Raw genomic sequence first — 56,378 nt, 5'->3', positions numbered from 1 at the left:
AGCGTCTCGCCGGTGCGGGTCCAGTTCTTCGTCTGCTGGAAGCCGAAGGCGGGGATGATGTCGCCGATGCAGCTGGTCGAGATGTGCTTCAGCGCAGCCTTTCCGGAGGAGTTGGTCTCCCGCTGCACGACGTCGGCGACCAGCGGGTACCGCTGGGTGAGGCCGTTGATGGCGAAGCCGATGGCCCCGGCAATGGTGCTCCCGTCGATGGCCGGGATGACCTTCGCCAGGTCGGCTGGCGGCGCACCGGCGTAACTGGCACGGACGTTCAGTTCCGGTGCGTAGGTCGCGGCGAGTTCGGCCGCCGAAGCGGCCGCGCCACCGCCCTGCGAGTAGCCGGCGAATCCCACCGGCGCGTCGGCCGGGGCTCCCGACGCGCGCAACGCCGCCCGGGCGCCGTCGAGCATGGCGTGGCCGGTCTCCGAGCGGTTGACGTAGGTGTGGATTTCCGGGGTGCCCATGCCGATGTAGTCGGTGACGAACACCCGAACACCGTTGAGCAGCATGTAGAACATCTCCGGCGCGGTGTAGTTGACGCCGATGCTGGGCTTGGTGATGTCGATCGACATCGGCAGGCTCATCAGCTTCGACGCCGCGCACTGGTCACCCTGACCGATGGTGCCCGGGCCGACGACGACGGTCGGGCGCGGACCCTTCCCGGCCCACGGCGCGGTCGGCTCGACGACGGTGCCGGTGACCGCCGCGGGCTTTCCGTCCTGGTAGGTCGAGGTGTACATGACCTTGCGGGCCGTACCCGGCCACTGTCCGGGAGCACCCGGGATCTGCAGGAGCAGCGGGATCTGCTGACTCCGGATCACCGAGCCGGGCTCGGTGGCGAAGGATGCCGGCGGGGTGTAGAAATCGGACGCACTCGCGTCCGGCGCCGGACTGATCACGGCAACCGCACAGGCCGCTGCCACCGCACCCGCAATCGTGGTCTTTCGCAGGCGTGACCTGCGGCGCGACCCAACGCTCATTCCCGACTTCAGCTTCATGGGCGAGTAACCTACCCCACAGTAAGTTGAGTCAGGTGACTGGGTCCTCATCCGCGCTGTGACCACCCGCGCCGTCACCGAAAACCGCCCCCGGGATCCGCCCTTCAGCGCGGGCTCGACGACACTATGTCGCCGGCGCGGCTACTGGGGGTCGATCCCAGGGGCGCTTTTCAGCGGGCGGCGTCAGCCCGGTCAGATCACCAGGCCGAGTGCCAACACGACGACCAGGCCGCTCACCGAGAGCAGGGTCTCCATCATCGACCAGGTCTTGAAGGTCTGGCCGACGGTCATGCCGAAGTACTCCTTGACCAGCCAGAAGCCGGCATCGTTGACGTGCGACAGGAAGACCGAGCCGGCACCGATCGCGAGAACGACCAGCGAGACCTCACCCGAGCTCAATCCGTCGACGAGTCCGAGCATCAGCGACGACGCGGTGATCGTCGCGACGGTCGCGGAGCCGGTGGCCAGGCGGATCAGCGCGGCGAGCACCCAGGCGAGGACGAGGATCGGGACGTTCGCGCCGGTGGCCCAGTCGGCCAGGAGCGTGCCGATTCCCGTGTCGACGAGGACTTGCTTGAAACCGCCGCCGGCGGAGACGATCAGCAGGATGCCGGCGATGGCGGGCAGCGCCGCACCGGTGCACTTCGAGATCGTCTCGCGGTCCATCCCCGAGCCGCGGCCGAGGGTGAACATCGCGACGACGACGGCGATGAGCAGGGCGATCAGCGGCGTACCGAGGATGTCGAGAACGCGACGCAGGAGCTGGTCCTCGTCGGAGATGAAGATCTCGGCGAGCGCTTTGCCCAGCATCAGGACGACCGGCAGCAGGACGCTGAACATGGTGACGGCGAAGGAGGGCCTCTTGGTGGTCGGACCGTCGTCGGGGTCGACGTCGAAGGTGTGTGGCGCCTCGACCGTCACCCACTTTCCGGCGACGGTGGCGAACAGCGGGCCCGAGACGATGATCGTCGGGATCGCCACGCCCACACCGAGTGCGAGGGTGAGGCCGAGGTCGGCGCCGAGGGCGTCGATCGCCACGAGCGGGCCCGGGTGCGGTGGCACGAAGCCGTGCATGGCCGAGAGGCCTGCCAGCGCGGGGATGCCGATCGGGATCAGGCCCAGGCCCGAGCGTCGGGCAACCAGATAGATCACCGGCATCAGAAGGACGAGGCCGATCTCGAAGAACATCGGCAGTCCGATGATCGCGCCGACGAGCGCCATCGCCCACGGCAGCATGCGCGGGGAGGCATGCCCGACGATCGTGTCCACGATCTCGTCGGCGCCTCCGGAGTCGGCGAGCAGCTTCGCGAACATCGCCCCGAGCGCGATCAGGATGCCCACACCGGCTGCGGTGGAACCGAATCCGGTGGTGAAGGACTCCAGGACCGTCGGGACCGACTCACCCGCGACGATGCCGACCGTGGCACCGCCGCCGACCAGCGCGAGGAACGGATGGACCTTGGCGACGGTGATCGCCACGACGATGACCGCGATACCGGCCAGCGCCGCGACGACGAGCTGCCAACCCGGCGCGACCGGCTCGGGCAGATCCGCACTCGCGGCGAGGATCGTGGTGGTCGACAACATGTTCAGTTCTCCTCGCCGTTGGGGAGCGACGCGACCAGCTCGTCGACGATGGCGTCCACGCTCTGGTCCACGTCGACGGTCAGGCCGCGCTCAGCGGATGTCAGGGGTTCGAGGGTCTCGAATTGGGATCGCAGCAACGCTGTCGGCATGAAGTGCCCCGGCCGCGATGCCTGGCGGCGGGCGATGACCTCGACCGAGCCGGCGAGGTGCGCGAACAGCACCGACGGCTCGTGCCCCCGGAGACGGTCGCGGTACTCGTGCTTGAGCGCGGAACAGCTCATCACCCCACCGTCACCGTGTTCGGCCAGCCAGACCCCGATGGATTCCAGCCACGGACGACGGTCGTCGTCGTCGAGCGGCTGACCGGCCGACATCTTGGCGATGTTCTCCGCCGAGTGGAAGTCGTCGGCGTCCGCGAACGGAACGCGTAGACGCTGCGCCAACGCGGCCCCCACTGTCGACTTCCCCGACCCGGACACACCCATAACGACCACCGGTGATCGCATGCCAACTCCTCCACATCGCTGTGCTGCTGATCACGGAGACTGCCTCAATAGTCATACTTATGCAAGTCCCTCGCGCGTTAAGTACGCACATTTACGCCAGAGGCCGTTAATGAGAAGATGAAATCGTGAGTCGGAGCACAGGTGGGACCACAGAGCGCCACGACGAGACCCTTGCCGCCATCGGTAGGCGCATCGTCTCGGGGGCACAGCCGGCGGGCAGCGTGCTGACGCTCGACGCCATCTGCACCGAGCACGGGGTGTCGCGGACCGTGGCACGCGAGGTGATCAAGGTCCTCGAATCGATGGGACTCGTCGAGTCGCGGCGCCGGGTCGGCATCACCATCCAGCCGCGCACCAGGTGGAGCGTGTTCGACCCGCGACTGATCCGGTGGCGTCTCGACGGCGCGGACCGTGCGGAGTTTCTCGCGACCCTGTCGGAGCTACGACGCGGATTCGAGCCCGTGGCGGCCGCGCTGGCGGCGGAACGAGCGAACGAGCACCACTGCCGCATCCTCGCGGCCGCGGTGTCGGACATGTCCGTCCACGGACGGACCGGCGACCTCGAGTCGTACCTGCTGGCCGACAAGGTCTTTCACCGCACCCTGCTCGAGGCGAGCGGCAACGAGATGTTCCGGTCGCTGGCCGACGTCGTCGGCGAGGTGCTCGCCGGTCGAACCCATCACGGGATGATGCCGCCGACCCCGAACCCGGCCGCGATCGCACTGCACGACGACGTGGCGAGAGCAATACGCCTCCGCGACCCGAAGGCCGCGGAGGCGTCGATGCGAGAGATCATCACCGAGGCGGCGGCAGCCGTCTCCCCCTCGCTGCCTGAGGTGCGAGCCTCGAAGGCCGACTAGATGTACTGACCCGACAGGTTGGGTACGTGGTCGGCGGGTGAGTTGCCTCGGAGTGCGGTGTGGCCGCGTTCGTGATTGTAGATGCGAAGGAACTCGGGGAAGGCCGCGACGCGTTCGGTTTCACTGAGGTAGGGACGGGCGTAGGCCCATTCCTCCTGCAGGGTCCGGTTGAATCGTTCGACCTTGCCGTTGGTTTGCGGCCGGTACGGTCTGGTCCACTTGTGCTTGATCTTGTTGTCGTGCAACAAGTCCCGAAATATGCGGGACCGGTAACACGACCCGTTGTCGGTCATCACTCGCGCGGTGGTGACACCGATCGAGGCGAAGTGCGCCAACGCCCGAGTCATGAACGCGGTCGCGGTTTCCTTCTTCTCATCAGCGAGGATCTCGGAGTAGGCGTAGCGGGAGTGGTCGTCGACGGCGTGATGCAGATACGCGTACCCCAGGTTGGGGCGGCCAGCAACTTTGCGGGTTCGTCCAGGCTCGCGGTGGGCACTGGAGTTGCGGGTGCCCTGGGCGCGGCCGTGTACGCGATGTCCACCGCCGTCGGGGATTCTGCCGAGCTTTTTGATGTCGACGTGGATCAAGTCTCCGGGCGCTTGGTGTTCGTACCGGCGAATCTCGCGTCTGCGGGCACGTACCGGCGCCCCGGTTGCCGGGTCGATCCACGACAGTCGTAGGCAGCCGTAGCGGGTGAGGATGCGGTGCACCGTGGAGACGTTCAACCCCAGGTGGTATCCGATCCGGGCTGGCCCCCAGCGGCGGGAGACGCGTAACCCGACGACCCGGCGTTCCCGGCGCCGGCTGGTGCGATGCGGACACGATCGGGGCCGGCTGGACCGATCACCCATTCCGGCCGGCCCGTGGTCGCGGTAGCGATCCGCCCATCGCTTGGCCGTGGTGACTGACACGTTGAACCGGTCAGCTGCGCGGCGCAGTGGCCACCGGTCGTCCACAACACACCGAGCCAGACGCAACCGGCCAGTCGGGGACAGCGGTGAATTACGGTGGGACATGAAGACCTCCGGGTTGAGGAGCGGTTCTTAGACAGCTCCACACCTCACTCGGAGGTCTTCCCTATGTCACGTCGACTCGCCGAACTCTGTACCTAACGTTCCGGGTCAGTACAACTAGACCAGCAGCTCGGCGATCTGAATGGTGTTGAGAGCAGCGCCCTTTCGGAGGTTGTCACCCGAGACGAACAGCGCGAGGCCGCGACCGTCCGGGACACCCGGATCCTGGCGGATACGACCCACGAGCGAGTTGTCCTTGCCGGCCGCGGCGAGCGGCGTCGGCACGTCGGTGAGCTCGACTCCGGCTGCGGCACCGAGGATCTCCTGGGCACGAGCAACCGACAGCGGCTCGGCGAATTCCGCGTTGATCGACAGCGAGTGTCCGGTGAACACGGGCACACGCACGCAGGTTCCGCTGACGAGAAGCTCGGGGAGACCGAGGATCCTGCGCGACTCGTTGCGCAGCTTCTGATCCTCGTCGGTCTCGCCGGTGCCGTCGTCGACGAGCGAACCGGCAAGTGCCACAACGTTGAACGCAATGGGTGCGACGTACTTGTTCGGGGCCGGGAAGTCGACGGCCGAGCCGTCGTGGACCAGCTTCTCGGCGTCGCCGACGACGGCGCGCACCTGTCCGGCGAGTTCCTCGACGCCGGCCAGACCGCTACCGGAGACCGCCTGGTAGCTCGAGATGATCAGACGCTGCAGTCCGGCTTCGTCGTGCAGCGGCTTGAGCACCGGCATGGCTGCCATGGTGGTGCAGTTGGGGTTGGCGATGATGCCCTTGGGCGGGTTCTTCGCCAGCTCCCCGTTGACCTCCGAGACCACCAGCGGCACATCGGGATCCTTGCGCCACGCCGACGAGTTGTCGATCACGGTGACACCGGCGGCGGCGAACCGCGGCGCCTGCTCGCGGGACATCGTGGCGCCCGCGGAGAACAGGGCGATGTCGAGACCGGCGGGATCGGCGGTGGCCGCGTCCTCCACCACGATCTCCCCGTCACCCCACGGCAGCTTCTTGCCCGCCGACCGCGGCGATGCGAAGAAGCGCACCTCGTCGGCCGGGAAGTTGCGCTCTTCCAGGAGGGTTCGCATGACGGCACCGACCTGACCGGTCGCGCCGACGACTCCGATACGTACACCCATGATCAGCGACCCGTTCCTGCGTAGACGACGGCTTCTTCTTCGCCACCGAGATCGAAGGCGGCGTGCAGTGCGCGCACGGCGTCGTCGAGTTCGGTGTCGCGGCACAGCACCGAGATGCGGATCTCCGAGGTGGAGATCAGCTCGATGTTCACGCCGGCCTCGCTCAAGGCCTCACAGAAGGTGGCGGTGACGCCCGGGTGCGACTTCATGCCGGCGCCGACGAGGGAGACCTTGCCGATGTGGTCGTCGTACAGCAGTTCGGTGAAGCCGATCTCCTCGCGCAGCTTGGTGAGCTTCTCGACACCAAGCGGGCCGAGCTCGCGCGGCAGGGTGAAGGTGATGTCGGTCTTGCCGGTGTCGACTTTCGAGATGTTCTGCAACACCATGTCGATGTTGATCTCGGCGTCGGCGACGGCACGGAACACCTTGGCGGCGTAGCCCGGCTTGTCGTCGAGACCCACGACGGTGATCTTGGCTTCGCTGCGATCGTGTGCGACGCCGGTGAGAATGGCTTCTTCCACGGGAATGTCCTCCATCGATCCGGTCACCACGGTGCCGGGTTTGGTCGAGTACGACGAGCGCACGTGAACGGGAACGTTGTACCGGCGGGCGTATTCCACGCACCGCAGCATCAGGACCTTCGCGCCGCAGGCCGCGAGCTCGAGCATCTCCTCGAAGGAGACCTTGTCGAGGCGGCGGGCGTCGGGGACGATGCGCGGGTCGGCGGAGTACACGCCGTCGACGTCGGTGTAGATCTCGCAGACGTCGGCCTCGAGGGCCGCTGCCAGCGCGACGGCGGTGGTGTCGGAGCCTCCGCGGCCGAGGGTGGTGATGTCCTTGGTGTCCTGCGAGACACCCTGGAACCCGGCGACCAGCACGATCTTGCCCTCGTCGAGTGCGCTGCGAACGCGTCCCGGCGTGACGTCGATGATCTTGGCCTTGCCATGTGAGCTCGTCGTGATGACGCCGGCCTGTGAGCCGGTGAACGACTGAGCATGTGCACCAAGCGAACTGATGGCCATCGCCACCAGCGCGTTGGAGATGCGCTCACCCGAGGTCAGGAGCATGTCCATCTCGCGCGCCGGGGGCGCCGGGTTGACCTGCTGGGCGAGGTCGAGCAGTTCGTCCGTTGTGTCGCCCATCGCCGAGACGACGACGACAACGTCGTTGCCCTGTTTCTTCGTCTCGACGATGCGCTCGGCAACGCGACGGATGCGTTCGGCCGTTGCGACCGAGGATCCGCCGTACTTCTGCACCACGAGGGCCACGTCGAGTTACCTCCCGCCGGCTCGTGCGCCGGTTCGATAGACGTCAGCTTGCTTCGGACAACCTTACCGGGCAGCAGGTTGCAGCTCTGACCTGGTCACCGACGTTCTGTGATCCGTCGCACACGGCACGTCGCCGGTGGTCGTCCGCGACGACCTAGGATTCCACGGGTGGCCACCCCTACCGACGTCGACGATCCGGGCCGTCGTCCCGACCCCGACCCGGGCACGGGTGGAGTCGACGGCCGGCCGATCTCTCCGGGCGGCTCGACGCCGGCCCGACGCCCCGCCGACCCGGGACCCCCGTTCGCCGACTGGGTCCGCCGGTACCGCTGGTGCCTCGACGCCCTCGTCGTCTATCTGGTCATCCGCGCGATCGGAATCCTCACGCTCGCACGGTTCGCGGACCTGCGCGACATCACGCTCAGCAAGGCGCTCACCGTGTGGGACGGGCAGTGGATGCTGGCGATCGCCACCCACGGATACGACGGGGTGCCGGCGAGCCTGACCGATGCGCGCGGAATCCACACCGCCGACACCGCATATGCCTTCTTCCCCGGGTACCCGTACCTGGTCGGGTTCCTGGCGAAGCTGCCCGGTGTGACGCCGTTCGGTGCGGCGCTGACCCTCAATCTCGTTCTCGGATGCATCGCCGCGGTCGGCGCGGCCCGGCTCGGCATGGTGTGCGCGCGGCTGATGTCCCGTCGCTCCCCCATCGGCCCCGCCCCCGAGCGCGCCACCGGACTGTTCCTGGTGGTGCTCTTCGCGGCGACCCCGATGTCGATCGTGCTCAACATGGCCTACACCGAGGCGATGTTCTGTGCCCTCGCCACGTGGGCACTCATCGGAATCCTCGAGAAACGCTGGCTGCTGGCCGGGGTGATGGCGGGCCTCTGCGGGTTCTGCCGGCCGACCGCCGCGGTCGTCATCGGCGTGGTGGTCCTCGCCGCGCTGGTGTCCCTGTGGACCGGCCGCAGCTCCACCGAGGTCACCGGCGCGGACCGTGCGCGTGCCGCCGCTGCGATCGTCCTCAGTCCGCTGGGATACCTCACCTATCTGGGCGTCGTCTGGGCCCACACCGGTTCGCCGACGGGATGGTTCCGCATCCAGACCGAGGGCTGGGACACCGAGTTCGACTGGGGTGTGGCCGCATTCAACTTCGTCAACGAGCAGCTGGTCAATTCCGCCGAGGTGGCCCCGACCGCGACGTCGTGGATCGTACTGAGCACCCTGGTGATGCTCGGTGTGGCGGTCTGGGCGCGGCTGCCCTGGCCGGTGTTGCTGTTCGGTTCGCTGCTCGTCGCCCAGATCGTGCTGTCGAGCGGCCTGATGATGAGCAGACCGCGACTCCTGTTGCCCGCCTTCGTCCTTCTCATCCCGCTCGCGATGGCTCTCGCCCGGGCGCGGCCGGTGATCGCCGGCCTCGTCGTCGTTCCGATCGTCGTCGGCAGTTCGTGGTTCGGCGCGCACATGCTGACGGTGTTCCCGCACGCGATGTGACCGCGGTTCCGGCGGCTCAGTGCGCGGAGGCCTCGAAACCCGCACAGAGATAACCGATCCCGGCGTCGAGCCGGGCGCGCGGGTCCAACAGGTGTGCGGCGTCGGGGCGTCCGGCGAGACGGGCGAGGTGTTCGGGCACCGCGGCGTCGGACCGTCCGGCGATCACGTCGGAGAGCCGGACCGACGACGCCTCGGAGTCGCCTTGGACCTGATCGTCGATCAGCTTGTCGCCGACGGCCATCAGCGCGACGCCGTGGACGAAGCTCCACACCGTCAGCGCCATGTCGGTGGCACGTTCGATGCCGACACCGAGTTCCAGGAAACCCGCGGACAGCCAGTCGAGACATTCCAGCGAGGCCTCGCCGTAACTGAGCCGAGGTGACGAATAGGCCAGCACCACCCAGGGGTGACGCCGGTACAGCTCCCAGTCGACGTCGACGGCGATCCGGACCCGCTCCTGCCACGACGGCGCGTCCTCGTAGGGGTAGGGATAGCGCTGCGTGACCTCTTCTGACATCGCCAGCAGGAGGGCCTCCTTATCGGCGACGTGCCGGTAGAGCGACATCGCCCCGACCCCGAGCTCGTCGGCGACCCGCCGCATCGAGAGACCGTTCAGTCCCCGGGCGTCGGCGATCCCGATCGCGGCGTCGACGATGACCGCCGGCGACAACTTGGTCGTGCCAGATGTCACCTGCTCGCCCCTCCTGGTCCTCCGCGGGAATAAACGGATTGCGTACAGCGTACTCACCTGGCGTACGCTTGCCCGCGTACACCGTACGCGCCCTCGCTGGACGAGCAGATGAGGACCGCTGCGACGAACCTTGTCGAAACCCCATCTGCGAAACCATCGAGGAGCACATCGTGTCCACCCGCCTCGGCCCGTCGGATCGGCAACTTCCGGGTACCGCCGACCGACGAACCTGGCTGGGACTCGCGGTGCTCACGCTGCCCGTGTTCCTGGTGTCGATGGACGTCTCCGTCCTCTATCTCGCGATCCCCTCGATCACCGACGCGCTCGCGCCGTCGGCGGCCCAGCAACTGTGGATCCTGGACATCTACGGCTTCCTGATCGCCGGCCTGCTGATCACGATGGGCAATCTCGGCGACCGCATCGGACGGCGTCGCATCCTGCTCGCCGGAGCCGCGGTGTTCGGCGCGGCGTCGATCCTCGCCGCCTTCGCACCCACGGCCGGAATCCTCATCGCCGCTCGCGCCCTGATGGGTGTCGGCGGGGCGACGCTGATGCCGTCGAGCCTGTCGCTGATCGCCAACATGTTCTCCGACGACCGGGAGCGCGGCCGCGCCATCGGCGTCTGGACGGCAGCCTTCGCCGGTGGCGCCGCGGTCGGCCCGGTCATCGGCGGCGTGCTGCTGCACCACTTCTGGTGGGGCTCGGCCTTCCTCATCAACGTGCCGGTGCTGGCCGCCCTCCTCATCCTCGGCCCCCGACTCATCCCCGAGTACAAGGCACCCTCGACCGCACGGTTCGACGTGCTCGGCGTCGTGCTGTCGATGGCCGGCATCCTGCCCGTCGTCTACGCGGTGAAGACCATCGCGAGCGACGGCGCCGACGCGGGCGTCATCGTCATCGGGCTCGCCGGCCTGGCACTGCTCGCCGGCTTCGTGGTCCAGCAACGCAACTCCGCGGCACCACTTCTCGACCTCAAGCTGTTCCGGAACGCCCACTACGTCGGCGCGATCTCGGTGGCGCTCGTCGGCATGATGGCCCTCGGCGGGATGTCCTATCTGACCGGTGTCTACCTGCAGTCGGTGATGGGGCATGACGTCCTTGCCGCGGCGGTGGCCGGACTCCCGATGGCGGTCGCGGTGGCGGTGTTCTCGATCGGCGCCTCCCGGATCGCTACGGTGGTCGGCACCCGCGCGGCGTTCCTCGGGTCGATCGTGCTGGCGGCGGCCGGCAACTTCGGTTTGCTCGCGCTGACCACGTCGTCGCCGATCTGGGTGTACCTCGTCTTCACGTTCATCGCCGGTATCGGTTACGGCATCCAGTTCAGCCTGGTGTCGGTCGTCGTCGTGGGCGCGGTCCCACCGGAGCGGTCGGGCTCGGCGTCGGGGATCTCGGAAACAAGCTTCGAACTCGGCAACGCGCTCGGACTCGCCCTGTTCGGTTCGCTTGCCACGCTGGTGTTCCGCGGACATCGCGACGGCTGGTCGTTCGGCGACACACTCGGTGAGACGCTCCATCGCGCCCTCGAGATGGGTACGCCGGGCGACGGACTCGCGACCGCGGCCCGCCAGGCCTACGTCGACGGCATGCACGCGGCGTCGCTCGCGATCGGGATCTCGATGACCGTTCTCGGCATCGGGGTGTTCTTCGCGATGCGCAAGCCGCTGACGCCCTGGACTGCCGATGCCCGGACCGTGACCGACGAACCGCAGGAGGGTTCGCCGCTACCCTCGACCAAGTGCATGAACTGATCGAAGGACGATGGAGCGCGCGGGGTTACGACCCCGCCGCCACCATCTCCGTCGCGAACCTCACGACCATCGTCGACGCCGGGCGGTGGGCACCCACCTGGGGGCGCATGCAGCCGGTCCGGTTTGTCGTCGGCCGACGCGGAGACGCCACCTTCGACGCCCTCACCGGCGTCCTGACCCGGGGGAACTCGGGCTGGGCACCGCGGGCGGCCGCGTTGGTGCTGGTGTGCACCACGGATCGTCCCGACGACCCGAAGGAACACACATACGCGGCGGTCGACGTTGGTCTCGCCGTATCGCAGATGATCCTGCAGGCCGAGGCACTCGGCTTCAACGGCCACCCGATGGCCGGCTTCGACGCCGCCGCCGCGACCGCGGCCTTCGACATCCCCGCCGACAAGCGGCCTCTCGTACTCCTGGGGATCGGCGCACTCGTCGAGGACACCGCGTCGTTGCCCGAGGACATCCGCGACCGCGACGAGCGCCCGCGGACCCGCCTGACGCTCGACGAGGTCGCGTTCGCCGGACGGTGGGGACGGCCCGCGTTCACCGCGCCCGACGCGTGAAACGTCCCCGCCGCGATCGATGATCGCGACGGGGACGTCGTCGTACTGCGGCCGTGTATCCGATTCGGCCTCAGGGACTTCAGCCGACGAGCTCGGGTTCCTGTTCGGTCCGCTCGGCCTCGGCGCGCATGGCCTTGTCCTTGGTCTCCACGATCAGGATCGTGCAGACCACACTGATCGCGGACAGGCCGGCGAGCAGGACACCCACCCAGATCGCACCGGGTCCGGCGATCAGCGGGGCGGCGATCAGCGGCGGGATTGCTCCGCCGAAGATCCCGGCGAGGTTGTAGCCCATGCCGGCACCGGTGTAGCGGTAGCGCGCCTCGAACAGTTCGGGGAGCAGCGCACCCGCCGGGCCGTAGGCGATGCCGAAGATCAGCAGGGTTCCGATCAGGCCGACGACGAAGGCGAAGCCGCCGCCGATCTCGAGGATCGGGAACAGGACCAGCGCCCACGGGATGGCGATGATGCACGAGGTCAGGATGACCCGACGTCGACCGACCCGGTCGGACCACATCGCCGACGCCGCGGTCGACAGGCCGAAGACGATCGCGGCGATCATGCCCGCGCTCAGCACGAACGTGCGGGACAGGTCGAGGCTCTTGGTGCCGTAGTTCGTGAGGAAGGCCGTGCCCATGTAGAAGAGGGAGAACAGGCTCGCCAGCGCACCGCCGGCGATGAGGATCTCTTTCCACTGGTATCGGAAGGCATCCATGAAGGGCAGTGCGGGCCCGTCTGCGGCCTCGGACTGAAGTGCCTTGCGGCGCTGGGCTTCCTGGAAGACCGGGGTCTCCGCGACGGCGAGCCGCACCCAGAGGCCGACTGCGACGAGAGCGAACGACAGGATGAAGGGGATACGCCAGCCGTAGTCGAGGAAGGCCGAGCTCGTCTCGCCGAGGGTCAGCGTGGCGATGAGGAACGTCAAACTCGACAGGAAGAATGCGAACGCCGGTCCGAGCTGCGGGAACATCGCGTACAGACCACGTTTTCCGGGAGGTGCGTATTCGGCCGTGAGCAGCGTCGCGCCGGCCCATTCACCGCCCACCGCGAAGCCCTGCAGGAATCGCAGTACGACGAGGGCGATGGGAGCCGCGATCCCGATGCCCGATTCGGCGATGCCGAAGACTCCGGTCTCGTACCCCGGGAGGAGTCCGATCGCCACGGTCGCGACGCCCATGATCAGCAGCGTCCACACAAGCGTCCGCTTGCGGCCGATCCGGTCACCGAAGTGCCCGAACAGCATGGCGCCGACCGGGCGTGCGAAGAACGCCACGGCGAAGGTCGCAAAGGATGCGATCGTGCCGGTCACCTCGTCGGCTGCCGGGAAGAACACCGTCGGGAACACCAGCGCGGCCGCGGTGCCGTAGATGAAGAAGTCGTAGAACTCGATGGTCGTGCCGATCGAGCTGGCGGCCGCGACGCGTCGGAGGCTGGTGGGCTTCGCGTCGGGCGGCGTCTGGGGGTCGGGCGGTAAGTCAGCGCGAGGCGGATCGGCGGGGATCGTGGTCACTGGCGTCGTCCTTCTGTGCAGGCGGCCGCGTCGCGGTTGAGCGGCTCTGTCGAAGACCGGGCGCGAAGCCCGTACACCCCTCCGGGCGTGGGAATGAGTTCGGTCACTCGCGGCTCCTGGTGAGATGCATGTCATAGCTTCACCGGGACCGCCCCTGCACGGCACCCCCCGAAGAGGGGGCGCGGAGGGGTCAGTTCACGATGGCGGTCGCCTCGATCTCGACCAGCACCTCCGGTTCGTACAGCGCCTGCACGCCGATCAGCGTGGCCGGCGGCATCGGCGTGGGCAGTCCCACCTCGTCGGCCACGGCTTCGATCCCGGCCATGAAGTCCCCGATCTTCGCCGGTTCCCAGTCGGTCACGTACACCGTCAGACGCACGACGTCGCCGAAATCCGCGCCTGCGCCGCGCAAGCCGCGGGCGACGTTCCGCAGCGCCTGGGCGACCTGCCCAGCGAGGTCGGCCGGGATCGGCGATCCGTCACCGGTGTGAGCCACCTGTCCGGCGAGGTACACGTGTCGGGTGCCGGTTCCCACCGCAACGTGGTGGTACGGGGCGTTCGGCAGCATGCCTTCGGGGCTGGAGAGCGTGACGGACATGAGTTCCTCCTGGTCTTTGTAGGTATCGCTTGTATACTTGGTTCCGTTCGGTTACTTCAACGAAACCAGGTCTCATGCCCGATACCCCTGCAGCCGCACCGCCCTCGCCGAGAGGCGAACACGAACTGAGGATCGACGCCGCGTCCCGGGAGTTGCTGGGTCAGGTCCTGGACAAATGGTCCCTGAGCGTGTTGAACGAACTGTGTGAGGCGCCGTCTCGGTTCAACGAACTGCGCCGCGCCATCCCGGCGGTGTCGCAGAAGTCGCTCACCAGCACGCTGCGCCGCCTCGAGCGAAACGGCATCATCGAACGCCGCATGCTCAGCACACGACCGGTCTCCGTCGAGTACCGGATCACGCCGCTGGGCAAGACCGTTCGCGAACCGATCGACGGACTCCTGGAGTGGGCGTCGACGCATCTGCCGGCCATCGACGCCGCGCGCGAGAGGTTCGACGACGAGGTCCTCGGCCCCGACGAGGACCGCTGATGCGGGCCCCGCCTGCCACCGACCGACGGACCAGGAATAGGCTTCCACCTGCACCTTTGGTCTCGATAGCACTGAGGAGTACAGTCGAGCGCATGCAGCGCGCACTCCTTCTCGGTTGCCGCGGCGGGGTCTGACACGACCGGCCCTCCGTCGCGGGGCCCAATCACGCGCCGGTCACTTTCCTTCCAGACACGGAGAATGACCACTCATGGCACCAGCAGACACCTTCACCTCCGGCGCCAGCCGAATCGTCGAGCCGAACGGCCCGATTCCCGCCGACCAGCCCGTATGGAATCCGCAGCGCAACTCCGCGATGCCGGTTCACCGCTACCGTCAGTTCGCCGACGAGGTCGAGACGATCTCGCTGCCCGACCGCACCTGGCCCGACAAGGTCATCACCAAGGCCCCGCTGTGGTGTGCGGTCGACCTGCGTGACGGCAACCAGGCACTGATCGATCCGATGAGCCCGGCGCGCAAGCGTCGCATGTTCGACCTGCTGGTCCGCATGGGCTACAAGGAGATCGAGGTCGGCTTCCCGTCGGCGAGCCAGACCGACTACGACTTCGTCCGCGAGATCATCGAGGACAACGCGATCCCCGACGACGTCACCATCCAGGTCCTGACGCAGTGTCGCGAGGAACTGATCGAGCGCACCTTCGAGGCCTGCCGCGGTGCCGCGAACGTGATCGTGCACTTCTACAACTCCACCTCGGTGCTGCAGCGCCGGGTGGTCTTCCGTGCCGACAAGCCGGCCATCGTCAAGATCGCCACCGACGCCGCCCACAAGGTGCTCGAGGTGGAGAAGAACTACCCCGACACCAACTGGCGCTACGAGTACTCGCCGGAGTCCTACACGGGCACCGAGCTGAGCTTCGCCAAGGAGGTCGTCGACGCGGTCACCGAGATCATCGCCCCCACCCCCGAGAAGCCGATGATCGTCAACCTGCCCGCGACCGTCGAGATGGCCACGCCGAACGTCTACGCGGACTCGATCGAGTGGATGCACCGCAACCTGGCCCGCCGCGACTCGATCATCCTGAGCCTGCACCCGCACAACGACCGCGGAACCGGTGTCGCCGCAGCCGAATTGGGCTTCCAGGCCGGTGCCGACCGCATCGAGGGCTGTCTGTTCGGCAACGGTGAGCGCACCGGCAACGTCTGCCTGGTGACCCTGGGCATGAACATGTTCAGCCGCGGCGTCGACCCGCAGATCAGCTTCTCCGACATCGACGAGATCCGTCGCACCGTCGAGTACTGCAACCAGCTGAACGTCCCCGAGCGTCACCCGTACGGCGGCGACCTGGTCTTCACCGCCTTCTCCGGCAGCCATCAGGACGCCATCAACAAGGGCCTGGACCAGATGAAGTACGACGCCGACGACGCCGACTCCGACGTCGACGACATCGTCTGGGCCGTACCGTATCTGCCGATCGACCCGAAGGACGTCGGCCGCAGCTACGAGGCCGTCATCCGCGTGAACAGCCAGTCCGGCAAGGGCGGCGTCGCCTACATCATGAAGGCCGACCACGGCATGAACCTGCCGCGTCGTCTGCAGATCGAGTTCAGCCGCGAGATCCAGAAGATCACCGACGGCGAGGGCGGCGAGGTCAATCCCAAGGAGATGTGGGATGTGTTCGCCCAGAACTACCTGCACCCGGTCTGGCCGCTGGAGCGCATCCGCCAGAAGGTCGACGCGGCCGAGGTCGACGGCGGCGAGGACCACATCACCGCCGTGGTGAAGATCGAGGGCAACGAGCGGGAGATCACCGGCTCGGGCAACGGTCCGCTGGCCGCCTTCGTCGACGCCCTGGGCACCGTCGGCTACGACGTCCGCGTCCTGGACTACAGCGAGCACGCCCTGACCGCGGGCGGCGACGCCAGCGCGGCGGCGTACGTGGAGACCGAGGTCAACGGCGAGACCGTTTGGGGTGTCGGCGTGGCGTCGTCGATCACCACCGCAAGCCTGCGTGCCGTGGTCTCCGCGGTCAACCGCGCCTACCGCGTCGCCTCGACCCCCGCCGCCGAGGACGAAGCCGCACCGCGCACCTGGGCTCCGTAAAAGCCCTCGCGCAACGGACAATCGAATACATCTCCGGCTGATGGGCCGGGACCACGTCGACGGGCGATCCTCGTCCGGGGTCCCGGCCCATTGCGCATCTTCGTGCCAGTCCACGCGAAACACGGCACAACGCCGCCATACCTCCCGCCGAGTTCTTGGATACCGTTGCCGCATGGGAGCCACGACAACCCGGGAGCTGTATCTGGAGACTGGCCTCGCCGTCCTCGCCGATTCCGGATACAGCGCATTGAAGCTGTCCGAGGTGTGCAACCGGCTCGGGGTGACGAGCGGCTCGTTTTATCACTTCTTCAAGAACTGGTCGGACTACACCAACCAGCTCATCGAACACTGGCTCGCATCACGCACCGAGGTGGAGGTCGCGGCCGCCCGGGCCGAACCCGACCCACTACGCCGGATGGTCGACCTCATCGAGTTCGCGGTGTCGCTCCCTCACGACGCAGAAGCCGCGATCCGCACCTGGGCGGCGATGGATCCGGACGTCGGCAAGGTGCAGGAGGCCGCCGATCGTTCCCGATACGACGTGGTCTTCGACATCGCCATGGAGCTTCTCCACGACCGGGTCGCCGCCCATCGCTACTCGAGCTGGGCCAACTTCGTCCTCACCGGATACGAACAGACCACACTCCCCGAGGACCGTGAGGCCCTCCGGTGGGCGGCCGAGCAGTTCATCACGTCCCTGGCAGATGCGGCCCGGAACCGGCGTGAGGGCCAGGTCGTGACGACGGACGTACGAACCCAGACGCCGGTGGACGTCCGCGACTGACCTGCGGTACCGGTACTCCTCGCCCTCGGGGTGGGAACAATCCGGACCGTGGTTTCATTTACCGATCATGAAGAAGATCGGTTTCCTGTCGTTCGGTCACTGGTCGGAGTCGCCCGGATCGCAGGTCCGCACGGCCGCCGACACATTGCTGCAGTCGATCGACCTCGCCGTGGCGGCCGAGGAACTGGGCGCCGACGGCGCGTACTTCCGGGTGCATCACTTCGCGCGGCAGCTGGCGTCGCCGTTCCCGCTACTGTCGGCGATCGGCGCCAAGACCAGCCGCATCGAGATCGGCACCGGTGTCATCGACATGCGCTAGCGCATATCGGGGTTGTAGCGTTGGAGTCATTGGCTACCGTCGTCTACAAGTACCTACACACTTGATCGGTGCTGCACGTTTCAGGGTCCGGGTGCGCGGCGTCCTGTCTGAGGTCCGCGATAGTGTCGCGCAGCACGGAGAGCTGCGCGATCTGCTGCTCGATCTCAGCGAGGCGCACGTCAAGCAGGTCGCGCACGTGCTCGCAGGGCGCATGGCCGCCGTCGCGGATGTCGAGGATCTGGCGGATCTGGGCGAGGGTGAGGCCCGCGGCCTGGCCGCGGTGGACGAAGTCGATCCGGGCGACCGTCTCGGGTGCGTAGTCGCGATAGCCGGACTGCGTGCGCTCGGCCGGCGGAAGCAGCCCCTGCCCCTCGTAGAAGCGGAGCGTCTTCGCCGTGGTGCCCGCGCGTTCGGCGAGTTCTCCGATGCGCATCGCGGCCTCCGATCGTTCGGCAGGAGCAGGCTTGACCTTCCCCTGCACTGGAAGGTCCAGTATGGCTGAGACAGAGCAGAACGCCAAGGACTGACAGGAGCAGCGATGCCTACCAAGTACGACCTCGCCATCATCGGATCCGGAGGCGGAGCATTCGCCGCCGCCATCCGTGCGACCACGCTCGGCAAGTCGGTGGTGATGATCGAGCGCGGGACGCTCGGCGGCACCTGCGTGAACACCGGCTGCGTGCCGTCGAAGGCCCTCATCGCCGCTGCCGACACCCGTCACGTCGCCGCCGACGCTTCAGGCCGGTTCCCGGGGATCGCGGCGACGGCTGAGACAGTGGACATGCCTGCGCTGATCGCCGGGAAGCAGGCGCTGGTCGAGTCGCTGCGCGGCGAGAAGTACGCCGACGTCGCCGACTCCTACGGCTGGCAGGTCCGCCGCGGCGATGCATCGTTCGCCGGCGGCCCAGACGCCCCGGTACTGGAGATCATCGCCGGCGACGGGACGGTCGAGACCATCGAGGCCGACCACTTCCTGGTCGCGACTGGTTCTCGCCCGTGGGCTCCGCCGATCGACGGCCTGGAGGAGACCGGGTACCTGACCTCGACCACGGCAATGGAACTCGCTGAGGTTCCTGAGTCGTTGCTGGTGCTCGGCGGCGGCTACGTCGCCCTGGAGCAGGCGCAGCTGTTCGCTCGCCTCGGCTCGCAGGTCACGCTGCTGGTGCGGTCCCGGCTCGCCTCGAAGGAGGAGCCGGAGGTGTCCAAGGCGCTTCAGGAGGCGTTCGCCGACGAAGGCATCCGCGTCGTCCGCCGCGTGGTGCCCACCCGGGTCTCCCGCGGCACGGGAGGCGAGGCCGTCGTGACCGCCGACGTGTCCGGCGACTCGCAGGAGTTCCGCGCCGAGCAGGTGCTCGTCGCCCTCGGACGCCGTCCCGTCACCGATGGCCTGAACCTCGATGCGGTCGGGGTGAAGACCGGGGACTCCGGCGAGGTGGTCGTCTCCGACCGGCTGCGGTCCTCGAACCCGCGGATCTGGGCCGCGGGCGACGTGACCGGGCACCCCGAGTTCGTCTACGTCGCCGCCCACCACGGCACCCTCGTCGCCGAGAACGCGTTCGCCGACGCCGATCGTGCCGTCGACTATTCCCGCCTGCCGCGGGTGACGTTCACCGGGCCCGCGATCGGAGCGGTCGGGATGACCGAGAAGGAAGTGCTTGCTGCGGGGATCCGCTGCGATTGCCGCGTCCTGCCGCTGCACCACGTGCCCCGCGCGCTGGTCAACCGGGACACCCGCGGGTTCATCAAGATCGTCGTGAACGCCGACACGAACGAGATCCTCGGCCTGACCGCCGTCGCCAAGGACGCCGGAGAGCTCGCCGCCGCCGGTGTCCACGTGCTCGGCAAGACCGTCGCCGAGATCGCCGACGCCTGGGCTCCCTACCTGACGATGGCCGAGGGCATCCGGATCGCCGCGAAGGCCTTCACCACCGACCCGTCGCTGCTGTCGTGCTGCGCATGACCGGCAGCGCAGGCAATCGGGGAGATCTCATCCTGAAGAGGTGCAGACGACGAGCGCCGATCAGGACCGCGACGAACGGCGCGCCGGTCCCGTCGTCGCTGCAGGGACCGGACTGCTCTTGCTGGCATGCTGCGCGCTTCCGTTGCTGCTCTGTTGCGGCCTGCCGCTCATCGCGGCGGGCGGAGCACTCGCGGGCGTCGGTGGGCTCCTCGGTAACCCCTGGATCATCGGTGCCGGGATCGCCGTCGTGATGGCCGTCACGGCGGGGATGCTCGTCAGGTTAGGGCGGCGGCACCGAGGCCGCAGGACCGGCTGCTGCGAAAATCCTTCGACCGCTGATCGGAACCGGTAGCTCGAGCGGATCCAGCCATCATCGCCACCTCGGCCACTTCGGCACCCCGCGACCTTTCCACGTCTCCACGAGACCGGCGGCCGAGCGGACGGACGCGAAGAGCCCGTAGCCGGCCCCGGCGAGACCCACGGAGACCACGAGCCAGCGCCCGATGCCGAGCCAGATGCGCCCGTCCACGTCGAGCGCCCACTGAGCGCCCGTGATGAGACCGGCGATGCCCATCCAGAGCCCGGCGACGACCACGACCACCGGCAGCAGGGCGAGGCACATCGCAGCGGCGGCCGACCAGAGCTGACGCGCTTCGAGCTTCGCCGTCGCCGCCATCATCCGCTCGGCGCGCTCGTTCGAGGCGTCGAGGTTCGCGGTCATCGTGGCCGAGGCCTCCCCGGCGACCTGCTCGACGGCCTTCTCGACCCGCTCCTCAGTACGCTTCTCGATCCGCTGCACCGCGCCGCCGACCTGGCTCACAAGCTTCTGGTTCGTTGTGGCCTGCACCTTCAGACCCTCAATCGCCGAGGCCGTAGCCGCGCGATTCTTCTGCGCCTCCGCGACCAAGGTTCGCGACGCGGCGTTCAAGCTCTCGCCGTTGAGACTCTGCGCGAACTCGCCGAGCGTGCTCGCGATCTCGTTCTGCCTGCTCTCGATACTCGCGATCCTCGCGGACACGTCGCTGGAGGGCGAGGAGGTCGACGCCGGGGTCGTGATCCGCTCCAGCCGCCTCGTCGTCTCCTCGTCCATGACCTTCACGAACCCCGCGAGCTTCTTCTGCTGCTCGGTCAGCGTGGCAATCCTCGTATTCTGCGCCTCGACGGCGGCGAGGATCGAGGTCAACAGCTCCATCGTCTCCGGACTGCCGAGCGGCTGCGGCGACTGCACGGGCCCGTTCTGCTGCTTCAGCCTGTCGAGCGCTGCGCTCATGTTCCTGCTCCTTCTGCTGCTGGTGGTAGTCGAAGAACGCCTGCGCGCCCTCCGGGGTGAAGTCCGCCGAGAGCGCGCTCGCGCGTTTGCGGCGATCGGCGCGGCCGGACTCGCCGCGGCGGTCCTCGATGTAGAGCGTCCAGGTCTCCTGCCCGGCGCGCTTGCCCTTCTTGCTGACGGGGCTGTGCAGCCGCATCCTCGGCACACGTTCCCCGGCGTCGTCGAGCTGCTGGTTCTGCTCCTCGATCACCGCTTCGAGACCGGCCTTGTCCACCACGCGGGGGTCGGCCAGTGCGGCGCTCATCCGGTCACCCATCTCGCGGTCGAGCCCGCCCTCCGCGAAGTCCTCGCGGCGCAGCTCCCAGTCCTTCGGCGCGTGCTCCAGCCGCTTCACGACCGAGAGCCCGTGCTCTCGCATCAGCTCGTCGTTCGCCGACTGCACGCCCCGCTGGTTCCCGGCCTTGCGATCGTGGAACGTCCGGTAGTCCGAGAGCGCCTTTCCGGTCCGGTTGCTGTGATTGATGACCAAGATGTGGTTATGCGGCTTTCTGCCCCGGCCATCCACGTGACTGACCACGAGGCAGTCCGAGTCGGGGTGCATCCTCTTCGCGAGCTGATAGCCGAGATCGTTCACCCGCTGCACGTGCTCCGGGTTCTTCGGGTCGAACTCCTCGTCGCTGAAAGACTGCCGGTAATGCAGCGCCTCGACCTCGCGCGTGGTGTTCTGCGTGAGCGCCCGTGCGCGCGCCGAGAATGCGCCAGGGCCTCCCGGCACTTCGCACGTGATCGCGACGCCCCGCTCGTCCTCCTTCCCGCGGATATAGCGCTCGGTGTCGGCGGCGCTGGTGCTCGGGCTGTAGTGGGTGGTGCTCATGCGGCCGTCCGATCCCCGAGCAAGGCGCGGACCTCGCGCAGCAGCTCGATCAGCTCGGGCACCTCCGACGACAGCGCCACCGCCTCACCGGCGCGCGCGCGGCGATCCAAGTCGTTGACGTTGATCGCCAGCGGGCGCACCTGGGCAGCCAGCTCACGAGCGTCCGCCGACGCCTGCACACGCGCCTCGACCCCGAGCAGGTGCGCCGCCACGGCGGCGTCCAACTCCTCCGAGCGGGAGGCGTGGAGGGCATCGCGTACGACGGTCCGTACCCACGTGCTCGGAGCCAGCCCGAGCCGCTTCGCACGAGTGCGAAGCGCCGCGAGCGTCTCCTCCCCGAAGTCGGTATCGAGCTTCGCGCGGCCCCCACGACGACGCTTCGCGCCGCCGTGACTCTGACGCACAGCCTCCGCATCAGCCCGACCGGTGTTCACCTGGGAGTCGGTCTGCTGCTCCACCTGTACGCCAGAGTGGCAAGCAGTAGGCCTGTCGGACACATCGCTGACGCTCGTGTCCTCCAGCCCTGCTTGCGAGGGGCCTCCGGCCCCCTCGACCCCCTGGAAGAGCGAATGCTGATCGGTGCTCATGCGGCACCTTCGATCAGCGCCAGCGGCACGTCCGGACTTCGCACCGCGAGCCCGCTGAGCAGCTCCGCGACCGCACCGTCCGCGTCGTGTTCCGCCGAGGTCTCCGGACCGTACGTCAGTTCCCGCGACCCGGCGTTCTGGTGGTACGCGTTGCCGTACATGCCGGGCGTGTGCGCGGCGGTCGGGATGCTGCACTGGTGCCACTCGTAGGGCTCGATCTTCCCGATGTGCTGCACGAGGTAGCGGTTGATGTCGTCGGCGCGGTAGACCTTCACGACCGACGCCAGGCGGCGGATGAACTGGTCCAGCGCCTCGTCCACGTTGCCCTTCTGGCGGGCGTAGTAGAAGAACTCGACCGGCTCGATCGTCGCCGTAATCACGATGAGGCGCGGAGCCACCTCGCCCTTGTTCTTGTACCGAGCCTTCGCAGGCGAGGCGTTATACGGATCGAGCAGCAGCAGCCAATCGTTCGCGTCCATCGCCGAGGCCCGCAGATCGTCCAGCAGCAGCACCTCCTCGCCCCGCCAGTCATCCAATGGGTTCCCCGTCGCGGCACGGTAGACCTGCCACCGCTCGCCATGTGCATTGGCCGCGCTAATCGCCTCGGTGATGAAATCCGTTGCGAACCGAGTCTTGCCGATCCCGGCATCCCCGTGGACGAACACCACGTGCGTCGAGAAGGCACCGGCGCGCAGCTTCGCGGCCGCCCGGTACGCGCGGCGCTGGCCGTAGGCCGACAGCGCGTCGTCGATCTCCCGCTGATGCCGCGAGTAGATGTCGAACAGTTCGTCCGTGAGCATGATCTGATCCCGCGTGATTTCGCCCTGCAGCACCCGCTCCCGCATGTCCTCGAAGTTCTCCGCGACGACCTTCTTCTTCACGTGGGCGCGCCCCTTGAGCCAGGTCTCCCGGCGCTGGGCGTCGATCCCGAGGTAGTCCGGCCCGCGCACCGTGGCGACCTCCGACGGCGCGTACTGATGCTTGTCCGCATACTTCACGTGAGTCAGGTACGACAGCATGTTGTCGAAGGCGTACCGACCGCGGCCCGGCTTCTCGACGTACTGGGGCTCGACGCCGATGCCGAACGCGAGCCGATCCAGCGGCGCGCTCTTCGCACGGCTGGCGAACTTGATGACCGCGTGCAGGTGATCGGGCTTCGGCTCGACCACCAGAGCCTTCTCCGTGTCGCTCCAGACCTCGCGCTCATCCTTGTCGTGCACGATTCCGTAGGCCTCGATGACCTCGCAGCCGATGGCCTCGAGCCGCTGCGCGACGTAGGCGAGGATCGCCCCGGCTCCCTGCTCGAGCAGCGCGGCCCCGTTCGGGTCCTCGGCAGCCCAGGTCCAGTACGACGGATCGAGGTACTGCGTGAGCCCGATGCTCGTCGGGTTGTTCTCCTGCTTAGCCACGGCGACCACCCCCGTCGCAGGCGGCGTGGAGGGCCGCAGAGGGGGTGCGGCGCCTAAATGACCCCGTATTGACCCCCAAATGAGACCTCAAATGAACCCGCGAGGCGACGCGACGCAGCGAAGACGGAATCGGCTTCTGACCAGGCGCGTTGTTGCAAGGCGCGGCAATCGACAAGCCCTTGCCGCGCCCGTAGGAACGAATGAGGCCCCCGAAACTCTTGGAGTGCGAAGCACGGCTGCGGACCGTCATCACGGCGATGGGCAGCCCGCCTTCGGCGGGTGCCAGGCCAGGCCCTCCGGGCGGGGTCAGGTCGGCGGGTGCGGTGCTGAGGTTGCGTGCGTCGGCGTGCATCAGCGACCACCGCCCCGGCCGTAGCGCTTGATGACAGCCTGATGCGTGACGCCGAGGGCGTCGCCGATCCTGGCCCAGGTCACCCCGTCGGCGCGGGCGTCGGCGACGGCGATCTCGACGGCCTCCTCCAGCACGGAGCGGAGCACGCCGAGGTCGTAGAGCTGGGCCTCGCCATCGGCGAGGGACGGGTCGCCCTGTCGCCAGCGGAAGCTGGTCAGGTGATCGAAGGCGGCGGAGTTCGCGCTCATCAGCGACCACCGCCCATCACGGCGGCGACGGCGGCGCGCTGTCGCGGCGTCAGCGGAGTGAGTGCCAGGCGCTCACCGGCTCGGCGACCGGCGGCGCGGGCGGCGGCGATGACGGGATCGAGCCCATCAGCATGCGGAACGGGAGACGAGTCCTGATCGAGAGCAGGGCAGTCAAGCGCGGATGCGCGGGGAACGTCGATAACGACAGACATCGGAAGTCCTCAGATATGAGTATCTTCCGGTTCCCCGCCACGGTAGTTGGGCTGTTTGACCGGCTACTCATCCGGGAGCAGAACCCCGCGCTTCTAAGTCGCGGCCCCGGTGGGATCTTCTTGTCTGCAACCACTCTCCCACGAGTCGACTCACCATTGCAATGACGAGTTGACTCATGAGTCAGTCGCGACGCGGCTCTATGCGAATGAGGTCGGGGTCGAACTTCACGTGACCGGGCGCGATGGGCTCGATGGTCACAGTCACCAGCTCGTCCACGAGCATCCGGCGGCGGTCTATGTCCAACGCCTTCCACTTCGACTCGACAACCTCGCGACGCTCCGCGGTGCCGACCGCCTCCTCCACGTCTGCCAGCAGCTTCGCCGCCACGGATACCGAGCGGTCGAGCAGCTCCGCGTCGATCTCGTCGATGCGGACCTTCACGTCGTTGATCGCCGCGGTGATCTCCAGGACCGGCTGATGGATGTCGCGCAGCAGCGGGCTCAGCTCCTTTACGCGCTCGACCAGGGCGTTCCGCTCGGTCAGCAGCTCCTCGCGGTCCGGCCCGTCGTCCTCCTGCGGCATCACGAGGTCGTGCACGTCCACCGACGACAGGCGGGTGAGCACTGCCTCGGTGACCATCGCATCGACGGGCTCGCGTTGGCGGGTGAGGTGGAACTGCTCGCCGCAGCGATACGTCGGCTGCTTGCGGCTGTTCGTCCCCGAGACGAGCGTCGCACCGCACTTCCCGCACAGCCCGATCGTCGACAGGAGGTATTTCGGCTGGTTGCCCTGCCTGGCCGACCTCCGCACGTTGTCCTCCAGCTTCGCCACCGCGGTCCGCCACGTCTGCTCGCTGACGATGGGCGGGAACGCCTCGCCCTGCACCGGGTACAGCTCGCCGGATGCGTAGTGCTTGATGTAGCCACAGTAAAGCGGGTTCGCGAGCAGGTAGCGCACGGCATCGACGGAGAATTCCGAGCCGCGGGCGGTGAGGTGACCAGCGCTGTTCAGGTCCTCGCGGATGCGCCGGATCGACAGCGACGGCTCGCCGAGGAACGCGTCGAAGGCCCGCCGAACCGCGTCGGCCTCTTCCTCGATCAGCTCACCCTCCCTCGACCATCCGAACGCCTTCCAGGCGGACGTGGGGATGCCCTCGGCACGTCGGCGCTCGTTCGACCTGATCTGTCGCTCGGCCTTGCGACGCGCCTCGAACCGGGCGAGAGCGGCGAGCATCGTCGCCCGGAACTCGCCGTCCGCCGTCGAGAGATCGATCTCGCCGTCCACGGTGACGACGCGCAGACCGAGGTCGATCAGCGTGTTCAGGTCCTTCGTGCTGCGCAGGAGCCGGTCCATGTCCACGGCGACCACCATCGAGAACCGGCCCGCGCGGGCGTCGTCCAGCATCTCGGCCCACCGGGTGCCAGCGCGGCGCTTCTTCGTCGCCGACACCGCGTTGTCCTCGTAGACCTCGACGACGTTCCAGTCCTTGGCCTCGGCCAGCGCCCTGATCTTCCTCAGCTGCGTATCGACCGTCCAGCGGTCGCCCTTGCGGTCCATGGAGGCGCGGACGTACGCGGCCACCTCGTTCGTCTTCCTCAGCGCTACCAGTTCGACCATGCAACCAAGCTTACGTGAACGGGCGTTGCAACCACGATATGCGGTATGAGAACCCGCTGTACATGGCCGAGGACGCCGGCGCAGCCGACCTCATCGCCGGCGGGCGTCTGCAGCTCGGTATCAGCCGTGGATCCCCCGAGCAGGTCATCGAGGGTTACAAATACTTCGGCTACGTTCCGCCGGAGGGTTCCACCGACGCCGACATGGCCCGCCAGCACACCGAGGTGTTCCTCCGCGTCATCGAGGGCGGCGGCTTCGCCCGCCCCAACCCGCGACCCATGTTCCCGAACCCGCCCGGACTGTTGCCCATCGAGCCGCAGTCGCCCGGTCTCCGCGACCGCATCTGGTGGGGTGCCGGCACCCGCGCGACCGCCGAATGGACTGCGCAGCAGGGCATGAACCTGATGTCGTCGACGCTGCTGACCGAGGACACCGGCGTCCCGTTCCACCAGTTGCAGGCCGAGCAGATCCAGCGCTTCCGCAAGGCCTGGGCCGACGCCGGCCACCCGCACGAACCGCGGGTCTCGGTGAGCCGCAGCATCTTCGCACTCGTCGACGACCGCGACCGGGCCTACTTCGGCCGCGGTGGCGACGAGTCCGATCAGGTCGGCATCATCGACAACAGCGTGGCGCGGTTCGGCCGCAGTTACGCCGACGAGCCGGACAAGCTCATCGAGCAGCTGCGCGAGGACGAGGCGATCGCCGCGGCCGACACCCTGCTGCTGACCGTGCCCAACCAGCTCGGGGTCGAGTACAACGCACACGTCATCGAGTCGATTCTGAAGTATGTGGCACCAGAACTGGGCTGGCGCTGAGTTCGACCATCGTCGATTTCGCCACGCGCACGACCGCACTCCCATAACGTCACGAGCGATCCCGTCCCCATCCCGAGGAGTACCCACCCATGTCCGAAGTGATCGTCGTCGCCACCATCTCGCCGAAGCCCGGCGAGGAGCAGGCTGTCCGCGACGCGGTGCTGGCCGCCATTCCCGAGGTGCACGGCGAGCCCGGTTGCGGCAAGTACGCACTGCACGAGGCCACCGGCGACTCGACCGACCTGGTCATGATCGAGCGCTGGGAGTCCTTCGAGGCGCTGGCCACCCACGGCGGCGCACCGGCGTTGACCGAGCTCGGTAAGAAGATCAGGCCGCTGCTGGCCGGCCCGCTGGACGTGAAGACGTTCTCCCCCGTTCCCGCAGGTGACGCCAACAAGGGCGCGATCTGACCCGCTGATCCGCTGACGCCCTCGCCCCGTTTCCGACGGGGCGGGGGCGTCGTCGTATGCCGGATCCCTCCGAGCCTGTTGATTCGCCGAACGGATGCGTGCTACACCTGTATAACGATCGTTAGATAAAGTGATGGGCGCCATGCTGGGTCCGCACCGGTTCGCGACACCACACGGAGGAAACCCATGCCCGAAGCCACGATCATCGAACGTGTCTGACTCAGCGAAAGCCGCTGCCGGAAAACGGTTCACGGTCGACACCGAGGGGTTGGACTGGCGGCGGCGCGAGCCGGTGCCGCTGCCGACGACACTCGTCGCGGCGAAGCGCGCGTTCTACGAGCGCGGGTTCCACGGAACCTCGATCCGCGACATCGCGTCGCGCGCCGGGGTGTCCCTGCCGACGCTCTACTACCACCACGACAACAAGCTCGGCATCCTCGTGGAGTTGCTCGAAGCGGCGATGACGTCGGTCCTCGCCTGGGTCGGAGCAGCGATCGAGGAAGGGCGCACGCCGAGCGAGAAGCTGTCGAACGCGATCGAGTCCATCGTTCTGCACATGACCAGCGATCTCGAGCTGGCCAGTGTCGCAAGCGAGTTCCGCCATCTCGACCCGGAGGACCCGCGCCGCGAGCCCTACATCGCGATGCGGACCGAGACCGAGAACATGCTCGCCGACGTCATCCAGGCAGGCCTGGACTCGGACGAGTTCCGATTCGACCAGGACGTCAAAGACGTCCTGCGCTATCTGTTCGGCGCCTGCCAAGCGGTCACCACCTGGTACCGCCCGTCCGGTGCTCGCACACCCGCAGAGGTCGCGGCGTCCTACGCCTCGATCGCCCTGCGGGTCGTGGGTGCGCAGAGCACGAAGAACGACGACTGACACCACTGTTTCCGGTCCACGAAAGGGAGAAAGTCCATGAAACGCAAGATCTTCGAAGACGAGCACGAGGCCCTGCGGGAAACCGCGCGCAACTTCTTGATCCGCGAGTGCGGTCCGTACAACGAGGAATGGACCAAGGCCGGTCAGGTCGACCGTGAGATCTTCAAGAAAGCCGGCGACGCGGGCCTCCTGGGCTTCAACATCCCGGAGGAGTACGGCGGCGGCGGCGCGATGGACGACTTCCGCTTCAACGCGGTCGTCGTCGAGGAGTTCGCCAAGTTCGACGGCGCTGCACCCGGCCTGAGCCTCCAGAACGACGTCGTCGCACCGTACTTCGTCCACCTTGCCAACGACGAGCAGAAGAAGCGTTGGATGCCGGGTATCGCCACCGGTGAGACGATCCTCGCCGTCGCGATGACCGAACCCGGTGCCGGTTCGGACCTCGCCGGCATCAAGACCTCGGCGAAGCTGGAGGGCGATCACTACGTCCTCAACGGCAACAAGACCTTCATCTCGTCGGGTATCAACTCCGACCTCGTGGTGGTCGTGTGCCGCACCAACCCGGACCCCGCGGCCGGCCACAAGGCGTTCTCGCTCCTGGTCGTCGAGCGCGGCATGGAGGGCTTCGAGCGCGGTCGCAAGCTCGACAAGATGGGCCTCAAGGCGCAGGACACCGCCGAGCTGCACTTCAACAACGTGCGCGTCCCGGTCGAGAACCTGCTCGGCCAGGAGGGCATGGGCTTCTACCACCTCATGCAGAACCTCCCGTCCGAGCGTCTGTCGATCGGCATCGGCGCGATCGCCGGCGCACGCGCGATCTTCGAGGAGACCCTGCAGTACACCAAGGACCGCAAGGCATTCGGTCGTCCCATCGGCACCTTCCAGGCGAACCGCTTCACGCTCGCCGAGATGGCGACCGAGCTGGACATCGCCGAGGTCTACATCGACCGCTGCCTCCAGGGTGTGCTCGACGGTGAACTCGACGCCATCGACGCCTCCAAGAACAAGTGGTGGTGCACCGAGCTCGCCAAGCGTGTCATCGACAGTTGCCTGCAGCTGCACGGCGGCTACGGCTACATGAACGAGTACCGCGTGGCCCGCGCCTACACCGATGCCCGCATCCAGACGATCTTCGGTGGCACCACCGAGATCATGAAGGACATCGTCGGCAAGAGCCTGGGCGTCTGATCCTCAGGACACGAACCAGGCCGGTGGATCACGCGAAATGCGTGGGCCACCGGCCTTTTTCGATCACTGACCGTGGTCGGCGCCCGTGGCCATCAGAAGCTCGACGACCTGCGCAACCGCCGTCCGGGAGCGTGGCCGCGAGAGGGCCTCGTACACGCGTGCCGCGCGAACGCCCTTGAGTTCCAGCCGCTTCACACCTGGGTGACGGACCGCGAACCGCGGCATCAACGCGATCCCGTGGCCACCGGCGACGAGGGCCTCGATGGTGGTGAAGTCCAGCATGCGCTGGGTGACACGCGGCGCCACCCCCGTTACCGCCGAAATGGATTGCAGCACATCGTCGACCGGGAACCCACCCTCGACGCTGATCCAATCGTGTTCGGCGAGCTCGGACACCGCCACCTCGTCGGCGTCGGCGAGCGGACTGTCGGCGGGGACGATCACGTCGACCGGCTCGCGCATCAGCTCGGCAACCCACACGCGCGACTGGTTGACCGCAGGTGTCCGCTCGTCCCGGTGCGTCACGACGACGTCGAAGTCGGCGAGAGCAGGTGCCGCATCCGGATATCCGACGTCGAGGTGGAAAGCGTGCACCTCGATCCCGGATTCGGCGGCGCGATCGAGGACGGTCGGCAGCAACAGTGTCGAACCCGACGGGAACATCGCGAGCCGTACGCGGGCCCGGCCCGACCGATATGACGCCATCTCCTCCTGGGCCCGTTCGACGGCGGCGATCACCTCGTCGGCGCGCAAGACCAGCGCGCGGCCCGCCTCGGTCAGCCGGATGCGCCGACCGTCGGGTTCGAACAGCGGGACGCCGGCCTCGTCGGCGAGGACCTTCAGTTGCTGTGACACCGCCGACGGCGTCATGTGCATCGCGTCGGCGACCGCACCGATCGACTCACGATCGGCGAACTCACGCAGCAATCGCAGTCGGCGGACCTCCATGGGCCAAAGGTACCGACAAACCGGTCGGCTCCTGCTCAGGTGCGAGGTGAGCCGAGCCGCCGACAAGGAATGTCTCCACCCCCGAATCGGTTGTGCCGATCATGGCAACACAAGACGTGACCCTGGAAACCTTTCAACCCACCATCGAGGCCGACGGCATCGTGCTTCTCGACTTCTGGGCGAGCTGGTGCGGCCCGTGCCGCATGTTCGGCCCCGTGTTCGAGAAGGCCTCCGAGTCCCACACCGACATCTTCTTCGGCAAGATCGACACCGAGGCCGAGCAGCAGCTCGCCGGTAGCCTCGGCATCCAGTCGATTCCGACGCTGATGGCCTTCCGCGACGGCATCCTCGTGTTCAACCAGCCCGGAGCGCTCCCCGCCGCACAGCTCGAGGAGCTCATCGGCGCGGTCGAGGCTCTCGACATGGACGACGTCCGGGCGAAGGTCGCCGCAGCACAGCAGTGACCCACGATGCACGTGGGACGGATTGTTCAGATGATCTGAACAATCCTTCCGCTTAAATTCGATTGTCCTTCATCGCGCCGCCTCGGACGATGGTGGTCATGTCCACTCGTGACCGGTTGCTCGCCTCTGCGTCGTGTTCTTGTGGGGACTGAACTTCGTCGCGATCCACTTCAGTCTCGAACACTTCCCGCCGTTCTTTCTGGCAGCGCTGCGCTTCGCCGTCATGGCGATCCCGGTCATCCTGTTCGTGCGTTTTCCCAAGGTCCGCCTCAAGTGGTTCCTCGTCTACGTGGCGGGGTTCGGGACCGTGCAGTTCATGTTCCTGTTCCTGGCGATGAGCCTGGGGATGCCGGCCGGACTGGCCTCGCTGGTGTTGCAGACGTCGGCGCCCTTCACCGTGGTTCTCGGCGTGCTGTTCCTGCGTGAACGGATGACGGTCGCACAGGTGGTGGGCCTGATCGTCGCAGTCGGCGGCATGGGCCTGATCGCCGTCGACCGCGCGACCGGCAGCGACATCGGCGTGGCCGCGCTCCTCCCGATCGGCCTCACCATCCTCGGTGGCCTCAGCTGGGCGATCGGCAACATCGGTGGCCGTCTCGCCCAGCCCGACGACTCCTTCCGCATGACCATGTGGATGGCCGTCGTCGCGACTCCGCCGCTCTACCTGGCGAGCCTGATCATCGAGGGACCGTCCGCCGGCTTCGACGCGCTGATGACGATCGGCACGGAGACCGGCCTGCGCGCCCTCGGCGGACTCGTGTACCTGGCCGCCCTGGGAACCCTCGTCGGCGCGGGCCTGTGGACTGTGCTCCTGAGCCGCAACGACGCGAGCCGGGTGTCGCCGATGTCGCTGCTGGTGCCCGTCGTGGGGATCAGCGCGTCGTTCGCCTTCCTCGGCGAGGTCCCGACCGTCGGTGAGATCGTCGGTGCGGTGATCGTCGTCGGCGGCTGCGCGGTCGGCGTGATGGCCCGGCCGCGGTCGCGCAGACGTCAGCGGGTTGCGGCCGAGGCCGCATCCACGAAGCCGCCGACCACGACTACAGCCACCACGAGCACGGCGACCACGAACACGGACTCGGCGGCCGACGTCGACCTGGCGTGCGCGGCGACTGCAGCCCGCGACCGCTAGCCGGCAATCGACCCCTGGTCAGCGCGGGGCGACTCGTCGAGGGCTCGCCGGACCTCGGCGCACATCCGGTCCACCGCCGCGCGGGCGCCGGAGCTGATCAGGGTCATGTTGATGAAGCCGTGGATCAGCGATCCCTCTCGGCGCAGCGTCACGGGTACACCCGCCTCCTCCAGCTTCTTCGCGTAGGCGAGGCCCTCGTCGCGGAGTGGGTCGAACCCGGCGACGATGACGTGTGCCGGCGGAAGGCCGCTGAGGTCGTCGGCGAGCAGCGGCGAACAACGCGGGTCCTTGCGTTGTGCGACATCCGGCACGTAGCGGTCGTTGAACCAGTGGATTCCGTCCAGGGTCAGGAAGTACCCGTTCGCGAACTCACGACGCGAGGGGGTCTCCGCGGTGGCGTCGGTGACCGGGTAGATGAGCAGCTGGAAGACCGGTGTGACCGGCTCGTCGCGGACGAGTCGGGAGACCACGGTCGCGAGGTTTCCGCCCGCGCTGTCCCCGGAGACGACGATCCGCGCGGGATCGAGACCCCACCGCGGTGCCGTGTCCACGGCGAAATGCCAGGCCGCGACGGCGTCGTCGACTCCGGCAGGGAACGGATTCTCGGGTGCGAGCCGGTACTCGACCGACAGCACGTCGAGTCCGGTGCCGTGCGCGAGCCGACGCACGAAGGTGTCGTGGCTGATCCGGCTGCCGGTGACGAACCCACCGCCGTGGAAGTAGACGACGAGCCCGTCCGACTCGGTCGACGAGCGGTAGCGCGTGGCCGGGATCGGACCGGCCGGACCGTCGATGACCAGGTCTTCCTCGACGGCCATCGGCGGCAGTTTCTCGGCCATCGCGGCGCCGAGCTCATCCGTACTGGCGCGCGACTGGTGGACCTCACCCGCGAACGGATTCGACCCCGGGACGTGCTCGGTGGACCAGCCGACCGCGACGAATTCCGGTGCCACCCGCTCACCATCGGAGTTGACGGGCGCACGCCGGCCGAGAACCGCCATCGCGGCGTCGGGAATCCTCGCCGCGGCGAGTAGCACGCCACGTTGGATTCGTGCGGGCAGGGACAGGCGGAGATAAGTGTCGCGGCTCACAGTCGCCGAGCCTACTTGCTGGTCGCCTGTCGGCACGAGCAACCCGGGCATCCGCCCTGTGGAACACTCGTGGCCATGCCCGACCGTCCATCGTCTGCCGGATCCGCATCTCGCCCGAGCACCCGTGTGCCCGCCCGCACCTCGGTCGCGCTGGCCGCGGCCGCAGCGGCTCGCTGGGCATCGCGCACCGCGGGCCGCGGCAAGGGTTCGATGATCGGCGGCCTCGTCGCCGCCAAGATCGATCCCGACATCATGCGTCGTCTCGCCGCCGGCAAACGCTCCGCGATCATCACCGGCACCAACGGCAAGTCGACGACCACCCGGATGACCGCCGCCGCGATGGCCGAGCTCGGCGAGGTCGCCACGCAGGCCGACGGCGCCAACATGGACGCCGGCATCATCGCGACCCTCACCCTCAGCCGCACCGCGCCACTGTGCGCGCTGGAGGTCGACGAACTCCACGTACCGCACGTCAGCGACGCGGTCGATCCCGAGGTGCTGGTCCTGCTGAACCTGTCGCGCGACCAGCTCGACCGGGTCGGCGAGATCAACCTGATCGAGCGCAGGCTCCGCGAGGGCATCGCCCGTCACCCGTCGACCACCGTGGTCGCGAACTGCGACGACGTCCTGGTCACCTCGGCCGCCTTCGACGCGCCCGACGTGGTGTGGGTGGCCGCGGGCGCCGGCTGGGTCGGCGACTCGGTGAGCTGTCCCCGCACCGGCGAACCGATCGTGCGGTCCGGCGACGGTTGGCAGTCGACCGGAGACGAGAACTTCCGCCGACCCACGCCCGACTGGTGGTTCGACGACGAGAACATCTACGGCCCCGGCGGCTTCTCCGCTCCCCTGACCCTGGCCGTCCCCGGCCGGGCCAACCGCGGTAACGCGACGCAGGCGGTGGCCGCCGCCGTCGCGATGGGCGCGGACCCGGGCAAAGCCGTCGCCGCGGTCGGGACGGTCGGCGAGGTCGCCGGTCGTTACGGCGTCCACCAGGTCGGGAACCACTCCGTCCGTACGCTTCTCGCGAAGAACCCGGCCGGCTGGCAGGAGGCCCTGTCGATGATCGACCAGGACGCCGACGGCCTGGTCATCGCGGTCAACGGACAGGTTCCCGATGGCGAGGACCTCTCCTGGCTGTGGGACGTGCGATTCGAGGCCTTCGAGACGATGCAGGTGGTCGCCGCCGGCGAGCGGGCCGCCGACCTGTCGGTGCGCCTGCTCTACGCGGGCGCCGAGCACACCACCATCCCCGACCCGATGGCGGCGATCGCCTCGTGTCCGCCGGGACGCGTCGAGGTGCTCGCCAACTACACCGCCTTCCGCGATCTGGGTATCGCCATGGAACGCGCGGCACGTGCACGAAAGGCCGAACAGTGAGCGAGTCGACGCTGCGGATCGGGCTGGTCCTGCCCGACGTCATGGGCACCTACGGCGACGGCGGCAACGCCCTCGTCCTCAAGCGTCGCGCCATCATGCGCGGGATCGACGCCGAGGTCGTGCACATCACGCTCGACGACCCGGTACCGAACTCCCTCGACGTCTACACCCTCGGTGGCGCCGAGGACTACGCCCAGCGTCTGGCCACCCGCCACCTGACCCGTTACCCCGGCCTGCAGCAGGCCGCGGCGGCGGGACGCCCGGTCCTCGCGATCTGCGCGGCCATCCAGGTGCTCGGCCACTGGTACGAGACCTCGGCCGGTGAACGGGTCGACGGCATCTCGCTGTTCGACCTGACCACCGCACCGCAGGAGAAGCGCAGCATCGGCGAACTGGTCACCGAACCGACGCTCGCCGCGCTCACGCAGCCGCTCACCGGCTTCGAGAACCACCGCGGCGGAACAACGTTGGGCTCCGATGCCAAGCCGCTCGGACGTGTGAAGCACGGCGTCGGCAACGGCGTCGGCGACGGCACCGAGGGCGTCGTGCAGGGCAGCGCGCTCGGCACCTACATGCACGGTCCGGCGCTGGCTCGCAACCCGGAGCTCGCCGACCACCTACTCGCGACCGCGGTGGGCGTCGAATCGCTTGCGCCGCTGGACCTCCCGGAGGTCAGCCGGTTGCGCAAGGAACGCCTCGCCGCCGGCCGGCGGCGGTAGGCACTCACTCCCCCGGCACGATCCCCGCGGACTCCGCCGCGGCTTTCAGCACGTCCACGAGCATCTCGACGGTCAGCCGTCCGGTGAAGGTGTTGTGCTGACTCACGTGGTAGCACCCGAACACCTCGAGGACCGCGTCGCCGCGGGTCAGGATCGTCGACGCGCCGTGCCCGAACTTCGGCGCCGGCCGCGGCACCGTCCAGCCGAGCGCGCCGAACGTGCGCAGCGTCGACTGCCAACCGAAGGCGCCCAGCGTGATCACGGATCGCGCCGTCGGAGCGAGCAATTCGAGCTCACCGTGCAGCCAGTGCGAGCACCGGTCCCGCTCCTCGACCGTCGGTTTGTTCTGCGGCGGAGCGCAGTGCACGGGCGCGGTGATCCGGGTGTCGAACAGTTCCAGCCCGTCGTCCATCGACACCGAGTGCGGCTGACTCACCAGGCCGGCGAGATACATGGCGGAGAACAGGAAGTCACCGGACTGGTCGCCGGTGAACATCCGGCCGGTGCGATTGCCGCCGTGGGCGGCCGGCGCGAGACCCACGATCAGCAACCGCGCATCCGCCGGTCCGATGCCCGGGACCGGCCGTCCCCAGTACTCCTGGTCGGCGAACGCCCGACGCTTCTCACGGGCCACCTGTTCGCGCCACTCGACGAGCCGCGGGCATGCGCGACAGTCGATCAGCAGCGCATCGAGCTCCGCGAGGTCACGGAATCCCGGATCACGAAAGTGCCGTCGGGTGCCCATATCCGACAGTAACCGCGAGCGGCGGTGGAGCGATCAGTCCAGTACGACGCAGCGTTCGCGCGTGCGGTCGACCGCGAACCAGCCGCGTTCGAACTCCTGCCATTGCTGCAGGTGGGCGCGCGACCCCTCGCCGTCCCGTGCGACGGCCCGCTCCAGACGCTCGGCCTCGGTTCCGCCGTCGAGCCACAGGGCGTGGGTCAACCGGTCGGCGATGCGACGCCGCGCCGACGACACCCCTTCGATGATCAGCAGCGGCTGCCACTCGATCCACACCGGCGGCCCGGGCGTCGCGACACCGTCGCGCCACACCCGAGGCCGATAGCGGTAGTCCCATCGCCGGACGAAGGAATGCAGCACATCGGCTTCCAGTTCGGGCCACCAGGCGACCGGGTCGTCCCAGGAGGCGAAGTCGTCGGTGCGCACCAGCGTCACCCCGGCGCCCCGCTCACGCAGTTGCGCGACCAGTAGATCCGCGACCGTCGACTTGCCCGCTCCCGACGGTCCGTCGATGGCGACGATGCCCGAGTCGAGCTGCCCGGCGAGTTCGGCGACCCGCGCACCGATCTCGGGGGCGACGCGGTCGGCCGCCGTCACCGCACCGCCACACCCGCGGACAGACCCGGCGGGAACGTGGTCAGTGGTGCGGTGATCGGCGCCTCCGGGACACGGGTGACCGCGGTCCGCCCGGTCCGCAGGTACTCGGCGATGGCGGCGTCGAGCGGCCGGTTCGCACGGCCCAACTGACCGTGGTCTCCCCCGCCGACGGTGATCAGGTGGCTGTCCATCTGCCGCCGCATGACCAGGCTTCCGCGGTACGGCGTCTGGGGATCGCCGATGCTCTGGATCTGCAACGGCCGTACGGCGAGGCCCCGATTCCGGATCTGGATCGGGCGGGTGACCGGAGCCGCTCCCGCACAGGCCATCCCCGACCGGTAGACGAATCCCGGCGCCTCGAACGGGTCGGCGGTGACGTAGCCGGTGATGAACGCCGGGAGGCTCATCGACGGGTCGGCCGGCACCTGGTTCTCGTTGCACAGGACGATCCCCTGCATGTCCTGTGAGACCGTCGCAGCTTCGAGAACCGCGGGTGGGGGCTCGGCGAACTTCCGGGCGGTACCGGCCGTCATCATCGCGATGACCGGCCAGAGGTTCCGATCGGGCGCAAACGCCCGCGTCAGGATCAGGAGTCCCGAGTTCGCCTGCACCGAACCGGGTGTCAGCAGCGTCGCAACGAAGTTCTCGAACCGTGCACGCGCATCCGCGGTCAGGTCGGTCCCGGCGATGTACTGGTCGGCGACGGCGCGAAGCCCCGGCGGAACGTCCCCGACCCGTGCCGGTGGCGCGACCAGAGACGGCGGGACGCCCGCCTCGGCGCTGACACGGTTGCTCCACTTCCGGTACACGGCAAGCGGAGTGGCACCGAGATGGTAGATGCGATCGTTTCGGGCGATCCAGGCCATCATGGCGTGGACGCGGGCCTTGTAACCGGGGGTCTGCGTATCCAGGAGTGCGTTCCACACGACGCCGGGATCGAAGCCGGAATCGAGGACCATGCGATCCACCCGCTGGGGGAACAGCGTCGCGTAGGTCGCGAAGAGCAACGTCCCGTAGGAGATGCCGTACAGGCTGATCGCGGACTCGCCCAGCGCCCGACGGACCACCTCGATGTCGCGTGCGGTGTTCTCCGTGGTGAGGGTCGACCCGACACCCGGCGTTTGCCGTTCGCACCGATCTCGATTGAGTTTCCCTGCGGCGGTGAAGGTTTCGGGCTCCGATCCGGTGATCGGGTCACACTTGAGCGGAGTGCCCGACACCAGCCCACGCGGCTGCACCGCAACGAGATCCCACTGATCGCGCACCTCGTCCGGCACACGCAACTGGCTGAACATCGCGATCCCGTCGCCGCCGGGGCCTCCCGGGTTGCCCATCAGGACACCGCGGCGCTGCGCCCGATCGCGTGCGGGAACACGGCTCACCAACAGCTCGATCGTGGGCCCGTTCGGCTTGGCGTGATTCAGCGGGACCTCGACCGCGGCACACCGGACGCTCGCCGGCACGCCGTGCACGGCGGGACATGACGTCCATTCCAGCTCGGGCACCGCAGCCCCGGCGGGAGCCACGACCCGTGCCGTGTCCGCCAGGCCGGCGACGGCGACAGCGGCCACCCCCGCCGCGATCACCCGGACTCGTCGACGCCCCCGCTTCAGCGATATCACTCCCCGACCTTAGCCGGGCTCACGAGGTACGCCCGCGTTCGGTTCCTCAGGCGAGAATCCGGCGCCCGGACAGGGCCCGGCCGAGGGTCAGTTCGTCGGCGAACTCGAGGTCGCCGCCCATCGGCAGACCCGACGCCAGGCGCGTCACCGACAGCCCGGGGAAATCCTTGAGCATGCGCTGCAGGTAGGTGGCGGTGGCCTCGCCCTCGGTGTTGGGGTCGGTCGCGACGATCACCTCGCTGACGTCGACGCCGTCCTCCTGATTGGCGAGCCGACGCAGCAGCTCGCGGATACGGAGTTGGTCGGGCCCGATCCCCGACAACGGATCAAGGGCCCCGCCGAGCACGTGGTAGCGACCGGTGAACTCCTTGGTCCGCTCGATCGCGTGCACATCCTTGGGTTCTTCGACGACGCAGATCTTGGTGGCATCGCGTCGCGCATCCGAGCAGATCCGGCACAGCCGGTTCGCCGACACGTTTCCGCATTCGGCGCAGAACACGACGTCGTCGCGCACGCGTCCGAGCGCGGCGATCAGCCGGTCGATGTCGGACTTCTCCCCCGCGAGCAGATGGAAGGCGATCCGCTGCGCACCCTTGGGACCGAGCCCCGGCTGTTTGGCCAGTTCGTCGATCAGATCCTGGATCGGTCCTTCATACATCGCGTGCCCGGGTTCTCTGGTGTGGTGGGAAGGATCGCGCGGCGGGCGCGATCAGCCGCCGAGCCCGGGGATGCCGCCGCCGAGGCCTCCGGCCAGCGGACCCATCTTCTCGCTCGTGAGCTGCTCACGCTTCTGCGACAGGTCGGCGAGCGCGCCGAGCAGCAGATCCTGCAGGGTCTCCACATCCTCGGGGTCGACGACCTTGGGGTCGATGGACACCGCGGTCACCTCGCCGGTGCCGTTGCCGGTCACGGTGACCAGGCCGTTGCCCGCGCTCCCGACGATCTCCGCCGCGGCGATCTCGTTCTGTGCCGACAGGAGCTTCTCCTGCATCTGCTGCGCCTGGGCCAGCAGACCCGCCATCGGGTTCTCGCCGCCCTGGCCGCCGCCGAACAATGCGCTGGGATCGAATGGTTGCGTCACGCCGTCCAGGGTAGCCCCCGGGTCAGCGCAACAATCGATCGACATGCGCGGCGATGTCGTCGACGCTCACCTCGTCGACCGGGCTGATCTCGAAGGACAGCACCTCGTCGCCGAACAGATGACCGGCTCGTCGTGTGAGAGAGAACTCGAAACGGTCCTCGACCCGCCGCCACTCGACGATCCCGCCGTAGATTGGCGCACTCGCCCCGGTGGTGACGCAGTGTTCGTCGGCCCGGGGGCCGCCGGTGAGATCTCGCTGGATCTGGAAACACGCCAGCGACTCGTCGTCGATGAACACGACGGCCTCGCAGCCCAGGTCGGGGTGTCGTTCGTACGACGCGCGGATGGTCACGGTCGCCAGGGTACTTCTGCCGCCCGCCCCGAGGTCAGCCGCCGAAATCCACCAGGGGCGGCATTTCAGGACACCACCGAGCGACGGCTCACGAACCGGCGCTCCGTCCCGTCGAGCGGGTCCGTGAACTCCAGGGCGTGTGCGACGAGCCGCAGCGGGGAAGAGAAGTCCCCGTGATCGGCCCGTTCCGCGAGCTCGGGGCGTACGTCGGGATACAGCGGATCGTCGACGATGGGCACACCCAGGGACGACATGTGCAGCCGCAGCTGGTGCGTGCGTCCGGTGTGCGGCACCAGCCGGTAGACGCCGCCACGGTCGGTCTGTTCGACGAGGGTGACGTCGCTGATGGCGTTGACCGGCCCGTCGACGACGCGGGCCCGCAGGTCACCGGCGGTTTTTTCGATCCGGTCGCGCACGGTGACGGTCTCGGTGAGTCTCTCGTCGACCGGCGCCAGCGCGCGGTACTCCTTGCGCGCCAGCCGGGAGGCGAACAGGTCATGATACGCCGCCCGGACCTCGGGCCGCAGCGTGAAGAGCAGAACACCGGCGGTGAGCCGGTCCAAGCGGTGGGCCGGCGAGATCGTGTCGCTGCCCAGTTCGCGGCGGAGTCGTACCAGCGCGGTCTGCGTCACGTGACGACCCCGCGGCATGGTGGACAGGAAATGCGGCTTGTCCACGACGACGATGTTCTCGTCGCGGTAGAGCACCGGGACGTCGAACGGGATCGGGACCTCGTCGGGCAGGTCGCGGTACAGGTAGAGCGAGACGTTCACCCGCGACGGCGCGTCGAGGTCGACGGGCTGCCCGTCGGCGTCGACGATCTCGCCGGCCGCGGCACGCGCGTGCAACTCCTCGATCCCGAGATCCGCGAGGCTCGGCGACGCCAGCAGTGCCTCGGCGACGGTGCATTCCGGCCCGGACCGCAGCACCACCCGTGTCGAGTCGACGCCGTCCCGGATCGGGAGCGGCGAAGGCCGCGCCCGCCCCCTCCTGCGCGGGGTCAGTTCTCGAGGCGCTTCTTGAGATTGCCGAGCACCTCGGCCTGAATGCGGTTGAGCCCCTTGGGCGCGAAGGTCTTCTCGAAGAAGCCGCCGATGCCACCGGCACCCTTCCAGGTGGTGGTGGTCGTGACGCGCGAACCGCTGCCCGACGGGGCGACCGTGTAGGTCGTCACCATCGTGGAGTTGGCGTCGCGCTCGGTCACGGTGTCCGGGGTCACGCTGACGGTGGCCTGGACGTCACGCTGCCGCTTCTCGGTGGCCTGCAGGATCCAGTGCACGACGGTGCCGTCGCCGTTGCCGCCGCTGATGACCTTGTAGTCGCGGTAGTGGGCCGGGAGGATCGCCGGACGCACCTCGGTGTAGTCGGCGAGGGCTCCGATGACGGCGTCCGGGGCGGCGGTGATGTCGATCGACTGCGATGCGGAAACCTGACCCACGATGGAACACTCCTCGGGACGAAACGATTGGCGGGCGAACTGATCAAGTCCTAGGCTAACCGGGTGAGCTCTGGCTTGGAGATGGGGGGACAGGCATTTGACCAGGGGGTGTCCGCCCTACTGGCCAGCTATCGTGCCATCCCCCCGAACGCGACCGTGCGCCTTGCGAAGAAGACGTCGAACCTCTTCCGTAAGCGCGCAGCCAATCCACATCCCGGACTGGACGTCTCCGGACTCGACCGGGTGATCTCGGTCGATCCCGATGCCCGCACCGCCGACGTCGCCGGGATGTGCACCTACGAGAACCTGGTCGCGGCGACCCTGCCCTACGGTCTGGCACCACTGGTGGTCCCGCAACTCAAGACGATCACCCTCGGCGGCGCGGTGACCGGCCTGGGTATCGAGAGCACGTCGTTCCGTTCCGGACTGCCGCATGAGTCGGTGTCGGAGATCGACATCCTGACCGGCGACGGCGAGATCATCACCGCGACGCCCACCAACGAGCACGCCGACCTGTTCTTCGGCTTCCCGAACTCCTATGGCACGCTGGGCTATTCGGTCCGTCTGCGCATCGAGCTCGAACCGGTGAAGCCCTACGTCGCGTTGCGGCACGTGCGATTCACCTCGATCGCCGAGCTGCAGGCGACGATGGAGACGATCGTCACCGAGAAGACCTACGACGGCGAACAGGTCGACTACCTCGACGGAGTCGTGTTCTCCGCCCACGAGTCCTACCTCACGCTCGGACGCCAGACCGACGAGGAAGGCCCGGTCAGCGACTACACCGGGATGGACATCTACTACCGGTCGGTTCAGAACAAGACCACCGACCGTCTCACCATCCACGACTACCTCTGGCGCTGGGACACCGACTGGTTCTGGTGCTCACGGGCGTTCGGGGCACAGAATCCGAAGATCCGCCGCTGGTGGCCGAAGCGCTACCTGCGCAGCAGCTTCTACTGGAAGCTGATCGGACTCGACCAGCGCTGGGACATCGGCGACCGCCTCAACGCCCGCAAGGGCCTCCCGCCGGGCGAACGGGTCGTGCAGGACATCGAGGTGCCGATCGAGCACACCACCGACTACGTCGAATGGTTCCTGGACAACATTCCGATCGAACCGATCTGGCTGTGCCCGCTGCGCCTTCGCGAACCGGCCCTGCCGGGTTCGGATCCGGTGCGCCCGTGGCCGCTCTACCCGCTCGAACCGCAACGCGCCTACGTCAACGTCGGCTTCTGGTCGGCCGTGCCGGTCACCCCGGGCGATCCCGGGCACACCAACAAGATCATCGAACGCAAGGTCGCCGAACTCGACGGCCACAAGTCGCTGTACTCGGAAAGTTTCTACGAGCCGGAAGAGTTCGACGAACTCTACGGCGGAGAGAGTTATCGGCTCCTGAAGAAGCGGTACGACCCCCGCGGCCGCCTTCTGGACCTCTATGCGAAAGCGGTGAAACGCCAATGACGACATTCAAAGACGCACCGATCGGTGCGGACTCCCATTCGGGGAAGATGTCCCTGTCGGAGATCTTCGAGACCCTCCTGGGCGGCAACCTGTCCATCCGGATCTCGGCGTACGACGGCAGCAGCGCAGGCCCGGCCGACGCCCAGTACGGCCTCAACCTGAAGACTCCGCGCGGCACCACCTACCTCGTCACGGCGCCCGGCGATCTCGGTCTGGCCCGCGCCTATATCGCCGGTGACCTCGAACTCATCGGCGCACACCCCGGCGATCCGTACCCCGCGCTGAAGGCGCTCGCGAGCGATCTGGACTTCCACCGTCCGTCGCCGCTGGCCCTGGCACAGATCGCGCGCTCGCTCGGCATCGAACACTTCAAGCCGATCGCCCCGCCGCCGCAGGAGGCCGTACCGCGCTGGCGCCGTTTCGCGGAGGGCCTGCGCCACAGCAAAGCTCGTGACGCCGAGGTCATCCACTACCACTACGACGTCTCGAACACCTTCTACGAGTGGGTCCTCGGCCCGTCGATGACCTACACGTGTGCGGTGTACCCCGACCACGACGCGTCGCTCGAGACCGCCCAGGACAACAAGTACCGCCTCATCTTCGAGAAGCTGCGCCTCAAGCCCGGTGACCGGCTCCTCGACATCGGTTGCGGCTGGGGCGGAATGGTCCGCTACGCCGCCAAGCGCGGGGTGCACGCGATCGGCGCGACGCTGTCGGCCGAGCAGGCGGAGTGGGCCCAGAAGGCCATCGTCGACGAAGGACTCTCGGACTTCGCCGAGGTGCGTCACAGCGACTACCGCGACATCACCGAATCCGGTTTCGACGCGGTCTCGTCGATCGGCCTGACCGAGCACATCGGCGTCGGCAACTACCCGGCCTACTTCGGTTTCATGCGCGACAAGCTGCGACCGGGCGGAATGCTGTTGAACCATTGCATCACCCGGCCCGACAACGCGAGCCGCAGCAAGGCGGGTTCGTTCATCGACCGCTACGTCTTCCCCGACGGGGAGCTCACCGGCTCGGGCAAGATCATCTCCAAGCTCCAGGACATCGGCGGCATGGAAGTGCTCCACGAGGAGAACTTCCGCGAGCACTACGCGATGACCCTGCGCGACTGGAACGCCAACCTCGTCGAGCACTGGGACGAGGCCGTGGCCGAGGTCGGCGAGGGCACCGCCCGCCTGTGGGGCCTGTACATGGCGGGATGCCGGATCGGCTTCGACCGCAACATCATCCAGCTCCATCACGTGCTGGCGACCAAGCTCGACGACCGCGGCGGCCATCAGGTCCCCCTGCGGCCCTGGTGGAACGCCTGAGCCTGCTCGACCAACGAGACCCCGTCGGATGCCCGGCGGGGTCCCGTCGTCGAGGTCCCGGGATTGTTCAGGCCAGGGCGGCTCAGACCAGGGGGACGTCGACGATCGGCCGGCGCACGTCCGCGCCCGGGCCGTCGAAGTGCCACCATTCGCCGGAATAGACGGTCAGTCCTCCGTCGGCCATCGCCTGGCGCAATCGCGCCCGAGCAGCCTGCGCCGGCGCCGAGACCCCCTGTGTCGCATATGCGTTCGCACGCGGGGTAAACGAGTCGAAGTCGGTGCCCATGTCGACGCGACAGAGGTTGCCGATCTTGCGCGGGGCCGGACAGCCCGGACTGCGGACCGCCAGGGTGACGTCGACCGAACGACCGGTCTCATGGCTGGTCGAGTACGGACCCGGGGCTGCGACCCACGCCGGGTCGGGGACCTTCTGGAACATCTTCTGCTGCACCGAATGCGGCCGGTAGCAATCCCAGAACACCAGCGTCTGACCCCCGGCCCGAAGTTTCTGGGCCGCGGTCCTCAGACCCGGCGCCATCGACTCGTGCACCAGACAGCGAGCATCCGGCGGATACAGCCGCTCACCGACGAAGTTGTCGGTCGTCGCGTAGCGCAGATCCAGCACTGCGTCCGCGACGACGCTCTTCACGTCGACGAGGCCGACCGCGCGTGTCTGCCGGTCGACGGAGTGCCTCGGCGTCGGCGACGGCGAGTCGACGGGAGCCGCCTCGGCACATGCCATCGACAACGTCAGCGCCGCAGCCATTGCTGCCGGCGCCGTGGTCAGACGTAGGACCGATCGGATCTGCATCTCTGCGTTCTACCAGCCCTTCGTCTCGACGGTCACTCGATCGGTCGTGCCCCGAGCTCGGACTTGAGAAGTTCGAGCGCGACCTGATCGGGATCGAGACGTTGTTCGGGGGCTCCGGTGCGTGCGTCGGCGACCATCTCGGCCCGCTCCTCGTCGGGGATGTCCTCGTCCGCGCGTGGCGGCTCGGGCTCCTCCGGCTCGGCCACCGGTTCGGGCGGCGGAGGCGCAGCCGCCGACTGGTCACGAGACCGGCTCGGGCGTGAATACGACTGCCGGGGCTTGGCCTGCTGCTTCGCGGACTGTGCGCCACCGGCCGCCGACGACGCGACCGCAGTGCCCGGCGCCTGATGCACGGTGCGCACGTCGAGCGGTGTGCCGAAGACCTCGGAAAGCGCCTCCCGGATGATCGTCACCGCGTGCGGTGCCGAGAGTCGTCCGACGAGCACCTCGACCGGGTGGCCGAGCACCACCGTGGTGCCCTCGAGATCGGCGATGACCGCCGCAGACAACATCGGCTCGAGACTCTTCGACCGCTCCCGCACCGCGGCCCGGATCTCCGGATAGCGTTTGCGGATCGCGTCGGCGTCGAGCCCGCCCGAGGGAGCCGGTTCTGGTTCCGGTTCCGGTTCTGGCTCCGGTTCGGGGCGCTTCGCCCGGACCGGCATCGCGTCGGGCGGCGGGACCGAGTACTCGTCGACCGGCTCGTCCGGCAACGGGATGTCGTCGGTGTAGGCCGGCTGGGCCGGCTCGGCAGTGGGTTCCCGGGTCGGCTCCGGAGCCGGTTCGGCCACGGGTGCCCGCCAGGGCGGTTCCGGTGCCGTCGGGGTGCCGCCGTTCCGGACGCCAGGGCGTACGGGTTCCGAGACCGGGGCCGGCGCGATGTTCTCTGCCTCGGGCTCTGCCCCGGGAAGGTCGAGAGTCGGTGCCGCAGCGTCGACTTCGAGAGCCTCGGCGTCGAGGGTCTCGGTGTCGAGGGTCTCGGTGTCGGGAGTGTCGGCGTCGGCGGCGTCGAGATCCCCGAGATCGAGCGCCTCGGGTTCCGGCAGGGCGTCGGGGTCGGGAAGCGCGTCGGGATCGGGGATGGCGTCGAGCGCGGGCTGCTCGACACCCAGCTCCTCGAGCATGTCCGCGTCGTCGGTCTCGACGGCGGCAACCACGTCCACCGGCGGTGCGGCAGCGACCGGCTCCGCGGCGGGCGGCGCCGGGTCGGGCTCGGAAACCGCAGGTGCAGAGGCGGGTTCGGCCGGCGCCGGTTCGACCGCCGCGGGCTTCACCGCCGGCACAGGCGGTTCGGGCGCGGTGGGTTCCGGAGCGGGCGCGGCGACCGGGGTGTCGGCCTCGGCAACCTCGGCCGCAGTGCGGCGTGCCTCCTCGGCCGCCTTCGCCTCTTCCATCGCCTTGCGCTGCGACGGACGCACGAACTTCGGTTCCGGTTCGGGCTCAGCGGGTTTCGCGGGCACCGGGATCGACGTGGTGCCGATTCCCGACTCCAGACGCTCGAGCCGCTGCAGCAGAGCGGCGTCGTCGTTCGACACGCCGGGCAGCAGCATGCGCGCGCACATCACCTCGAGCAGGAGGCGCGGTGACGTGGTTCCGCGCATCTCGCCGAGGGCGTCGTGCACGATCTCGGCGAAGCGCGTCAACGAGGCGGGGCCGAGCGTCTCGATCTGGCTCTGCATGCGTGCGAGCTGATCACCGGGCGCCTCGACCAGGCCGCGGTCGGCGGCATCGGGAACGGCCTGCAGCAGGATCAGGTCGCGGAGCCGTTCGAGGAGATCGACCGCGAAGCGTCGTGGGTCGTGCCCCGCGTCGACGACCTTCTCGACGGCCCCGAACAGAGCCGCGCCGTCGGCCGACGCCAGCGCGTCGACGGCGGTGTCGATGAGTGCGACGTCGGTGACGCCGAGCAGTGCGAGTGCGCGCTCGTAGGCGACGCCCTGGTCGTCGGCGCCGGCGAGGAGCTGATCGAGGATCGACAGCGAGTCACGCGGCGAACCACCACCGGCACGGATGACCAGCGGGTAGACCTCGGGCGCGACGGTCACGCCCTCCCGCTCACAGATCTTCTCCAGCAGCCCGCGCATGACCGGCGGGGCGAGCAGACGGAACGGGTAGTGGTGCGTACGCGAACGGATCGTCGGCAGCACCTTCTCGGGTTCGGTCGTCGCGAACACGAAGATCAGGTGCTCCGGCGGCTCCTCCACGATCTTGAGCAGCGCGTTGAAGCCGGCGTTGGTCACCATGTGCGCCTCGTCGACGATGAACACGCGATAACGCGACTCGGCCGGCGCATAGAACGCGCGGTCGCGCAGCTCGCGGGTGTCGTCGACGCCGCCATGGCTGGCTGCGTCGAGTTCGATGACGTCGAGGTTGCCGGGACCGCCGGGAGCGAGAGCCACGCACGACGTGCAGGTGCCGCACGGACGCGAGGTGGGACCCTCGGCACAGTTCAACGACCGCGCCAGGATTCGCGCCGACGACGTCTTGCCACACCCGCGCGGACCGGAGAACAGGTACGCGTGGTTGATGCGCCCCGAGTCGAGGGCACGGCTCAACGGATCGGTGACGTGCTCCTGCCCCACGACGTCGGCGAAGGTAGCCGGGCGATAGGTGCGATACAGAGCCACGCGTCGAGAGTACCGGCGACCCGTGACATCGGATGCGCCTGCCTCACACTGCGGGCGACGCCCCCGTCTCGGGTGCTTCACCCATCGACTCACCGGCGGTTCCGACCAGGTCATCGGCCATGTCGTCGGACACGTTCACCCGCTCGGCGTCGGCTCGTGCCGACGGTTCGACGACCCGCGGACTCCCGCCCTCGGCCGGCTCGCCGGCCAGTCCGCCGTCGGCGATGACCGCTGCCGCGACCCCCGGGGCGATGACCGCAGCCGGCTCGGCCGCGGTGGTCGAACGGGAGCCGAAAACCCGCAGGGCGACGACCGTCGCGATCAGGATTCCCACGAACGCGAACAGATAGGGGCTGACGGTGAACCAGTTGAGCCATGTGACCCGCGTCTTCACGTAGAGCCCGGTGTAGTAGCCATCGGGAACGAGCGCGGGGACGTGCGTCGGCCACGCGAACGCGAGCAACACGAGCGCCGCAACACCCACCGCCGCCAGGCCCCGCTCGAGCTGGGTTCGCCTCAGGTCGAGGGCCAGGTGGACCCCGATCACCACGATCGGCACGAACCAGACCCAGTGGTGCCCCCACGACATCGGCGACACCACGCATGCGGTCATGCCGACGATGCTGATCGCGAGCAGTTCCTGGCCCCTGCGGTGGGCATAGGTGGCGACCGCGAATCCGGCGACGAGCGCGGTCAGTGCCAGGGCTCCCCACAGGAGTGTCGACGGGTGGTCGGTGTCGAGGTGGTTGGCGAGCATTCCGCGGATCGATTGGTTGCCGCGCAGTTGCGCCGAACCGACACGTTCGGACTGGAACAGCTTGCCGGTCCAGTAGGCCCAGGAGTCACGCGGCAGGACGATGAACCCGATCGCGACGGTCATGACGAAGCCGCCGATGACACCGAAGAACGCGCGCCAGTTGCGTTGCACCGCGTAGTAACCGGCGAAGATCAGCGGCGTGAGCTTGATCCCGGCGGCGATGCCGGCGCCCACGCCCTTGGTCCTGCTGGTGTCGGGACGGGTCAGGTCGGCCAGGATGAGGAGCATCAGGAAGACGTTGATCTGGCCGTACCAGATGGTGGTGCGGACGGGCTCGAGCAGCATCGCGACCGCGACGAGCGACATCGCGATGACCCGCAGCGGCCACGTCACCGGCCGGCCGAGACTGCGGAAGCTGAGCATGACGACGAGATAGAGGGCGACCACGATGCCCGCGGTCCACAACCATCGCGCCACGTCGAAGGAGATCAACGCGAGCGGAGTGAAGAGCAACGCCGAGAACGGTGAGTACGTGTAGTCGAGGTCGCCGATCATCTTGACGTCGTAGAGGCTGGCGCCTTCGGTGACCGCTTGAGCACCCTGCCGATAGACGGCCAGGTCGATCTGGTTGTTCAGCAGACCCCAGAACTGGGCTCCCCAGGGCACGACGACATCCTGGAGGACAAGCGCGATGACCCCCACGATGGCGAAACCGGATGCGAGAAGAACCGGCCTGGGCAGATTCACGATTTACAAGAGTGGCATAAGAGTCGGCACATACCGGCTACTCATCGCCGAATGAGAGCTATCTAACGCCGATCCGGCGTTTGACAGCGGCGTGTCGGCGAGACGAGTGGCTCAGCTGCGCTCCGCCAGGAGGGTCTCGGCCGAGGCGAGGAGCACGCACGTCGCGACCCCGTCCATCGCGGCCCGCAGGTCGTCGGTGTTCGGGAAGGTCGGTGCGAGACGGATGTTCCGGTCGTGCGGATCGGTCTTGTACGGGAACGCGGAACCTGCGCCGGTCAGCGCGATTCCGGCTTCCTTCGCCAGTTCGATGGTGCGTCGGGCGGCGCCGTCGACGACGTCGAGACTGATGAAGTACCCACCCTCGGGCTCCGACCACGAGGCGACCTTCGACTCGACCAGCCGGTCTTCGAGGATGTCGAGCACCAGCTTGAACTTCGGCGCCAGGATCTCGCGGTGGCGGGCCATGTGGGCGCGCACGCCGTCGGCGTTCCCGAAGAACTTGAGGTGACGCAGCTGGTTGACCTTGTCCGGGCCGATGGTCTTGAGGCCGAGGTACTTGCTGAACCACGCGAGGTTCTCGTCCGACGACCCGAAGAACGCCACCCCGCCGCCGGCGAAGGTGATCTTCGACGTCGAGCCGAGGACGTACACGCGGTTGGGATGACCGGCTTCGACGGCCATCTCGAGGACGCGCAGCGGCGTCGGCGGGGCCTCCACGAGGGTGTGCACCGCGTAGGCGTTGTCCCAGTAGATGCGGAAGTCGGGTGCCGCGGGCATCTCGAGCAGACCGCGGGTCACCTCCTCGGAGAAAGTGACGCCGGTCGGGTTCGAGTAGGTGGGCACCGCCCACAGACCCTTGATGCTCGGGTCGTTGGCGACGAGCTCGGCGCAGAGCCGCACGTCGGGGCCGTCGGGGAGCATCGGCACCGGGATCATCTCGATGCCGAAGCTCTCGGTGATCGCGAAGTGACGGTCGTATCCGGGGGCCGGGCACAGGAACTTGATGGTCTGGCGACCCCACGGCTCGTCGGAGTCGGCGGTGCCGTGCAGCAGGCCGAAGACGGTGAGGTCGTGCATGAGCTCGAGGCTCGAGTTGCCGAACGCGATCAGGTTCGCGGGGTCGACGGCGAGCAGCTCGCCGAAGATCTCGCGCAGCTCGGGCAGGCCGTTGAGGCCGCCGTAGTTGCGGGTGTCGGTGCCTTTGCCGTCGCGGTACTCGTCGCCGGGGAGCGACAGCAGCGCGTTGGAGAGATCGAGCTGTTCGGGAGCGGGCTTGCCGCGGGTGAGGTCGAGCTTCAGACCCAGAGCGGCCAGCTCGTCGTAACGCTTCTTCAGATCCGCCTGGGTGTCTCGTAGTTGGTCGACACTCATCGAGTGGAAATTCAACGTTAGACCTCTCGCGCTCGACGCCGGCGCGAGTGTCCGACGACGCAGACCTGGAAATGGAAATCGGGGATATAGGGGACCCCGCGCACCCGAGAGAGCCCGTTGACCCTTGCTGCCTTCCGGCCCTGGGGGAGTTCACAGGATGCACGCCGCGCGGGATCCGTCGTCCAGTGTAGCGAGGGTTCACAGCCGGGTGACACCGGGTGGTCACCACCCCCGCGACGGCCTCGGTCCGTGCAGGCGAGGCGGGTGATCGTCTCCCGGATACGACGAAGGTCCGGGGTGCGCTCCCTTGCGGGTCGTGCACCACGGACCTTCGGTGGCGGAGGATAGGGGATTCGAACCCCTGAGGGCTGTTAACCCAACCCGCGTTCCAGGCGAGCGCCATAGGCCACTAGGCGAATCCTCCAACGTCGAGATGATAGCCGCCGGGGACTCCCACACCCAAACCCGCTTGCCGGCCGCTCGGTCGGCACTAGGGTCGGGGCATGTCCGATTCCTCCCCCATCGTCGTGATCGGGGCGACCGGCGGACAGGGCGGTGCCGTCCTCGACGCGCTGCTCGACGCCGGTTTCGCGGTGCGCGCCCTCGTCCGCGACGCCGTGTCGTCGAAGGCCGCGGCGCTCGCCGACCGCGGTGTCGAACTCGCCGTCGGCGACATCGTGAGTGGCGTAGGACTCACCGATGCGTTCACCGGCGCGGCGGGAGCCTTCGCGCTGACGACGCCCTTCGAGTCCGGCGTCGACGCAGAGGTCGCCCAGGGCACCGCGCTGATCGAGTCGGCGACCGCGGCCGCGCTCCCCTACCTCGTCTTCTCGTCGGTGGCCTCCGCCGACCGCGACACCGCCGTCCCCCACTTCGACTCCAAGTTCGAGGTCGAGCGGATGCTCGCCGCCACCGACATCCCGCACACGATCGTCGGGCCGGCCTACTTCTACGACAACCTGCTCGCCGGGTCCGACGCGCTCGCCGCCGGCGTCATGCCGATCGCGATGCCTGCGGACCAACCGCTGCAACAACTCTCACGCCGCGATCTCGGCCGGTTTGTCGCGACGCTGTTCCGGAACCCGGGTGCGTACACCGGCGAACGGATCGACATCGCCTCCGACCAGCCGACGCCCCTGGAGATGGCGGAGATCGTCGGCGACGCACTCGGAACGACGGTCAGCGCGGAATCCTATGATCCCGAACGCATCCCGTCGCCCGACATGAGTGCGATGTTCACCTTCCTCGGCGAACGCGGCTACGAGGTCGACATCCCCGAACTGCACCGCCGGTTCCCCGACGTCGGATGGCAGACCTTCGCGGAGTGGGCGGCTGAGGCACTGCGCCGCTGAGGTGCCGCCAAAATCGCCAGTTCCGCCGCGAGGCGCCATTTGCAGCTAGCGCTTGCGCACCGAAGTAGCGCTCCTGCGAGCTGGGCGTCAGTCCTCGATCCGGTTGCCCTTCTCGTCCCAGTGTTCGGCGACCTTCTTGCTGGGTTGTACGCGCGGCGGTTCGCCCGGCATCTTGGGATAGCTGGGCGGGTAGGGCATGTCGCCCAACCCGTCCGCATCGTCTTGCTGGACCATCTCCAGCAGTTTCTCGATGCCGCGCCGGTGATCGGCGATGTCGGTCCACGGATCGCCGCGGCGCTCGAGCAGCTTCGGGACGGTTGCCATCGTGCAGTCGTCGGGATCGACGTCGGCCAGTTCGCCCCACGTCACCGGCGTCGACACCCGACCGATCGCGCTGCGTCGTACGGAGTACGGCGACGCCATCGTGCGGTCGCGGGCGTTCTGGTTGAAGTCGATGAAGATCCGTTCCCCGCGTTCCTCTTTCCACCACGACGTGGTGACCCGGTCCGGGTCCCGGCGCTCCAGTTCACGGGCTATCGCGATGACACATCGCCGGGTGGCGATGAAGTCCCACAACGGCTCGATGGGGACGTACACGTGAATTCCTCGGCCACCCGACGTCTTCACGAAGCCCGTGAAGCCGAGTTCGTCGAGCAGGGGCTTCAGCCCGTCGATCGCCACGCTCCGAACGTCGTCGAATGTCGTGCCGGGTTGCGGATCGAGGTCGATGCGGAGCTGATCGGGATGGTCGTTGTCCGGGTGCAGGGTCGGCCAGGTGTGGAAGGTGACGGTCCCCAGGTTCGCCGCCCACACCAGATCGGCCGGCACCGTCGGGCGGATGGCGTCCCCGGTTCGCTTGGACGGGAACATGATCGGCGTGGACTGCACGTGCTCGGGACGCTTCTTCGCGATGTGCTTCTGGTAGATCTCCTCCCCCTCCACGCCGTCGGGGAAGCGTTGCAGGAAGGTCGGCCGGTCGCGCGTCGCGCGCATGAGCGGCCCGTCTCCACTGTCGTCGATGCCGAGCGCGAGTGTCCGGTAGTAGCCGACGAGATCCCGCTTGCGGCCGCCGTTCTCGCCGAGCTCGGGGAAATAGATCTTGTCCGGGTTGCTGAGACGGACGGCGACCCCATCGACGTCGAGTTCTTCTGCGGGAGAACGTGATGCCATGGTCATTCTCCTTCGAGGACGTCGTGCAGGTCGTAGGTGAGCGGAACCTCGAGCTGGTCGTAGCCACAACTCTCGGGATCCCGGTCCGGGCGCCAGCGGAGGAACTTCACGGTGTGGCGGAAGCGCTGGTTCTCCATCTGGTCGTAGGCGAACTCTGCGACCAGTTCGGGGCGGATCGGAATCCACTCCCCCGACTTCTCCGACCGCCATCGGGTGGGCTCGCCCGGTGACGGCTTGTCCGGGTCGAGGCGCATCGGCTCGAACATCTCCTGCAGCTCAACGCGTTTGGCGTCGGAGAACGCGCCCGCGCCCCCGACCATGCGCAACTCGCCGTCGTCGTCGTAGAGACCGAGGAGCATCGAGCCGATCCCCCTGCCCGACTTGTGGATCCGATAACCGAAGATCACGCAGTCCGCGGTCCGCTTGTGTTTGACCTTCAGCATCTCGCGCTTGTTCTCGACGTAGACGCCGTCGACACGCTTGGCGACGACGCCGTCGAGGCCGGCGCCCTCGAAGGCGGAGAACCAGTCCTCGGCGATCGACGCGTCGCTGGTGACGCGGCTGACGTGCATCCGCCGATCCCGGTCGCCGGGTCCGACCGCGCGCAGCAGCGCCTCTCGACGGACCTCGAACGGTTGTCCGTTCACCGCCGTCGATTCCAGTGCGAGTGCGTCGAAACCGATGAAGATCGCCGGCGTCTTCTCGGCGAGCATGTTGACCCTCGACTCGGCGGGATGGATGCGCTGCGCGAGCGAATCCCAGTCGAGCCGGTGGGTGTCGCCGATGAGTGCGGGTACCCCGATCTCGCCGTCGAGAACGACCCTGTCCGGCAGCTCGGCCTTCGCCGCGGCCACGATCTCCGGGAAGTACCTCGCCAGGTCTTTCCCACCCCGGGAGCCGATCGCCACCTCGTCGCCGTCGCGGAAGATCAGCGCGCGGAAACCATCCCACTTGGGTTCGTATGACCAGGCCGTCTCACCGTCGGGCTGCTGCGGCACGGCGGTGACCGCCTTGGCCAGCATCGGGGCTACGGGCGGCATGACCGGAAGATCCATGGCTTCACTGTTCCTCACTTCTCCGGGCGCTGGCAACGATCCGCCCGGAACTCCGGGGTGACCGTGGGGTCTGGCGCAGAGACAGACCATCGGCGAGACCGATTCTCATCGCGGGGCGTCGACGCGACGCGGTAACCTCGACGCGATGTCGACACAGCACGCAGCGGGCCGGTATGCGCCGTCCCCGTCGGGCGACCTCCACGTCGGCAACCTGCGGACGGCTGTGCTGGCCTGGTTGTTCGCCCGCACGACCGACCGCCGTTTCCTGATCCGCATGGAGGATCTCGACCGCGCGGTCACCGGCGCCGACGCCCGGCAACTCGCCGACCTCGCCGCGCTCGGCATGGACTGGGAAACTCCCGTCGTCCATCAGACCGAACGACGTGACATCTACCGCGGCATCATCGCCCGGCTCCGCGAGGCCGGCCGCACCTTCGACTGCTACTGCACGCGACGCGAGATCCTCGAGGCCCCGTCCGCTCCCCACGCACCGCAGGGCGCCTACCCCGGCACCTGCCGGACACTGACCGACGCCGAACGCGCCCAGAAGATCGCCTCGGGACGGCCACCCGCGATCCGCATCCTGGCCGACACTACCGAGTTCACCGTCACCGACCTGCTCCACGGCACCTTCACCGGCATGGTCGACGACTTCGTGATCCAGCGCAACGACGGCACGCCCGCCTACAACCTGGCCGTCGTCGTCGACGACGCCGCACAGGGAGTCGATCAGGTCGTGCGCGGCGACGACCTGCTGTCGTCGGCTCCACGCCAGGCCTACCTCGCCACGTTGCTCGGCGAGGCCCCGCCGACCTACGCCCATGTGCCGATGGTGCTCAACACCGACGGCGTCCGGCTCTCCAAGCGCGACGGAGCGGTGACCCTCGCCGACCTCGCAGCAAGCGGTGTTCCGGCCGGCACCGTCCTCTCGCACATCGCTCGCTCGCTGGGCCTCGCAGGTCCCGGCGAAACCGTCGATCTCCACACGCTCGCAAGCCGTTTCGACCCCGATGCCCTCCCCCGCGAACCCTGGCTGCTGGGCCCAGACGCGTTGAAGTGAGCGGCAGCGGGCCTTCGAGGCTCTCGACTGCCGAAGCTTGAGGATTTGACTGCCGAACCTCAACCCGACCGGCAGACGTCAATCGACGTCTGCGGGTCGGGTTGAGGTCGACCAGTGGTTGGCGGTGTCTCACACAGCAGGGTTGGCCGCCAGCAACCTCTGCAACAGGTCGTTGAGAGTGATCAACCCGATGGCCCGACCGGAGTCGGTGACCAGCGCGAGGTGGGCCCGGCGTTCACGCATGGCGGCGAGCGCCTCGTAGACCGGTTGCCCGGACTCGAACCGCAGCACCGGACGCATGAGGTCGGCGGCTGTCGCGTCCGGCGCCGCGCGCAGGCTGTCGCGCACGTGCACGACGCCGTGCACCGGGCCCCGATCAGCGTCGCGCACCAGCAGCCGCAGATGTCCCGAAATCCTTCCGGCAGTCTGGATCTCGTCGGCACTCGCGGTCGGCAGCACCGCGCCCAGGGTGTCGCTGGGCGTGACGACGTCGCCGAGCGTCAGCGATTCCAGTTCGAGCGCGCTGGTCAGATGCGCGTGATACCGCTCGTCGAGTGTTCCGACCGTCGCCGAGTGCTCGACGAGGTGGCGCAACGCGTCGCTGTCCTGGCCGGTGGCGACCTGGTCCACGGGTTCGACGCCCACGCGCCGCAAACACCAGTTGGCCAGGTGGTTGAGCTGCACGATGATCGGCCGCGTGAGCCACATGAAAGCCCGCATCGGCAGGGCCAGCACGATCGCCGACCGCTCCGGGTGCGCGATCGCCCACGACTTCGGGGCCATCTCGCCGACCACCAGGTGCAGGAAGGTCACGATGATGAGCGCCAGCACGAAGCCGACGATGTCGGCGGACCAGTACGGCAGGCCCCACGTCTCGAACAGCGGCGTGAGCCAGTGATGCACAGCAGGTTTCGTGACCGAACCCAGCGCCAGGGTGCAGACGGTGATGCCGAGCTGCGAACCCGCGAGCAACACCGACAGCTCCGATGCGCTACGCAGGGCCGCACGGGCGCTGCTACTCGTTGCGGCCTCGTCCTCGAGCCGATGGCGTCGGGCCGCGATCAGAGCGAACTCGACGGCGACGAAGAAAGCACTCGCCGCGATGAGCGAGACGGTGATCACCCCGATGACCCACGGGTTATCCATTGTCGGCCTCCCGTCCGGCGTCCGATCCTGCTGCGTCGGTGCTCACTTCGGTCCCGAGTGACATCGACACCAGCGCCGGCACATGCTTCTCGACCTCGAGGACATCGACGCGCACCACACGGGGTGGCGCCTCGTCGTCGTCGAGGACTGAGGCCGGATCGGGATCGATGGTGATCTCGACGGTCTCCCCGACCTCGGGCAACCCGACGAACTCGGCGATCACCAGTCCGGCGATCGTCTCGTAGTCGCCTTCGGGCAGTTCCCAACCGATCGCACGGGACACCTCGTCGACGTGGGCGTCACCGCGGACACGCCAGCCGCCGGCGGTCTTCTCGATCGCCGCGGAGGTCTCCGGGTCGTGCTCGTCGTCGATCTCGCCCACCAGTTCCTCGGCGATGTCCTCGGCGGTCACGACGCCGGCGAAGCCGCCGTACTCGTCGATGACGATGGCCATCTCCTCGTGTGCGTCAGAGAGGTTCTCCAGCAC

The 56,378-nt window shown here is 68.1% G+C and carries 54 protein-coding genes, 1 tRNA gene, 1 other RNA gene and 3 pseudogenes (2 of these 59 cut by a window edge); 22 read left to right on the top strand and 37 right to left on the bottom strand.

Annotated features, from left to right (window positions below; all coding sequences use genetic code 11):
- From GOALK_RS11560 to GOALK_RS11550, 3 genes are all read right to left on the bottom strand, one after another.
- A protein-coding gene (locus tag GOALK_RS11560; protein ID WP_006359001.1) for a lipase family protein crosses the window boundary here: on the bottom strand, positions 1-995 show its 5' portion. Its footprint begins 295 nt before the window's first position; 995 of the gene's 1,290 nt are visible here — the first part of the coding sequence; it begins with the start codon at positions 993-995; its stop codon lies off the left edge, out of view.
- A gap of 192 nt (positions 996-1,187) precedes the next feature.
- Positions 1,188-2,582 (bottom strand): GntP family permease, encoded by a 1,395-nt coding sequence (locus GOALK_RS11555; protein WP_006359000.1) that lies wholly within the window; start codon positions 2,580-2,582, stop codon positions 1,188-1,190.
- Between the two features lie 2 nt (positions 2,583-2,584).
- Entirely contained in the window at positions 2,585-3,088 is a 504-nt protein-coding gene (locus GOALK_RS11550) for a gluconokinase (RefSeq protein ID WP_040004153.1), read from the bottom strand.
- A 125-nt stretch (positions 3,089-3,213) separates the two neighbouring features.
- On the opposite strand from GOALK_RS11550, the gene GOALK_RS11545 reads away from it, so the two are divergent.
- Complete coding sequence (locus GOALK_RS11545) at positions 3,214-3,948, top strand: FadR/GntR family transcriptional regulator (RefSeq protein ID WP_006358998.1); 735 nt, start codon at positions 3,214-3,216, stop codon at positions 3,946-3,948.
- Here GOALK_RS11545 and GOALK_RS11540 read toward each other — a convergent pair.
- From GOALK_RS11540 to GOALK_RS11530, 3 genes are all read right to left on the bottom strand, one after another.
- Positions 3,945-4,964 carry an IS481 family transposase gene (locus tag GOALK_RS11540; protein WP_040004152.1) on the bottom strand — a complete coding sequence of 340 codons (1,020 nt, stop codon included), beginning with the start codon at positions 4,962-4,964 and terminating at the stop codon, positions 3,945-3,947. The two genes, GOALK_RS11545 and GOALK_RS11540, sit on opposite strands and share 4 nt — an antisense overlap.
- A 114-nt stretch (positions 4,965-5,078) precedes the next feature.
- Positions 5,079-6,104, bottom strand: a complete 1,026-nt coding sequence (locus GOALK_RS11535) for an aspartate-semialdehyde dehydrogenase (RefSeq protein ID WP_006358996.1) — start codon at positions 6,102-6,104, stop codon at positions 5,079-5,081.
- Positions 6,105-6,106: 2 nt separating this feature from the next.
- Positions 6,107-7,372, bottom strand: coding sequence for an aspartate kinase (locus GOALK_RS11530; RefSeq protein WP_006358995.1), 1,266 nt, complete (start codon positions 7,370-7,372; stop codon positions 6,107-6,109).
- A gap of 168 nt (positions 7,373-7,540) precedes the next feature.
- Between GOALK_RS11530 and GOALK_RS11525 the strand changes: the two genes are divergently transcribed.
- On the top strand, positions 7,541-8,869 hold the full coding sequence (locus GOALK_RS11525) for a putative hexosyltransferase (RefSeq protein ID WP_006358994.1): 1,329 nt from the start codon (positions 7,541-7,543) through the stop codon (positions 8,867-8,869).
- 16 nt (positions 8,870-8,885) lie between these two features.
- Here GOALK_RS11525 and GOALK_RS11520 read toward each other — a convergent pair whose 3' ends face one another.
- Positions 8,886-9,560 carry a TetR/AcrR family transcriptional regulator gene (locus tag GOALK_RS11520; RefSeq protein WP_006358993.1) on the bottom strand — a complete coding sequence of 225 codons (675 nt, stop codon included), beginning with the start codon at positions 9,558-9,560 and terminating at the stop codon, positions 8,886-8,888.
- 170 nt (positions 9,561-9,730) lie between these two features.
- Between GOALK_RS11520 and GOALK_RS11515 the strand changes: the two genes are divergently transcribed.
- Together GOALK_RS11515 and GOALK_RS11510 are read left to right on the top strand one after the other, a co-directional pair.
- Positions 9,731-11,308: an MFS transporter gene (locus GOALK_RS11515; RefSeq protein WP_006358992.1), complete on the top strand. Its 1,578-nt coding sequence runs from the start codon at positions 9,731-9,733 to the stop codon at positions 11,306-11,308.
- Complete coding sequence (locus GOALK_RS11510) at positions 11,296-11,874, top strand: nitroreductase family protein (protein WP_006358991.1); 579 nt, start codon at positions 11,296-11,298, stop codon at positions 11,872-11,874. The genes GOALK_RS11515 and GOALK_RS11510 overlap by 13 nt, the downstream gene beginning before the upstream one ends.
- Before the next feature lie 79 nt (positions 11,875-11,953).
- Here GOALK_RS11510 and GOALK_RS11505 read toward each other — a convergent pair whose 3' ends face one another.
- Together GOALK_RS11505 and GOALK_RS11500 are read right to left on the bottom strand one after the other, a co-directional pair.
- On the bottom strand, positions 11,954-13,384 hold the full coding sequence (locus GOALK_RS11505; protein WP_006358990.1) for an MFS transporter: 1,431 nt from the start codon (positions 13,382-13,384) through the stop codon (positions 11,954-11,956).
- 190 nt (positions 13,385-13,574) lie between these two features.
- Entirely contained in the window at positions 13,575-13,982 is a 408-nt protein-coding gene (locus GOALK_RS11500; protein ID WP_006358989.1) for a RidA family protein, read from the bottom strand.
- Positions 13,983-14,056: 74 nt separating this feature from the next.
- Between GOALK_RS11500 and GOALK_RS11495 the strand changes: the two genes are divergently transcribed.
- The 4 genes and pseudogenes from GOALK_RS11495 to GOALK_RS11480 all read left to right on the top strand — a co-directional run.
- Positions 14,057-14,470: a winged helix-turn-helix transcriptional regulator gene (locus tag GOALK_RS11495; protein ID WP_006358988.1), complete on the top strand. Its 414-nt coding sequence runs from the start codon at positions 14,057-14,059 to the stop codon at positions 14,468-14,470.
- A gap of 208 nt (positions 14,471-14,678) precedes the next feature.
- Positions 14,679-16,529, top strand: a complete 1,851-nt coding sequence (gene leuA, locus GOALK_RS11490) for a 2-isopropylmalate synthase (protein ID WP_006358987.1) — start codon at positions 14,679-14,681, stop codon at positions 16,527-16,529.
- A 172-nt stretch (positions 16,530-16,701) separates the two neighbouring features.
- Positions 16,702-17,313, top strand: a complete 612-nt coding sequence (locus GOALK_RS11485) for a TetR/AcrR family transcriptional regulator (RefSeq protein WP_006358986.1) — start codon at positions 16,702-16,704, stop codon at positions 17,311-17,313.
- Between the two features lie 67 nt (positions 17,314-17,380).
- Positions 17,381-17,629, top strand: a pseudogene (locus GOALK_RS11480) (LLM class flavin-dependent oxidoreductase); the annotation flags it as partial.
- Positions 17,630-17,675: 46 nt separating this feature from the next.
- Here the strand turns inward: GOALK_RS11480 and GOALK_RS11475 are convergent.
- A complete protein-coding gene (locus GOALK_RS11475; RefSeq protein ID WP_006215441.1) occupies positions 17,676-18,065 on the bottom strand; it encodes a heavy metal-responsive transcriptional regulator in 390 nt (129 codons plus the stop codon).
- 105 nt (positions 18,066-18,170) lie between these two features.
- On the opposite strand from GOALK_RS11475, the gene merA reads away from it, so the two are divergent.
- Positions 18,171-19,592, top strand: coding sequence for a mercury(II) reductase (gene merA, locus GOALK_RS11470; protein WP_006215442.1), 1,422 nt, complete (start codon positions 18,171-18,173; stop codon positions 19,590-19,592).
- 40 nt (positions 19,593-19,632) lie between these two features.
- Entirely contained in the window at positions 19,633-19,944 is a 312-nt protein-coding gene (gene merT, locus GOALK_RS11465) for a mercuric ion transporter MerT (RefSeq protein ID WP_006358984.1), read from the top strand.
- Between the two features lie 18 nt (positions 19,945-19,962).
- Here merT and GOALK_RS23485 read toward each other — a convergent pair whose 3' ends face one another.
- From GOALK_RS23485 to GOALK_RS11440, 7 genes are all read right to left on the bottom strand, one after another.
- Positions 19,963-20,439, bottom strand: coding sequence for a hypothetical protein (locus GOALK_RS23485; RefSeq protein WP_006215443.1), 477 nt, complete (start codon positions 20,437-20,439; stop codon positions 19,963-19,965).
- A 10-nt stretch (positions 20,440-20,449) separates the two neighbouring features.
- Complete coding sequence (locus tag GOALK_RS23480) at positions 20,450-21,736, bottom strand: relaxase/mobilization nuclease domain-containing protein (RefSeq protein ID WP_006215444.1); 1,287 nt, start codon at positions 21,734-21,736, stop codon at positions 20,450-20,452.
- Positions 21,733-22,323: a hypothetical protein gene (locus GOALK_RS11455; protein WP_006358982.1), complete on the bottom strand. Its 591-nt coding sequence runs from the start codon at positions 22,321-22,323 to the stop codon at positions 21,733-21,735. The genes GOALK_RS23480 and GOALK_RS11455 overlap by 4 nt, the downstream gene beginning before the upstream one ends.
- Positions 22,320-23,732 carry a Rep family protein gene (locus GOALK_RS11450; protein ID WP_006358981.1) on the bottom strand — a complete coding sequence of 471 codons (1,413 nt, stop codon included), beginning with the start codon at positions 23,730-23,732 and terminating at the stop codon, positions 22,320-22,322. Before GOALK_RS11450 ends, GOALK_RS11455 begins: the two co-directional genes overlap by 4 nt.
- 351 nt (positions 23,733-24,083) lie before the next feature.
- On the bottom strand, positions 24,084-24,332 hold the full coding sequence (locus tag GOALK_RS11445; RefSeq protein ID WP_006215448.1) for a hypothetical protein: 249 nt from the start codon (positions 24,330-24,332) through the stop codon (positions 24,084-24,086).
- Positions 24,332-24,544, bottom strand: coding sequence for a hypothetical protein (locus GOALK_RS23470; RefSeq protein WP_006215449.1), 213 nt, complete (start codon positions 24,542-24,544; stop codon positions 24,332-24,334). Before GOALK_RS23470 ends, GOALK_RS11445 begins: the two co-directional genes overlap by 1 nt.
- A 181-nt stretch (positions 24,545-24,725) precedes the next feature.
- The gene (locus GOALK_RS11440) at positions 24,726-26,162 is read right to left on the bottom strand and encodes a recombinase family protein (RefSeq protein ID WP_006358979.1); all 1,437 of its coding nucleotides are present in this window, start codon (positions 26,160-26,162) and stop codon (positions 24,726-24,728) included.
- A gap of 35 nt (positions 26,163-26,197) precedes the next feature.
- Here GOALK_RS11440 and GOALK_RS11435 point away from each other — a divergent pair.
- The 4 genes and pseudogenes from GOALK_RS11435 to GOALK_RS11420 form a co-directional block, all read left to right on the top strand.
- A pseudogene (locus GOALK_RS11435) lies at positions 26,198-26,977 on the top strand (LLM class flavin-dependent oxidoreductase); the annotation flags it as partial.
- Positions 26,978-27,066: 89 nt separating this feature from the next.
- Complete coding sequence (locus tag GOALK_RS11430) at positions 27,067-27,387, top strand: putative quinol monooxygenase (RefSeq protein ID WP_006358977.1); 321 nt, start codon at positions 27,067-27,069, stop codon at positions 27,385-27,387.
- Positions 27,388-27,598: 211 nt separating this feature from the next.
- Positions 27,599-28,267, top strand: a complete 669-nt coding sequence (locus tag GOALK_RS11425; protein WP_006358976.1) for a TetR-type transcription factor C-terminal domain-containing protein — start codon at positions 27,599-27,601, stop codon at positions 28,265-28,267.
- Between the two features lie 36 nt (positions 28,268-28,303).
- Complete coding sequence (locus GOALK_RS11420; RefSeq protein ID WP_006358975.1) at positions 28,304-29,455, top strand: acyl-CoA dehydrogenase family protein; 1,152 nt, start codon at positions 28,304-28,306, stop codon at positions 29,453-29,455.
- Positions 29,456-29,518: 63 nt separating this feature from the next.
- Here the strand turns inward: GOALK_RS11420 and GOALK_RS11415 are convergent, their stop codons facing one another.
- Positions 29,519-30,403: a LysR family transcriptional regulator gene (locus GOALK_RS11415; RefSeq protein WP_006358974.1), complete on the bottom strand. Its 885-nt coding sequence runs from the start codon at positions 30,401-30,403 to the stop codon at positions 29,519-29,521.
- 101 nt (positions 30,404-30,504) lie between these two features.
- Between GOALK_RS11415 and trxA the strand changes: the two genes are divergently transcribed.
- Together trxA and GOALK_RS11405 are read left to right on the top strand one after the other, a co-directional pair.
- Entirely contained in the window at positions 30,505-30,867 is a 363-nt protein-coding gene (gene trxA / locus GOALK_RS11410; RefSeq protein ID WP_006358973.1) for a thioredoxin, read from the top strand.
- 98 nt (positions 30,868-30,965) lie between these two features.
- Positions 30,966-31,996 (top strand): annotated as a pseudogene (locus tag GOALK_RS11405) (EamA family transporter).
- On the opposite strand, the gene GOALK_RS11400 reads toward GOALK_RS11405, so the two are convergent.
- Complete coding sequence (locus GOALK_RS11400; protein ID WP_006358971.1) at positions 31,993-33,087, bottom strand: alpha/beta hydrolase; 1,095 nt, start codon at positions 33,085-33,087, stop codon at positions 31,993-31,995. The pseudogene GOALK_RS11405 and the gene GOALK_RS11400 overlap by 4 nt on opposite strands.
- Before the next feature lie 75 nt (positions 33,088-33,162).
- On the opposite strand from GOALK_RS11400, the gene GOALK_RS11395 reads away from it, so the two are divergent.
- Together GOALK_RS11395 and GOALK_RS11390 are read left to right on the top strand one after the other, a co-directional pair.
- Positions 33,163-34,464: a MurT ligase domain-containing protein gene (locus tag GOALK_RS11395; protein WP_075863644.1), complete on the top strand. Its 1,302-nt coding sequence runs from the start codon at positions 33,163-33,165 to the stop codon at positions 34,462-34,464.
- Positions 34,461-35,183, top strand: coding sequence for a type 1 glutamine amidotransferase (locus tag GOALK_RS11390; RefSeq protein WP_006358969.1), 723 nt, complete (start codon positions 34,461-34,463; stop codon positions 35,181-35,183). Before GOALK_RS11395 ends, GOALK_RS11390 begins: the two co-directional genes overlap by 4 nt.
- A gap of 4 nt (positions 35,184-35,187) precedes the next feature.
- Here GOALK_RS11390 and GOALK_RS11385 read toward each other — a convergent pair whose 3' ends face one another.
- From GOALK_RS11385 to GOALK_RS11350, 8 genes are all read right to left on the bottom strand, one after another.
- Positions 35,188-35,928: a uracil-DNA glycosylase gene (locus tag GOALK_RS11385; protein ID WP_006358968.1), complete on the bottom strand. Its 741-nt coding sequence runs from the start codon at positions 35,926-35,928 to the stop codon at positions 35,188-35,190.
- A gap of 33 nt (positions 35,929-35,961) precedes the next feature.
- Positions 35,962-36,522, bottom strand: a complete 561-nt coding sequence (locus GOALK_RS11380) for a uridine kinase family protein (RefSeq protein WP_006358967.1) — start codon at positions 36,520-36,522, stop codon at positions 35,962-35,964.
- Positions 36,519-38,108 carry an alpha/beta fold hydrolase gene (locus GOALK_RS11375; RefSeq protein ID WP_040004149.1) on the bottom strand — a complete coding sequence of 530 codons (1,590 nt, stop codon included), beginning with the start codon at positions 38,106-38,108 and terminating at the stop codon, positions 36,519-36,521. Before GOALK_RS11375 ends, GOALK_RS11380 begins: the two co-directional genes overlap by 4 nt.
- Positions 38,109-38,190: 82 nt before the next feature.
- Entirely contained in the window at positions 38,191-38,802 is a 612-nt protein-coding gene (recR, locus tag GOALK_RS11370; RefSeq protein WP_006358965.1) for a recombination mediator RecR, read from the bottom strand.
- A 51-nt stretch (positions 38,803-38,853) separates the two neighbouring features.
- Positions 38,854-39,270 (bottom strand): YbaB/EbfC family nucleoid-associated protein, encoded by a 417-nt coding sequence (locus GOALK_RS11365; RefSeq protein ID WP_005199059.1) that lies wholly within the window; start codon positions 39,268-39,270, stop codon positions 38,854-38,856.
- Complete coding sequence (locus GOALK_RS11360) at positions 39,248-39,577, bottom strand: hypothetical protein (protein ID WP_006358963.1); 330 nt, start codon at positions 39,575-39,577, stop codon at positions 39,248-39,250. The genes GOALK_RS11365 and GOALK_RS11360 overlap by 23 nt, the downstream gene beginning before the upstream one ends.
- 65 nt (positions 39,578-39,642) lie before the next feature.
- On the bottom strand, positions 39,643-40,509 hold the full coding sequence (locus tag GOALK_RS11355) for a pseudouridine synthase (protein ID WP_006358962.1): 867 nt from the start codon (positions 40,507-40,509) through the stop codon (positions 39,643-39,645).
- A 68-nt stretch (positions 40,510-40,577) separates the two neighbouring features.
- The gene (locus tag GOALK_RS11350) at positions 40,578-41,015 is read right to left on the bottom strand and encodes an SRPBCC family protein (protein WP_006358961.1); all 438 of its coding nucleotides are present in this window, start codon (positions 41,013-41,015) and stop codon (positions 40,578-40,580) included.
- Positions 41,016-41,096: 81 nt separating this feature from the next.
- Between GOALK_RS11350 and GOALK_RS11345 the strand changes: the two genes are divergently transcribed.
- A complete protein-coding gene (locus GOALK_RS11345; protein WP_006358960.1) occupies positions 41,097-42,479 on the top strand; it encodes an FAD-binding oxidoreductase in 1,383 nt (460 codons plus the stop codon).
- Positions 42,476-43,795: a class I SAM-dependent methyltransferase gene (locus tag GOALK_RS11340; protein ID WP_006358959.1), complete on the top strand. Its 1,320-nt coding sequence runs from the start codon at positions 42,476-42,478 to the stop codon at positions 43,793-43,795. The genes GOALK_RS11345 and GOALK_RS11340 overlap by 4 nt, the downstream gene beginning before the upstream one ends.
- A gap of 82 nt (positions 43,796-43,877) precedes the next feature.
- On the opposite strand, the gene GOALK_RS11335 is transcribed toward GOALK_RS11340, so the two are convergent.
- The 6 genes from GOALK_RS11335 to GOALK_RS11315 form a co-directional block, all read right to left on the bottom strand.
- Positions 43,878-44,606 (bottom strand): M15 family metallopeptidase, encoded by a 729-nt coding sequence (locus tag GOALK_RS11335; RefSeq protein WP_006358958.1) that lies wholly within the window; start codon positions 44,604-44,606, stop codon positions 43,878-43,880.
- A 32-nt stretch (positions 44,607-44,638) separates the two neighbouring features.
- Positions 44,639-47,233 carry a DNA polymerase III subunit gamma and tau gene (locus GOALK_RS11330; protein WP_006358957.1) on the bottom strand — a complete coding sequence of 865 codons (2,595 nt, stop codon included), beginning with the start codon at positions 47,231-47,233 and terminating at the stop codon, positions 44,639-44,641.
- Between the two features lie 43 nt (positions 47,234-47,276).
- A complete protein-coding gene (locus GOALK_RS11325; RefSeq protein WP_035754412.1) occupies positions 47,277-48,737 on the bottom strand; it encodes a glycosyltransferase 87 family protein in 1,461 nt (486 codons plus the stop codon).
- A 111-nt stretch (positions 48,738-48,848) separates the two neighbouring features.
- Positions 48,849-50,123 (bottom strand): aspartate aminotransferase type Ic, encoded by a 1,275-nt coding sequence (locus GOALK_RS11320; protein ID WP_006358955.1) that lies wholly within the window; start codon positions 50,121-50,123, stop codon positions 48,849-48,851.
- A 70-nt stretch (positions 50,124-50,193) separates the two neighbouring features.
- Positions 50,194-50,288: signal recognition particle sRNA small type (gene ffs / locus GOALK_RS23465), an RNA gene on the bottom strand.
- 155 nt (positions 50,289-50,443) lie between these two features.
- Positions 50,444-50,532: transfer RNA gene (locus GOALK_RS11315), tRNA-Ser, on the bottom strand.
- Positions 50,533-50,611: 79 nt separating this feature from the next.
- Here GOALK_RS11315 and GOALK_RS11310 point away from each other — a divergent pair.
- Positions 50,612-51,460 carry an NmrA/HSCARG family protein gene (locus GOALK_RS11310; protein WP_006358954.1) on the top strand — a complete coding sequence of 283 codons (849 nt, stop codon included), beginning with the start codon at positions 50,612-50,614 and terminating at the stop codon, positions 51,458-51,460.
- Positions 51,461-51,547: 87 nt separating this feature from the next.
- On the opposite strand, the gene GOALK_RS11305 is transcribed toward GOALK_RS11310, so the two are convergent.
- Positions 51,548-52,630 carry a DNA polymerase domain-containing protein gene (locus tag GOALK_RS11305; protein ID WP_006358953.1) on the bottom strand — a complete coding sequence of 361 codons (1,083 nt, stop codon included), beginning with the start codon at positions 52,628-52,630 and terminating at the stop codon, positions 51,548-51,550.
- A gap of 2 nt (positions 52,631-52,632) precedes the next feature.
- Entirely contained in the window at positions 52,633-53,685 is a 1,053-nt protein-coding gene (locus GOALK_RS11300) for an ATP-dependent DNA ligase (RefSeq protein WP_006358952.1), read from the bottom strand.
- 145 nt (positions 53,686-53,830) lie between these two features.
- Between GOALK_RS11300 and gluQRS the strand changes: the two genes are divergently transcribed.
- Positions 53,831-54,745, top strand: coding sequence for a tRNA glutamyl-Q(34) synthetase GluQRS (gene gluQRS, locus GOALK_RS11295; RefSeq protein WP_006358951.1), 915 nt, complete (start codon positions 53,831-53,833; stop codon positions 54,743-54,745).
- 129 nt (positions 54,746-54,874) lie between these two features.
- On the opposite strand, the gene GOALK_RS11290 is transcribed toward gluQRS, so the two are convergent.
- Positions 54,875-55,891 carry a hemolysin family protein gene (locus GOALK_RS11290; protein WP_006358950.1) on the bottom strand — a complete coding sequence of 339 codons (1,017 nt, stop codon included), beginning with the start codon at positions 55,889-55,891 and terminating at the stop codon, positions 54,875-54,877.
- A protein-coding gene (locus tag GOALK_RS11285; RefSeq protein WP_006358949.1) for a hemolysin family protein crosses the window boundary here: on the bottom strand, positions 55,884-56,378 show its end. The gene runs 927 nt beyond the window's last position; 495 of the gene's 1,422 nt are visible here — the last part of the coding sequence; its start codon lies off the right edge, out of view; the stop codon is at positions 55,884-55,886. The genes GOALK_RS11290 and GOALK_RS11285 overlap by 8 nt, the downstream gene beginning before the upstream one ends.

Origin of the sequence: Gordonia alkanivorans NBRC 16433, assembly GCF_000225505.1 — a bacterium.
In the GTDB taxonomy this organism is placed as follows: Bacteria; Actinomycetota; Actinomycetes; order Mycobacteriales; family Mycobacteriaceae; genus Gordonia; species Gordonia alkanivorans.
The sequence above is the reverse complement of the archived record's forward strand: the minus strand, read 5'-3'. Positions and strand labels throughout refer to the sequence as shown.

What these genes read in the sequence shown, in the direction of transcription:
- GOALK_RS11500 (WP_006358989.1), bottom strand. Translation starts at nt 13,982, where the DNA reads ATGTCCGTCACGCTCTCCAGCCCCGAAGGCATGCTGCCGAACGCCCCG.
- GOALK_RS11550 (WP_040004153.1), bottom strand. Translation starts at nt 3,088, where the DNA reads ATGCGATCACCGGTGGTCGTTATGGGTGTGTCCGGGTCGGGGAAGTCG.
- GOALK_RS11335 (WP_006358958.1), bottom strand. Translation starts at nt 44,606, where the DNA reads ATGCAGATCCGATCGGTCCTACGTCTGACCACGGCGCCGGCAGCAATG.
- GOALK_RS11300 (WP_006358952.1), bottom strand. Translation starts at nt 53,685, where the DNA reads ATGGATCTTCCGGTCATGCCGCCCGTAGCCCCGATGCTGGCCAAGGCG.
- GOALK_RS11475 (WP_006215441.1), bottom strand. Translation starts at nt 18,065, where the DNA reads ATGCGCATCGGAGAACTCGCCGAACGCGCGGGCACCACGGCGAAGACG.
- GOALK_RS11445 (WP_006215448.1), bottom strand. Translation starts at nt 24,332, where the DNA reads ATGAGCGCGAACTCCGCCGCCTTCGATCACCTGACCAGCTTCCGCTGG.
- GOALK_RS23470 (WP_006215449.1), bottom strand. Translation starts at nt 24,544, where the DNA reads ATGTCTGTCGTTATCGACGTTCCCCGCGCATCCGCGCTTGACTGCCCT.
- merA (WP_006215442.1), top strand. Translation starts at nt 18,171, where the DNA reads ATGCCTACCAAGTACGACCTCGCCATCATCGGATCCGGAGGCGGAGCA.
- GOALK_RS11305 (WP_006358953.1), bottom strand. Translation starts at nt 52,630, where the DNA reads ATGGCATCACGTTCTCCCGCAGAAGAACTCGACGTCGATGGGGTCGCC.
- GOALK_RS11485 (WP_006358986.1), top strand. Translation starts at nt 16,702, where the DNA reads ATGGGAGCCACGACAACCCGGGAGCTGTATCTGGAGACTGGCCTCGCC.
- GOALK_RS11340 (WP_006358959.1), top strand. Translation starts at nt 42,476, where the DNA reads ATGACGACATTCAAAGACGCACCGATCGGTGCGGACTCCCATTCGGGG.
- GOALK_RS11540 (WP_040004152.1), bottom strand. Translation starts at nt 4,964, where the DNA reads ATGTCCCACCGTAATTCACCGCTGTCCCCGACTGGCCGGTTGCGTCTG.
- GOALK_RS11365 (WP_005199059.1), bottom strand. Translation starts at nt 39,270, where the DNA reads ATGTCGATCGATTGTTGCGCTGACCCGGGGGCTACCCTGGACGGCGTG.
- GOALK_RS11430 (WP_006358977.1), top strand. Translation starts at nt 27,067, where the DNA reads ATGTCCGAAGTGATCGTCGTCGCCACCATCTCGCCGAAGCCCGGCGAG.
- GOALK_RS11415 (WP_006358974.1), bottom strand. Translation starts at nt 30,403, where the DNA reads ATGGAGGTCCGCCGACTGCGATTGCTGCGTGAGTTCGCCGATCGTGAG.
- recR (WP_006358965.1), bottom strand. Translation starts at nt 38,802, where the DNA reads ATGTATGAAGGACCGATCCAGGATCTGATCGACGAACTGGCCAAACAG.
- GOALK_RS11385 (WP_006358968.1), bottom strand. Translation starts at nt 35,928, where the DNA reads ATGGGCACCCGACGGCACTTTCGTGATCCGGGATTCCGTGACCTCGCG.
- GOALK_RS11395 (WP_075863644.1), top strand. Translation starts at nt 33,163, where the DNA reads ATGCCCGACCGTCCATCGTCTGCCGGATCCGCATCTCGCCCGAGCACC.
- GOALK_RS11290 (WP_006358950.1), bottom strand. Translation starts at nt 55,891, where the DNA reads ATGGATAACCCGTGGGTCATCGGGGTGATCACCGTCTCGCTCATCGCG.
- GOALK_RS11420 (WP_006358975.1), top strand. Translation starts at nt 28,304, where the DNA reads ATGAAACGCAAGATCTTCGAAGACGAGCACGAGGCCCTGCGGGAAACC.
- leuA (WP_006358987.1), top strand. Translation starts at nt 14,679, where the DNA reads ATGGCACCAGCAGACACCTTCACCTCCGGCGCCAGCCGAATCGTCGAG.
- trxA (WP_006358973.1), top strand. Translation starts at nt 30,505, where the DNA reads ATGGCAACACAAGACGTGACCCTGGAAACCTTTCAACCCACCATCGAG.
- GOALK_RS23480 (WP_006215444.1), bottom strand. Translation starts at nt 21,736, where the DNA reads ATGAGCACCACCCACTACAGCCCGAGCACCAGCGCCGCCGACACCGAG.
- GOALK_RS11440 (WP_006358979.1), bottom strand. Translation starts at nt 26,162, where the DNA reads ATGGTCGAACTGGTAGCGCTGAGGAAGACGAACGAGGTGGCCGCGTAC.
- GOALK_RS11555 (WP_006359000.1), bottom strand. Translation starts at nt 2,582, where the DNA reads ATGTTGTCGACCACCACGATCCTCGCCGCGAGTGCGGATCTGCCCGAG.
- GOALK_RS11535 (WP_006358996.1), bottom strand. Translation starts at nt 6,104, where the DNA reads ATGGGTGTACGTATCGGAGTCGTCGGCGCGACCGGTCAGGTCGGTGCC.
- gluQRS (WP_006358951.1), top strand. Translation starts at nt 53,831, where the DNA reads ATGTCGACACAGCACGCAGCGGGCCGGTATGCGCCGTCCCCGTCGGGC.
- GOALK_RS11495 (WP_006358988.1), top strand. Translation starts at nt 14,057, where the DNA reads ATGCCCGATACCCCTGCAGCCGCACCGCCCTCGCCGAGAGGCGAACAC.
- GOALK_RS11345 (WP_006358960.1), top strand. Translation starts at nt 41,097, where the DNA reads ATGGGGGGACAGGCATTTGACCAGGGGGTGTCCGCCCTACTGGCCAGC.
- GOALK_RS11310 (WP_006358954.1), top strand. Translation starts at nt 50,612, where the DNA reads ATGTCCGATTCCTCCCCCATCGTCGTGATCGGGGCGACCGGCGGACAG.
- GOALK_RS11455 (WP_006358982.1), bottom strand. Translation starts at nt 22,323, where the DNA reads ATGAGCACCGATCAGCATTCGCTCTTCCAGGGGGTCGAGGGGGCCGGA.